This window comes from Streptomyces sp. NPDC020299, assembly GCF_044387825.1.
In the GTDB taxonomy this organism is placed as follows: Bacteria; Actinomycetota; Actinomycetes; order Streptomycetales; family Streptomycetaceae; genus Streptomyces.
In genome coordinates, this window is the sequence record NZ_JBIRWL010000024.1 from 31,318 (window position 1) to 87,152 (window position 55,835).

52 protein-coding genes and 2 pseudogenes (1 of these 54 running past the window's edge) are annotated in these 55,835 nt (G+C 69.0%); 20 read left to right on the top strand and 34 right to left on the bottom strand.

Annotated features, from left to right (window positions below; all coding sequences use genetic code 11):
* Nucleotides 1–504 precede the first annotated feature (504 nt).
* The 3 genes from ACH45E_RS39830 to ACH45E_RS39840 are packed head-to-tail and all read right to left on the bottom strand — an operon-like array spanning nucleotide 505 to nucleotide 3,172.
* On the bottom strand, nucleotides 505–1,074 hold the full coding sequence (locus ACH45E_RS39830) for a cupin domain-containing protein (RefSeq protein WP_361453937.1): 570 nt from the start codon (nucleotides 1,072–1,074) through the stop codon (nucleotides 505–507).
* A gap of 44 nt (nucleotides 1,075–1,118) precedes the next feature.
* Nucleotides 1,119–2,171: an aminoglycoside phosphotransferase family protein gene (locus tag ACH45E_RS39835; protein ID WP_361453934.1), complete on the bottom strand. Its 1,053-nt coding sequence runs from the start codon at nucleotides 2,169–2,171 to the stop codon at nucleotides 1,119–1,121.
* Nucleotides 2,171–3,172 (bottom strand): C-terminal binding protein, encoded by a 1,002-nt coding sequence (locus ACH45E_RS39840; protein ID WP_361453931.1) that lies wholly within the window; start codon nucleotides 3,170–3,172, stop codon nucleotides 2,171–2,173. Before ACH45E_RS39840 ends, ACH45E_RS39835 begins: the two co-directional genes overlap by 1 nt.
* 823 nt (nucleotides 3,173–3,995) lie before the next feature.
* Between ACH45E_RS39840 and ACH45E_RS39845 the strand changes: the two genes are divergently transcribed.
* Entirely contained in the window at nucleotides 3,996–5,180 is a 1,185-nt protein-coding gene (locus ACH45E_RS39845; RefSeq protein WP_361453928.1) for an MFS transporter, read from the top strand.
* A 92-nt stretch (nucleotides 5,181–5,272) separates the two neighbouring features.
* Here the strand turns inward: ACH45E_RS39845 and ACH45E_RS39850 are convergent, their stop codons facing one another.
* On the bottom strand, nucleotides 5,273–6,052 hold the full coding sequence (locus ACH45E_RS39850) for a fumarylacetoacetate hydrolase family protein (RefSeq protein ID WP_399042513.1): 780 nt from the start codon (nucleotides 6,050–6,052) through the stop codon (nucleotides 5,273–5,275).
* A 184-nt stretch (nucleotides 6,053–6,236) separates the two neighbouring features.
* Here ACH45E_RS39850 and ACH45E_RS39855 point away from each other — a divergent pair, with 184 nt between their 5' ends.
* The gene (locus ACH45E_RS39855; RefSeq protein WP_361453922.1) at nucleotides 6,237–7,268 is read left to right on the top strand and encodes a LacI family DNA-binding transcriptional regulator; all 1,032 of its coding nucleotides are present in this window, start codon (nucleotides 6,237–6,239) and stop codon (nucleotides 7,266–7,268) included.
* Nucleotides 7,269–7,351: 83 nt separating this feature from the next.
* On the opposite strand, the gene ACH45E_RS39860 is transcribed toward ACH45E_RS39855, so the two are convergent.
* Nucleotides 7,352–7,945 carry an NAD(P)H-dependent oxidoreductase gene (locus ACH45E_RS39860; RefSeq protein WP_361453919.1) on the bottom strand — a complete coding sequence of 198 codons (594 nt, stop codon included), beginning with the start codon at nucleotides 7,943–7,945 and terminating at the stop codon, nucleotides 7,352–7,354.
* Nucleotides 7,946–8,326: 381 nt separating this feature from the next.
* Here ACH45E_RS39860 and eno point away from each other — a divergent pair, with 381 nt between their 5' ends.
* The 6 genes from eno to ACH45E_RS39890 all read left to right on the top strand — a co-directional run bounded on the left by eno (nucleotide 8,327) and on the right by ACH45E_RS39890 (nucleotide 14,621).
* On the top strand, nucleotides 8,327–9,637 hold the full coding sequence (gene eno / locus ACH45E_RS39865) for a phosphopyruvate hydratase (protein WP_361453916.1): 1,311 nt from the start codon (nucleotides 8,327–8,329) through the stop codon (nucleotides 9,635–9,637).
* Between the two features lie 60 nt (nucleotides 9,638–9,697).
* The gene (locus ACH45E_RS39870) at nucleotides 9,698–10,708 is read left to right on the top strand and encodes a VOC family protein (RefSeq protein WP_361453913.1); all 1,011 of its coding nucleotides are present in this window, start codon (nucleotides 9,698–9,700) and stop codon (nucleotides 10,706–10,708) included.
* A gap of 33 nt (nucleotides 10,709–10,741) precedes the next feature.
* Entirely contained in the window at nucleotides 10,742–11,293 is a 552-nt protein-coding gene (locus ACH45E_RS39875; RefSeq protein WP_361453910.1) for a carboxymuconolactone decarboxylase family protein, read from the top strand.
* Nucleotides 11,294–11,423: 130 nt separating this feature from the next.
* The gene (locus ACH45E_RS39880) at nucleotides 11,424–12,533 is read left to right on the top strand and encodes an alcohol dehydrogenase catalytic domain-containing protein (RefSeq protein WP_361453907.1); all 1,110 of its coding nucleotides are present in this window, start codon (nucleotides 11,424–11,426) and stop codon (nucleotides 12,531–12,533) included.
* Nucleotides 12,534–12,623: 90 nt separating this feature from the next.
* Nucleotides 12,624–13,523, top strand: a complete 900-nt coding sequence (locus ACH45E_RS39885) for a LysR substrate-binding domain-containing protein (protein ID WP_361453904.1) — start codon at nucleotides 12,624–12,626, stop codon at nucleotides 13,521–13,523.
* 231 nt (nucleotides 13,524–13,754) lie between these two features.
* Nucleotides 13,755–14,621, top strand: a complete 867-nt coding sequence (locus tag ACH45E_RS39890; protein ID WP_361453901.1) for a 3-hydroxybutyryl-CoA dehydrogenase — start codon at nucleotides 13,755–13,757, stop codon at nucleotides 14,619–14,621.
* Between the two features lie 56 nt (nucleotides 14,622–14,677).
* Here ACH45E_RS39890 and ACH45E_RS39895 read toward each other — a convergent pair whose 3' ends face one another.
* The gene (locus tag ACH45E_RS39895) at nucleotides 14,678–15,628 is read right to left on the bottom strand and encodes a helix-turn-helix domain-containing protein (protein WP_361453898.1); all 951 of its coding nucleotides are present in this window, start codon (nucleotides 15,626–15,628) and stop codon (nucleotides 14,678–14,680) included.
* A gap of 317 nt (nucleotides 15,629–15,945) precedes the next feature.
* Here ACH45E_RS39895 and ACH45E_RS39900 point away from each other — a divergent pair, with 317 nt between their 5' ends.
* Together ACH45E_RS39900 and ACH45E_RS39905 are read left to right on the top strand one after the other, a co-directional pair.
* Nucleotides 15,946–17,127: an acyl-CoA dehydrogenase family protein gene (locus tag ACH45E_RS39900; RefSeq protein ID WP_361453895.1), complete on the top strand. Its 1,182-nt coding sequence runs from the start codon at nucleotides 15,946–15,948 to the stop codon at nucleotides 17,125–17,127.
* The gene (locus ACH45E_RS39905) at nucleotides 17,124–17,618 is read left to right on the top strand and encodes a flavin reductase family protein (RefSeq protein ID WP_361453892.1); all 495 of its coding nucleotides are present in this window, start codon (nucleotides 17,124–17,126) and stop codon (nucleotides 17,616–17,618) included. Before ACH45E_RS39900 ends, ACH45E_RS39905 begins: the two co-directional genes overlap by 4 nt.
* A 156-nt stretch (nucleotides 17,619–17,774) precedes the next feature.
* On the opposite strand, the gene ACH45E_RS39910 is transcribed toward ACH45E_RS39905, so the two are convergent.
* The 7 genes from ACH45E_RS39910 to ACH45E_RS39940 form a co-directional block, all read right to left on the bottom strand.
* Nucleotides 17,775–18,386, bottom strand: a complete 612-nt coding sequence (locus ACH45E_RS39910; protein WP_361453889.1) for a hypothetical protein — start codon at nucleotides 18,384–18,386, stop codon at nucleotides 17,775–17,777.
* Between the two features lie 71 nt (nucleotides 18,387–18,457).
* A complete protein-coding gene (locus tag ACH45E_RS39915) occupies nucleotides 18,458–18,913 on the bottom strand; it encodes an SRPBCC family protein (RefSeq protein ID WP_361453886.1) in 456 nt (151 codons plus the stop codon).
* A 142-nt stretch (nucleotides 18,914–19,055) separates the two neighbouring features.
* Nucleotides 19,056–20,021, bottom strand: coding sequence for an electron transfer flavoprotein subunit alpha/FixB family protein (locus ACH45E_RS39920; RefSeq protein WP_361453883.1), 966 nt, complete (start codon nucleotides 20,019–20,021; stop codon nucleotides 19,056–19,058).
* Between the two features lie 28 nt (nucleotides 20,022–20,049).
* Entirely contained in the window at nucleotides 20,050–20,832 is a 783-nt protein-coding gene (locus ACH45E_RS39925) for an electron transfer flavoprotein subunit beta/FixA family protein (protein WP_361453880.1), read from the bottom strand.
* 26 nt (nucleotides 20,833–20,858) lie between these two features.
* On the bottom strand, nucleotides 20,859–22,034 hold the full coding sequence (locus ACH45E_RS39930; RefSeq protein ID WP_361453877.1) for an acyl-CoA dehydrogenase family protein: 1,176 nt from the start codon (nucleotides 22,032–22,034) through the stop codon (nucleotides 20,859–20,861).
* Between the two features lie 87 nt (nucleotides 22,035–22,121).
* Nucleotides 22,122–23,306: a CoA transferase gene (locus ACH45E_RS39935; protein ID WP_361454029.1), complete on the bottom strand. Its 1,185-nt coding sequence runs from the start codon at nucleotides 23,304–23,306 to the stop codon at nucleotides 22,122–22,124.
* A 106-nt stretch (nucleotides 23,307–23,412) separates the two neighbouring features.
* Nucleotides 23,413–23,844 carry a hypothetical protein gene (locus tag ACH45E_RS39940; protein ID WP_361453874.1) on the bottom strand — a complete coding sequence of 144 codons (432 nt, stop codon included), beginning with the start codon at nucleotides 23,842–23,844 and terminating at the stop codon, nucleotides 23,413–23,415.
* Nucleotides 23,845–24,177: 333 nt separating this feature from the next.
* Between ACH45E_RS39940 and ACH45E_RS39945 the strand changes: the two genes are divergently transcribed.
* Nucleotides 24,178–26,343 carry a SpoIIE family protein phosphatase gene (locus ACH45E_RS39945; RefSeq protein ID WP_361453871.1) on the top strand — a complete coding sequence of 722 codons (2,166 nt, stop codon included), beginning with the start codon at nucleotides 24,178–24,180 and terminating at the stop codon, nucleotides 26,341–26,343.
* Nucleotides 26,344–26,361: 18 nt separating this feature from the next.
* Here the strand turns inward: ACH45E_RS39945 and ACH45E_RS39950 are convergent, their stop codons facing one another.
* From ACH45E_RS39950 to ACH45E_RS39960, 3 genes are all read right to left on the bottom strand, one after another.
* Complete coding sequence (locus ACH45E_RS39950; protein ID WP_361453868.1) at nucleotides 26,362–26,952, bottom strand: sigma-70 family RNA polymerase sigma factor; 591 nt, start codon at nucleotides 26,950–26,952, stop codon at nucleotides 26,362–26,364.
* Nucleotides 26,953–26,988: 36 nt separating this feature from the next.
* Nucleotides 26,989–28,338, bottom strand: a complete 1,350-nt coding sequence (locus ACH45E_RS39955; protein ID WP_399042521.1) for an MFS transporter — start codon at nucleotides 28,336–28,338, stop codon at nucleotides 26,989–26,991.
* Nucleotides 28,339–28,826: 488 nt separating this feature from the next.
* Nucleotides 28,827–29,282, bottom strand: a complete 456-nt coding sequence (locus tag ACH45E_RS39960) for a MarR family transcriptional regulator (RefSeq protein ID WP_361453865.1) — start codon at nucleotides 29,280–29,282, stop codon at nucleotides 28,827–28,829.
* A gap of 498 nt (nucleotides 29,283–29,780) precedes the next feature.
* Between ACH45E_RS39960 and ACH45E_RS39965 the strand changes: the two genes are divergently transcribed.
* Complete coding sequence (locus tag ACH45E_RS39965; RefSeq protein WP_361453862.1) at nucleotides 29,781–30,854, top strand: integrase core domain-containing protein; 1,074 nt, start codon at nucleotides 29,781–29,783, stop codon at nucleotides 30,852–30,854.
* A 65-nt stretch (nucleotides 30,855–30,919) separates the two neighbouring features.
* A complete protein-coding gene (locus ACH45E_RS39970; protein ID WP_361453859.1) occupies nucleotides 30,920–31,054 on the top strand; it encodes a hypothetical protein in 135 nt (44 codons plus the stop codon).
* A 47-nt stretch (nucleotides 31,055–31,101) separates the two neighbouring features.
* Here the strand turns inward: ACH45E_RS39970 and ACH45E_RS39975 are convergent, their stop codons facing one another.
* The gene (locus ACH45E_RS39975) at nucleotides 31,102–31,329 is read right to left on the bottom strand and encodes a hypothetical protein (protein WP_361453856.1); all 228 of its coding nucleotides are present in this window, start codon (nucleotides 31,327–31,329) and stop codon (nucleotides 31,102–31,104) included.
* 377 nt (nucleotides 31,330–31,706) lie between these two features.
* Nucleotides 31,707–31,820, bottom strand: a pseudogene (locus ACH45E_RS39980) (cold shock domain-containing protein); the annotation flags it as partial.
* A gap of 267 nt (nucleotides 31,821–32,087) precedes the next feature.
* Here ACH45E_RS39980 and ACH45E_RS39985 point away from each other — a divergent pair.
* Both ACH45E_RS39985 and ACH45E_RS39990 read left to right on the top strand, forming a co-directional pair.
* Nucleotides 32,088–33,209, top strand: a complete 1,122-nt coding sequence (locus ACH45E_RS39985; RefSeq protein ID WP_361453854.1) for a PP2C family protein-serine/threonine phosphatase — start codon at nucleotides 32,088–32,090, stop codon at nucleotides 33,207–33,209.
* A 502-nt stretch (nucleotides 33,210–33,711) separates the two neighbouring features.
* Nucleotides 33,712–35,157, top strand: coding sequence for an NF041680 family putative transposase (locus tag ACH45E_RS39990; protein ID WP_361453851.1), 1,446 nt, complete (start codon nucleotides 33,712–33,714; stop codon nucleotides 35,155–35,157).
* Between the two features lie 81 nt (nucleotides 35,158–35,238).
* Here ACH45E_RS39990 and ACH45E_RS39995 read toward each other — a convergent pair.
* The 12 genes and pseudogenes from ACH45E_RS39995 to ACH45E_RS40050 form a co-directional block, all read right to left on the bottom strand.
* Nucleotides 35,239–35,675 (bottom strand): annotated as a pseudogene (locus ACH45E_RS39995) (IS5 family transposase); the annotation flags it as partial.
* Nucleotides 35,676–35,831: 156 nt separating this feature from the next.
* Nucleotides 35,832–37,046, bottom strand: a complete 1,215-nt coding sequence (locus ACH45E_RS40000; RefSeq protein ID WP_361453848.1) for an acetyl-CoA C-acyltransferase — start codon at nucleotides 37,044–37,046, stop codon at nucleotides 35,832–35,834.
* Nucleotides 37,043–37,690, bottom strand: a complete 648-nt coding sequence (locus tag ACH45E_RS40005; protein WP_361453845.1) for a CoA transferase subunit B — start codon at nucleotides 37,688–37,690, stop codon at nucleotides 37,043–37,045. Before ACH45E_RS40005 ends, ACH45E_RS40000 begins: the two co-directional genes overlap by 4 nt.
* The gene (locus ACH45E_RS40010) at nucleotides 37,690–38,466 is read right to left on the bottom strand and encodes a CoA transferase subunit A (protein ID WP_361453843.1); all 777 of its coding nucleotides are present in this window, start codon (nucleotides 38,464–38,466) and stop codon (nucleotides 37,690–37,692) included. Before ACH45E_RS40010 ends, ACH45E_RS40005 begins: the two co-directional genes overlap by 1 nt.
* Complete coding sequence (locus tag ACH45E_RS40015; RefSeq protein ID WP_361453840.1) at nucleotides 38,466–38,594, bottom strand: hypothetical protein; 129 nt, start codon at nucleotides 38,592–38,594, stop codon at nucleotides 38,466–38,468. Before ACH45E_RS40015 ends, ACH45E_RS40010 begins: the two co-directional genes overlap by 1 nt.
* Before the next feature lie 53 nt (nucleotides 38,595–38,647).
* Complete coding sequence (locus ACH45E_RS40020) at nucleotides 38,648–39,610, bottom strand: electron transfer flavoprotein subunit alpha/FixB family protein (RefSeq protein ID WP_361453838.1); 963 nt, start codon at nucleotides 39,608–39,610, stop codon at nucleotides 38,648–38,650.
* Between the two features lie 102 nt (nucleotides 39,611–39,712).
* Entirely contained in the window at nucleotides 39,713–40,498 is a 786-nt protein-coding gene (locus tag ACH45E_RS40025) for an electron transfer flavoprotein subunit beta/FixA family protein (RefSeq protein ID WP_361453835.1), read from the bottom strand.
* Nucleotides 40,499–40,542: 44 nt separating this feature from the next.
* A complete protein-coding gene (locus tag ACH45E_RS40030) occupies nucleotides 40,543–41,580 on the bottom strand; it encodes a maleylacetate reductase (RefSeq protein WP_361453832.1) in 1,038 nt (345 codons plus the stop codon).
* A 59-nt stretch (nucleotides 41,581–41,639) separates the two neighbouring features.
* A complete protein-coding gene (locus ACH45E_RS40035; protein WP_361453829.1) occupies nucleotides 41,640–43,190 on the bottom strand; it encodes an AMP-binding protein in 1,551 nt (516 codons plus the stop codon).
* Between the two features lie 38 nt (nucleotides 43,191–43,228).
* A complete protein-coding gene (locus tag ACH45E_RS40040) occupies nucleotides 43,229–44,716 on the bottom strand; it encodes an aldehyde dehydrogenase (RefSeq protein ID WP_361453826.1) in 1,488 nt (495 codons plus the stop codon).
* A gap of 47 nt (nucleotides 44,717–44,763) precedes the next feature.
* Complete coding sequence (locus tag ACH45E_RS40045) at nucleotides 44,764–46,605, bottom strand: acyl-CoA dehydrogenase (protein WP_361453823.1); 1,842 nt, start codon at nucleotides 46,603–46,605, stop codon at nucleotides 44,764–44,766.
* An 83-nt stretch (nucleotides 46,606–46,688) separates the two neighbouring features.
* Complete coding sequence (locus ACH45E_RS40050) at nucleotides 46,689–47,891, bottom strand: FAD-dependent monooxygenase (protein ID WP_361453820.1); 1,203 nt, start codon at nucleotides 47,889–47,891, stop codon at nucleotides 46,689–46,691.
* A gap of 154 nt (nucleotides 47,892–48,045) precedes the next feature.
* Between ACH45E_RS40050 and ACH45E_RS40055 the strand changes: the two genes are divergently transcribed.
* Complete coding sequence (locus ACH45E_RS40055; protein WP_361453817.1) at nucleotides 48,046–48,855, top strand: IclR family transcriptional regulator; 810 nt, start codon at nucleotides 48,046–48,048, stop codon at nucleotides 48,853–48,855.
* A gap of 91 nt (nucleotides 48,856–48,946) precedes the next feature.
* On the top strand, nucleotides 48,947–49,843 hold the full coding sequence (locus tag ACH45E_RS40060) for a dioxygenase (RefSeq protein WP_361453814.1): 897 nt from the start codon (nucleotides 48,947–48,949) through the stop codon (nucleotides 49,841–49,843).
* Nucleotides 49,844–49,901: 58 nt separating this feature from the next.
* On the opposite strand, the gene ACH45E_RS40065 is transcribed toward ACH45E_RS40060, so the two are convergent.
* On the bottom strand, nucleotides 49,902–50,363 hold the full coding sequence (locus ACH45E_RS40065) for a MarR family transcriptional regulator (protein WP_361453811.1): 462 nt from the start codon (nucleotides 50,361–50,363) through the stop codon (nucleotides 49,902–49,904).
* Between the two features lie 70 nt (nucleotides 50,364–50,433).
* On the opposite strand from ACH45E_RS40065, the gene ACH45E_RS40070 reads away from it, so the two are divergent.
* The 3 genes from ACH45E_RS40070 to ACH45E_RS40080 are packed head-to-tail and all read left to right on the top strand — an operon-like array spanning nucleotide 50,434 to nucleotide 53,033.
* Entirely contained in the window at nucleotides 50,434–51,285 is an 852-nt protein-coding gene (locus ACH45E_RS40070) for a p-hydroxycinnamoyl CoA hydratase/lyase (protein WP_361453808.1), read from the top strand.
* Between the two features lie 42 nt (nucleotides 51,286–51,327).
* Nucleotides 51,328–51,918, top strand: a complete 591-nt coding sequence (locus ACH45E_RS40075) for a cupin domain-containing protein (protein WP_361453805.1) — start codon at nucleotides 51,328–51,330, stop codon at nucleotides 51,916–51,918.
* The gene (locus ACH45E_RS40080) at nucleotides 51,915–53,033 is read left to right on the top strand and encodes an alcohol dehydrogenase catalytic domain-containing protein (RefSeq protein WP_361453802.1); all 1,119 of its coding nucleotides are present in this window, start codon (nucleotides 51,915–51,917) and stop codon (nucleotides 53,031–53,033) included. Before ACH45E_RS40075 ends, ACH45E_RS40080 begins: the two co-directional genes overlap by 4 nt.
* 499 nt (nucleotides 53,034–53,532) lie before the next feature.
* On the opposite strand, the gene ACH45E_RS40085 is transcribed toward ACH45E_RS40080, so the two are convergent.
* From ACH45E_RS40085 to ACH45E_RS40095, 3 genes are all read right to left on the bottom strand, one after another.
* Nucleotides 53,533–54,168 carry a hypothetical protein gene (locus tag ACH45E_RS40085; protein ID WP_361453799.1) on the bottom strand — a complete coding sequence of 212 codons (636 nt, stop codon included), beginning with the start codon at nucleotides 54,166–54,168 and terminating at the stop codon, nucleotides 53,533–53,535.
* A 420-nt stretch (nucleotides 54,169–54,588) separates the two neighbouring features.
* The gene (locus tag ACH45E_RS40090; protein WP_361453796.1) at nucleotides 54,589–55,575 is read right to left on the bottom strand and encodes a zinc-binding dehydrogenase; all 987 of its coding nucleotides are present in this window, start codon (nucleotides 55,573–55,575) and stop codon (nucleotides 54,589–54,591) included.
* Between the two features lie 31 nt (nucleotides 55,576–55,606).
* Nucleotides 55,607–55,835, bottom strand: the 3' portion of a protein-coding gene (locus ACH45E_RS40095; RefSeq protein ID WP_361453793.1) for a cupin domain-containing protein. 194 nt of this gene lie beyond the right edge of the window; 229 of the gene's 423 nt are visible here — the last part of the coding sequence; the start codon falls outside the window, past its right edge; it ends in the stop codon at nucleotides 55,607–55,609.

The window sequence follows — 55,835 nt, forward strand, 5'->3', positions numbered from 1 at the left end:
TTTGGGGGGGTCTTGGGGGCTCCCGGTCCCCCCGGGGGCGGGGGGGGGGGGGGGCGCGCGCCGGGGGGGGGGGGGGGGGTGGTGGGGGGGGGGGGGGGGGGGCCCCCCGGGGGGGGGGCCCCCCCCGACGCTTCATCCGGCCGGAGGCTGGAGCTGCGTGGGCAGGACCCGGACGACGGGGTCAGGGCCGGTCAGCTGCTTGCGAAGCTGCCGGTTTTGACGGCACGGACGAGAGCCTCGACGTCAGCTTCGAGTTGTGCCCGTTCGGGCTTCTCTGCCTGGCGGAGTTCCTTGGGCTTCACGATCTGCTCACGCAAGCGGACTTCGACGTCGCTCGGCTGGCCCAGTTCTGACGGGGATCGGCAGCTCCCGTCACCCGGCTACGTGCCTTTAGTGGGTCGTGCAACGAGATCGAGTCGCCCACTTGGCCGTCGCTGCCTCCAGACGTTCGGGTACACGCAGAGGCACAACAGCCGACCCGGTCGAAGACCGGAAAGCCGGTGGTCACGGGCGACCCGCACGCATGATGCCAGGATCCGCCGGTGAGCCGTCGCAAGCGGTGCCGATGAGGACGAAGGCCATAGTGACCGGTCTGTCACTGCGGTTGCGCCACGCGTGCCGGGTTCCGTTCTGGATCACGATGTCACCAGCCGACAGGTGGGTGCACTGACCGTCGTCGAGTTCGAGGACGATCTCGCCCTGCAGCACGAGGGCGTAGTCGACGGTCGGCGTCGTGTGCATGCCGTCGGGCTCCATGAGGTCCGCGATGCCTGGCGAGTCGGCCCGCTGCTCCTGGTCGAAGGCGACCGGATCGAACGACGGGTCGGCCATGGCGGTGTCCGGCGGAAAGGTCAATACGATGAACCGGGTGCCGCCGGGCGCCGGGAGCAAGCTCGTGATCTTCGGCGTGGGGTCCTCGCCTGTCCGGCTGACCGGTTCACCGGCCTCGGTGGCCCAGGGCAGGCGGGACACCCAGCCCGGAAGGCTGGTGAACTCACGGTTGCGGGGGATCGGGCCGTCACTGGTGACGACCGACCTGCCATTCGCGTCGTGGCCAGTGACGACCCTGCGCATGTGTCTCTCCTTGGTCGGGCCTGGGAACCGTCGAATCTGCTGGGTCAGTCGGGCCGGCCGCCGATGGGTCCCGTGGGGGGTTCGAGCGCGGTGGTCCAGGCATCCAGGAAGTCCGACACTGCTTGGGCGGGCGCCCGGAGGAGCGCCGAAGCCACGGTACGGACGAAGACCCGGTCCCGGTCGTCCGTGAGGTACTCCACCGGGGACTTGCCGTCCACGCGCGCGAGAAGCAGGGCCGGCAGGAGCGAGGCGGCTCGTGACTCGAGGGCGCTCAGGGGTTCCCAGTCGACACACCTGGCGTATTCCTCGGCGAGTACGCGGGCGGAGCGCAGCAGGTCGGCGCGCCGCCCTTGTACCACCAGGCTCTTGAGGAGCAGGTGGTTGACGCAGAAGGCGAGGTCGAAGGCCGGGTCTCCGTACCAGGCGCACTCGGCGTCCAACAGTACGGGTCCCATCGGGCCGACGAGGATGTTCTTGGGGCTGACGTCGCCGTGGACCAGGGCCATATGTGCGGTGGCCGTGCGGTCGGCAAGTCGCTGGAGGACATCGCTCAGATCGGGGTGCGCTGCGGCGGTCGCCAGCAGGTACGGCTCGATGCGCAGCGCGTGGAAGTTGTCGTCGGTGGCGAACTCCGTGGCGAGGCCGGCGTCGCCCGCGCTCTTCGCGTGCAGGGTGCCGAGCAGCTCTCCGACGGCCGCCGCGGTCTCCGGCCGCACATCTCCGGCCAGCAACCGGGCCTTCCACATGGGGTAGCGCTCGGGCGGTAGGTACGCCATCGCGAAGAGGCCGGCTTCGGGGTCGTGGGCCAGCAGTTCGGGCACGCTGTCGGGCCGGTATCGGGAGGCGAACCGCATCCACGCCCATTCGTAGGCATTGCGCGACACCGGTGCCTGCCAGTCGGCCGCGACCTTGAGCCGGGCCAGGGCACGTTTGACGCAGAGGGAGCGTCCCGGCAGGTCCACCCGCCACAGGTCGGAGGAGACGCCGCCGGCCAGCGGCGTCCAGCGGGCGGTTTCGCCGGAGCCGGTGAACTTGTGCGCGATCAGGAAATCTGTCAGCGCCGAGTCCGGATCACGGTGCGCGGAGTCGGCGCTCATCACTGTTCCCCCGGCTCGGCCGTCAGACCGCGGGGGCTGTTGCAGGCGTGAGCGGGCGCCTGGCCCGCCAGAACGCGTACGACCTCTTCGGCGGCGCGGCGGCGCAGTTCGGTGACCGAGGCGTCGGAGGAGAAGGCGACGTGCGGGGTGAGCAGTGCGCCCGGCTGCTGGAGCAGTCCGGCGGGGACGTGCGGTTCGCTCTCCAGTACGTCGAAGGCGGCCCCGTCCAGCTGTCCGCGGTCCAGTGCCTTGACGACCGCGTCGGTGTCGACGAGACCTCCCCGGCTGACGTTGACCAGCAGGCCGCCCGGCTTCATCCGGGCCAGCTGCTCGGGGCCGATGATGTGGTGGGTGTCGGGTGTGAGCGGCACATGGAGGATCACGACGTCACTGCGGCGCAGTAGCTCCTCCACGCCCACCAGCTCCACTCCAGGGGCGGTCTTGGGCGGGTGCGGGTCGTGCGCGAGGATCCGGCAGCCGAACGCGTCGAGCTTGCGCGCGGTGGCGCGCCCGATGCGCCCGTATCCGACGACGCCGCAGGTCAAGGTGGACAGGCGGCGCAGTCTGGCACTCGCGGGGTTCCAGCGGCCGCCCCGAACGTCCCGGTCGAACACGGCCAGGCCGCGGGTCCAGGCCAGCGCCATGCCCACCGCGTGGTCGGAGACCTCCTCAACGCAGTAGTCCGGCACGTTGGTGACCCACACACCTCGTTCGGTCGCGGTGTCCACGGCGATGTTGTCGAGACCGACGCCGAGTCTGGCGACGATCCTCAGGTCCGGCGACGTCTGGACGGCGGTGGCGGAGACGGGCGCCCAGCAGGTGAGGATGCCGGCGGGGCGGTGTTCGGCGACCAGGTCATCGATCGCCTCGGCGGAGACGGGGTCGGCGGGACCGGTCACGAGGGTGTGGCCGGCCTCCTCGAGGACCGATCGCTCGACGGAGTCGTCGGGCCAGGCGTAGTCGGTGAGCAGCACGGTGCCAGGGCGGCTCGATGGTTTCATGGCAGGTCGTCCTCGCGGAGTCGTGCGGCCGATGCGGATGGCCGGGCGTCGGGCCCGGTCGGGTTCGGTCAGCAGGGTTGATCTTCGCCCGGAGGGCAACCGACGGCATCGTCCGATGAGGCCGGCGGTCGCCGCGAGCGAGGTGGAGAGGTCACTGGGGTCGGTTCGATTGCCGACGCTCGCCGGCTTGTGGTCGGCGAAGGCGTCGCGGCACGCCCTTGGAACGGGTCACGAACATGCAGGGGCATGTCGAATCACTCTGTCACAGCCACTCGATGCTAACGATAGCACTCATCGTCTTCGAGGCGTCAAGAGTGGGGTGTACAGACTGACCGTCGGCCCCTGCGGCAGGCTCGTCCGGAGTCGCGGAACCCCGCCACCACCGGAAACACGAGGGCAATCGAAGAAATCCGGTGTTCACGTCTTGACGCACCGCGGACTTCCCCTCATGGTTTCTGCCATCGCCGACCCGATGTCCGGCACATGTCCGCACAAGGTCGAGCCGTCGAAGACTCCATAGCCACGGACGTCCCCGACAGGCGATCAACGGCTGAATTCCGCATGCGGCGTCCGACCGCGCATCAGTCCCGTCGCCCTATTCCGCCGCCTGCGGCGCATCGACGCCTCCGGCCGAACCGAGTCCGTGTTCAACTCACCACTTCTCGTCCTCGCCGTACGGCCCCGTGCCCGCGATGAATCCGCCGCGGCCTGCCGCGGCCATCCCTCCTCTGGAGCCGCAATGACTCACGCAGCCCAAGTCGACACCGATACCGTGCCCACCGACGGCACTCAAGAAAGCAACCGCGCGCCCATTTCCCGGGTCATGATCGCAGTGGGCTTCCTCCTGGTCGTCCTCTCCTACATGGTCAACGCGATGGACCGTCAGGTCTTCCCCCCGCTGCTGCCCAACATCCGTCAGGACTACGGGTTCTCGCTGGAACAGGGCGGGCTGCTGGCGACGAACTTCACGCTCGGCATGGCCCTGGCGGGCCTGCCCGCGGGCTACCTCCTGGACCGCTTCCGACGTAAGACAGTCCTGCTGGTCAGCATCGTGATCTACTCCCTTGGCACGATGGCCACCCCGCTGGCGACCGGCCTCGCCGACATGACGGTGTACCGGGTCGTCTCCGGTTTCGGCGAGGGCATGCAGTCCGCGGCCATCTTCGCCGCGATCGGCGCCTTCTTCACCCACCGCCGGGGCCTCGCCTTCGGCGTCATCGGAGTGGGCTACTCCGTCGGCGTCTTCATCGCCCCACTCATCGGCGTGCGGCTCATGAGCCAGCACGGCACATGGCACGCGCCGTTCTACCTGTTCGGTACGGCCGGACTGCTGATCGCCGCCGCCTCCCTGTTCCTCGTCAGGACCGGACTGACCGAGCACCGCGTCGAGAAGACCGCCTCGACCAGGACCTACGAGTACATGCCGGCCTCCGCCTACAACCGCAACACCCTCGCGCTGGCGATCCACTCGGTGGTCAGCGGTGTGGCGATCTACGGGTTCCTCGGCCTCTACCCGACGTACCTCATCACCTCACTGCACTACACCTCCGAGCAGGCGGCGCTGGCGATGAGCCTGCTCGGTTTCGGCGGCATGACGGCCGTGCTCGGCGGCTGGCTCGGCGACCGGATCAACCAGCGGAACCTGCTGATCGGGAGCCTGCTCGCCGTGTCCCTCATCGCCGTGTGCATCTACGAGACGCATGCCGGTGTCGGTGTGCAGTGCGCGTTCGCCTTCCTCATGGGCGCCTTCGGGCTGGGTTTCATCTATCCCAACAGCAACAGCGCGATGCAGCGGGCCGTCCGCCCTGAACAGATCGGCCGCGCCTCCGGTCTCTTCGTCACCAGCTACTACGGAACGGCGGCCTTCTCGGGCCTGCTCTTCGCCGCCCTGGTGGACTCGTTCGGCTGGAGCCGGGCGGGGTTGTTGCAGGTGACGGTCCTGCCGCTGGTGGGTGTCGCCGCACTGACCTTCGTCCGTCCCACGCAGTTCAACAACGCTGTCCGTTAGCCGACCGCCAACCGCTCGCACACCTGGGGGCCCGACACCGCTTGACGGTGTCGGGCCCCCGGAGCGTACAGCCTCCCAGCGAACGACCCTGGTCAGCGGCTGTCGGCCACCACCGGGTTCCGCAGGACGCCGATGCCCTCGATCTCGACCTCGACCTCGTCCCCGGGACGGATCGGCCCGACCCCGGACGGAGTGCCGGTCATGATCGCGTCCCCGGGCAGCAGCGTCAGATGGCGGCTGAGGTAGCTGACGAGGTCGGGGACGGCGAGCAGCAGGTCGGCCGTACTCGCCGACTGCATGACGGTGCCGTTCACCCGGGTCGTCAGGGAGAGCTTCGCAGGGTCGAGCCCGGTGGCGATGACGGGGCCGAGCGGCGCGAACGTGTCCTGGCCCTTCCCGATCAGCAGCGTCCCGTATTTGCTTTCCTTGCGCTGGACGATACGGTCGCTGACATCATTCCCGCACGTGTAGCCGAGGATGTATTCATGGGCCTCAGCAGGTTTCACATGACGGGCTTCCTTTCCGATGACGACAACCAGCTCGCCCTCGAAGTGAATCAGTTCACCATCCGCCGGATAGACGATGGCATCCCCTGGCCCGACGACCGCCGTGCTCGGCTTCATGAAGCACACGGGAACGTCCGGAATCTCGCGGTCGGTCTCGTCGACGTGCGCGGCGTAGTTGTAGGCGAATCCGAAGATCCGGGGTCGGTCGAGCGGCGGTAGGACAGTCACGTCACCGACTTGGTCGACGTGTCCCGTGGGCACCAGCCCGGTATATGGATCACCTGCGAATCGCGCGATCCTGGAGTCGCCTGCTTCGAGTTCTCCGTAGTGACGCACGCCGTCGACGGCGTATCTGACGATCCGCACGGACACCTCCGCAACTGGGCAGCCACGGGCGGCTGCACGGCCCATCCAACAATGCTAACGTTAGCACGACGAAGATGATCGACAGGGGGGCATCACCCATCCGACCACGGAGCGCGACGATGGGTGCTATCGTTGGCATACGGAAAGTGACAGCATGGGACTAGTGAGTCGAGGGGGCCCTCACGTGGTCACGACCAGGGACATCGCCGAACGCCTCGGGGTCTCCGTCTCGACGGTCGGCCGGGCGCTCGCCGACGACGCGCGAATCAGCGAGGAGACCAAGTTCCGGGTCCGGCAGGCCGCTTCGGAGATGGGGTACGTCGGCAACCGAGCGGCGCGGATGATGCGGGGCGCCTCCAGCAACGTGGTAGCGCTGGTGATCCCCGACATCCGCAACAGCTTCTACTCGACCATCGCGCACGAGCTGTCCAAGAACATGGAGGCCGAGGGCTTCCAGCTGATGCTCTCGGAGACCGACGACGACCGGATGGTGGAGCTGCGCCATCTGCGGGAGCTGTCCGAGAACCGCGTGGCCGGCGTCATCATCGTGCCCACCGCGCGCCCGCACAGCGAGTCCGTCAAGCTGCTGCGCGCCCTGCCGCATCTCCAACTGCTGCGCCGGCACCCCTCGCTCGGCTCCCAGTGGTTCGGCGTGGACGACCACGAGGCGCTGAGGCAGGCGACGGCGCACCTCGCGACGCTGGGCCACACCCGCATCGCCTATCTGGGCGGCCCTGAGGAACTGCCCACAGGCGCCGAGCGGTTGCGCGGTTTCCGCAGCGCCCTGAGCGAGGGCGGTCTGCCGGACGGCGCCGGGCGTACAGAGCTGGGCCCGCCGTCGTCGGTGGACCACGGGCGCCAGGCGGTGCGCCGACTGCTGAGCGGACCCGACGCGCCCACCGCGCTCGCCCTGGGATCGATCCAGCTCACCCTGGGGGTCCTGGAGGAGTTGTCCGAGCAGGGCGTGAAGGTGCCCAGCGAACTGTCCGTGGTCGGGTTCGGGGACGAACCCGGCTTCTCCTGGTGGGGTCCCGGACTCACCACGATCGGCATGCCGATCCAGGAGATGGCCACCGGCTGCGCGCTGTGGCTGATGCGCCGGCTCAAGACCAAGGCGGGCAACGACGGCCCGTACACCTCGGTCTCCCCCGGATCCCTGATCCTGCGCGGCAGCACAGCGCCTCCCGACGGACGGGCCCCGTCCGAGACCGGTTGAGCCACGGTCACCGGCTCACTCCCGACATCGCGAAGGTGCCCGGAGCACATCGCTCCGGGCGCCTTTGTGATGTCGGATCCGACTCAGCATGTCCCACTGCGCAGCCCACGCATGACACGCGACGTACGCGCCAGTTCGTCGAGCACCTGCTCGGCCGCGGCCTCGTGAATCTTGCCGGGCCGGAAAGCTCCGTCCTCGACGAGTTCGCTGACGAAGGGAATGCTCACCGTCGGACCGATCGGCAGCATCCTGAGATTCGCCACGACCTGCTTCCCCATCTGCGCCGCCCGCGTACCTGCCGACACTCCTCCGTAGCTAACGAACGCGGCCGGCTTGTGCTGCCACTCCACGACCAGATAGTCCCAGGCGTTCTTCAACGGGGCGGGGAAGCTCCCGTTGTACTCCGGGGTGACGAAGACGAAGGCGTCCGACGCGTCGACGATCCGGCTCCAGGCGCGGGTGTGACTCTTGGTGTACCGCTGCAGCGCGGGCGGATGCGGCTCGTCGTAGAAGGGCAGGGCGAGTTCTCGGAGGTCGACGGTATGCGACTCGAACCGCTCGCACTCCGCGACTCGGGCGGTGAACCAGTCCGCGACGGATCTGCCCACACGTCCGGGACGTGTGCTGGCCACAACGGTGGTGAGGGTCATGGGTGCCACGAAGGGCTCGGGGGCCATGTCGGGCTCGCTTTCCTGAAGGCCGTGTGGTCCGGCGGACCCGCGCACCTGTGCTGTCCGTCCGTCCAGGAAGAGCGGGTCCGTCGGGGTCTTGGCCGGAATACCGTCCGGCAGTGCGAACGATAGCATCACCGCCGCGAGGCGTACGCCCACAGAGTGCGTATGACATCCTCGACATCCCGTCGCACCAAGGCCTTGACACAAAAGCCAGCCCCTCGCACGATTGCGCTATCGTTAGCATTCGTGGGGAGCAGCCTTCTGTGGCGCCTTTCGCACCGGTCCGGTGCCGCCGACCACAGGAACGCCCCTCGTCCGACGGCAGGCCCGCGCACGGGCCCCCGCGCCGTCCGGACCGTCCCGACTCCGAAAGGTCGCACCGCCATGACAGACGCGCGGATCACCAAGCTTCACGGGCGCAGGGTGTGGGACTCACGCGGTCGGCCGACCGTGGAGGTCGAGGTGCACCTCGCGGACGGCGCGATCGGGCGGGCCATAGCACCGGCCGGGGCCTCGACGGGCCAGGGCGAAGCGCTCGACCTGCGCGACGGCGGCCCCCGCTTCGGCGGTCTGGATGTCCGTCGTGCGGTCGGCTCGGTGAACGACGAGATCGCGCCCGCCCTCCTGGGCCTGGACACGACCGGCCAGGAGGCCGTCGACCGGCTCCTGATCGACCTCGACGGCACCCCCGACCGCAGCCGTCTCGGCGGCAACGCGATCGTGGCCACCTCCATGGCGGTCCTGCACGCCACCGCCGCGTCGGCGGGCGTACCCCTGTGGCAGCACCTGGCCGGCGGTCGGCCGGTGCGCATCCCGCTGCCTGAGATCCAGATCTTCGGCGGCGGCGCCCATGCGGACCGTCGCGTCGATGTGCAGGACTTCATGGTCGTCTGCCCCGCGGCAGGCAGCTTCTCCGAGGCGCTGGACTGGACGGCGGAGATCTACCGGGCGGCCGGGAGCCGGATGCGGAAGGCGGGAAAGGCACAGGGTGTGGCCGACGAGGGCGGCTTCTGGCCTGCCTTCGACTCCAACGAGGAGGCGCTGGAGACCCTGACCCGGGCGATCGAGACCGCCGGCTTCGCGCCCTCGGCCCAGGTCGGCATCTCCCTGGACGTCGCGGCGTCGCAGTTCGGCAGCGGCGGGCGGTACACACTGGCGCTCGACGACCGCACACTGGACACGGCGGCGCTGATCGACATGCTGGGCGGCTGGATCGAGCAGTACCCGATCCTGTCCGTCGAGGACCCGGTGGGCGAGGACGACCACGAGGGCATGGTGGAGTTCACGCGCCGATACGGCCACCGATGCCAGGTCATCGGCGACGACTACCTGGTCACGAACGCCAAACGGGTCGAGGCGGCGGCCACCAACGGCGCAGCGAACGCCGTCCTGGTCAAACCCAACCAGGCGGGCACGGTCACCGAGGCGTACCAGGCCCTGCGCGCCGGGAAGGACGCCGGTTTCGGCACCATCGTCTCGGCCCGCTCCGGCGAGACCGAGGACGTCACCATCGCGCATCTGAGCGTCGGCTGGGACGCCGGCCAGTTGAAGGTCGGCTCGTTCACGCGCTCCGAACGCATGGCCAAGTGGAACGAGGTTCTGCGCATCGAGGAGTCCCTCGGCGACTCCGCGGAATTCAGCGGCTGGTCCGCATTCACTCTCGCCGGAACCGGGTCTTCCACGACCAAGCCGTAAAACGGCTTCGAAGAATTACAGTCATCGAAATCAAGAGCCGATCGGAGCACGGAGGCCAGCATGCTGCCACCCGTAAATCTGCGCCCGAGTTTCAACATCACCCGCTCCAGCCATGTCCGGCTCACCGTGGCCGACCTGGCCGCGAGCCGCGACTTCTATGCGCGAGCGCTGGGACTCGTCGTCAGTGACGAGGACGAGCGCACCTGCTACCTGCGCGGGCTGGCGGAAGCCTGCCACCACAGCCTTGTACTGGAACAGGCCGACAAGGGCGTGAGGGCGGGCGCCTGCAAGAGGATCGGCTTCAGGGTGTTCTTCGACGAGGACCTCGACCTCGCGTACGCCTGGTTCCGTGAACGGGGACTGCCCGCCGAGTGGGTCGACGTCCCCCACCAGGGCCGCACCCTGCACGTCGCCGACCCCATCGGCACGCCGCTCGAACTGTGCGCGCACATGGAGACCCGGCCTCGGCTGCACATCGACTTCGCGCAGTACAAGGGTGCTCACGCGCAGCGACTGGACCACTATCAGATCTTCGCGCCCGACACCTACGAGCTGTGCGCCTTCTACAGCGAACTCGGCTTCCGCAACTCGGAGTACCTGGAGCACGGCGACAAGCTGCTGGGCGCGTTCATGTACCGCAAGGGGACCTGCCTCGACCTCGCGATCGTCGAGAACACCGGGCCCGCCCTGCACCACTTCGCCTACACCGTCTCCGAGAGCCGCGACATCTTCAGCGCCTGCGACTGGGCCGGCATCCTCGGCTACGGCGACGGCGTGGAGCGCGGCCCCGGACGACACGGTCCGGGCGGGATGCTCTTCGCCTACCTCCGCGACCCCGACGGCCACCGCGTGGAGGTCTTCAACAGCCACTACCAGACCATCGACACCGAGGTCGACCCCGTGCGCTGGGACGCGGCCTCCGTGAGCACCAACGCCCGCTGGGGCCTGCCCGCGCTGGAGAAGTGGTACTTCGAGGCGTCACCCTTCGCCGGCACGCCCCAGACGCCGCCGGCCGAACCGCCGACACCGATGTCGCTGGAACGGTTCCTCCTCGAACAGCCCCTCCCCTGACCCTTTCCCACGCCCGTCCCTCAAGGAGACGCCATGGCACGAGTTCCCTACGTTCGCCGCGAGGACGCGGACGCATCACTGAAGCCGCTCTACGACCGGCTGGAGACCGAACGCAAGGTACCGACAGCGAACATCTTCCTCGCCCTCACCCATGCACCGGCACAGCTGGACGGCTTCCTGACCTACGCCAACTCGCTGCGGGCGGCCGACCTCAGCCCGATACTGCGTGAACTGGCCATCCTGACCGTGGGCCACGCCACCCGGTCCGCGTACGAGGTCGCGCATCACCAGTCGCACGGACTCGGAGCGGGCCTCACCCAGGAGCAGCTCGCCGCGGTCGCCGACTTCGAGTCGTCCGGCCTGTTCGACGAGACGGAGAAGGCGGTCATGCGCCTCGCCAAGGAGTCCACGCTCCACGTCGACGTCTCCGAGGAGACGTGGCGCGCCGCCGCCGAGCACCTGACGGACCGGCAAATGGTCGAACTGTCCTTGTCCATCGCCTGGTACAACTCCGGTGTCCGCGTCATGGGCCTGCTGGGCATCGACCTCGAGGACAACTACCCGAACCCGTTCCCGAATTCGTAGCACTCGGCGCCGTACAGCCCATCACCACATCGCATGTGATTACCGAGCCGCAGTTCCGCCGCCTCGGTCGCCGAAAAGAATGCCTCCGGCCCTCGACCGTCGGGACGGAACAGTTTCAAGGAGTATTTCAATGGCGAAGATGCTCGCTGCACGACTGCACGCGCTCGGTGAGCCGATGTCCGTGGACACGGTCGACGTGCCCACCCCGCGGCCGACCGACGTGCTGGTGCGCGTCAAGGCATGCGGAATCGTGCCGAACATGGCCAATGTGATCAACAACTGGCCCACCTGGTATCCGCACCAGCCGCTGCCCAAGCTGCCCGCGATCTTCGGCCTGGACCCCGCCGGCGTGGTCGAGGCGGTCGGCGAGGCGGTGCTGAACACCAAGCCCGGTGACCGGGTGTATGTCAGCCCGCTGCGGTCCTGCGGCAGCTGCCAGGTGTGCCGCGGCGGCGAGCTGAGCCGCTGCCGCTACTTCACCCTGAACGGCTACTTCAGCACCTCCCGCGACGGCCAGCGGATCTTCGACCTCTACCCCTACGGCGGTTTCTGCGAGTACATGACCGCGCCCCAGTACTCGATCGTCAACATCCCCGACAACATGACGTTCGAGCAGGCCGGCAAGCTCGGCTACATCGGCACCTCCTACGGCGCCCTCAGACACGCCGTGGCCGGTCCCGGCCAGGTCGCGCTGATCGACGGCATCACCGGCACCCTCGGCGTAGCCTCCACCCTCCTCGCGCTGGCCTCGGGTGTCTCCAGGGTCCTCGGGACCGGACGCAACGAGGAACTCCTCAAGCGTGTGCAGGAGCTGGCCCCGGACCGGATCGAGGTCATGCGGCTGGGCGAGGGCTCCACGGGCGCATGGGCGAAGTCGCGTACCGGCGGCGAAGGCGCGGACTTCGTCATCAGCGCGCTCGGCGCGCAGGCCCCGGTGGAGACGATGCTCGACTCCATGCAGGGCGTCCGTCGCGGTGGCAGAGTGGTCAACGTCGGCGGTGTGGCCGACCGGCTGCCGGTGGACGTGAAGTGGCTGATGGACGAGCAGGTCCAGCTGATCGGATCCAACTGGTTCAGCACCGCGCAGGGCCAGGAGGTCGCCGACATGGTGGCCACCGGGGCCCTGGACCTGTCGTACCTGATCACCAAGCCGTTCCCGCTGGCGAAGGTCAACGAAGCCATCTCGGGGCGCGCCACGGACCTCGACGGCGGATTCAGCAACTACGTCGTGATCCCCTGAACCGTGAATTCCCCGGACTCACCCCGCGGCGGTCCTGTTCTGCCCTGACGCCGCCGCGGGGTGTGCATTCCCGGCGGGATGGAGGAACCGATGGAACTGCGCTGGCTGGAATCGTTCGTCGTCGTCGCCGACGAACTGCACTTCGCCCGGGCGGCGGATCGCCTGCACCTGGCACCGTCGGCGCTCAGCGCCCAGATCAGGGCGCTGGAGTCGCATCTGGGCGTACGGCTGATCGACCGCGGTCGGCGCACCCGCCCGGCCCTGACCAGCGCCGGGCGGCTGTTCCTCGAAGAGGCACGGCTGACGCTTGAGCAGGCCGCACGTGCCGAGGCGGTGGGCCGACGGGCCGGCCGCGGGGAGCTGGGACACGCCCAGATCGCGTACGTCGCCTCGGCCGCGTTCTCCGGAGTACTGACCGACGTCCTCACCCGCTGCGCGACCCCCGGCACCGAACTCACCGTACAGGTCCGCGAGTTGGAGACCCCTGCCCAGCTGGAGGCGTTGTCGTGCGGGGACATCGACGTCGGGTTCCTGCGCTGGCGGCCGGAGTACCCGCCGGAGGTCACGGCCACCTGCCTGCTCATCGAGCAGGTCGTCCTGGCGCTGCCGGCCGCCGCGCCACTCGCGGCGTACCAGGCGATACCGGCGGCGAAGCTGTGTGACGAGACCTTCGTGGCCCCGCACTTCGACGAGGAGTACGGCTGCCGCGACCAGATCCTCGAAGTGGCGGAGCAAGGGGGGTTCAGTCCGCGGTGTGCTCCCCCGGTACGAGACTTCATCGCTGCTCTGACGCTGGTGGGCGGTGGTCTCGCGGTGGCACTGGTGCCGGATTCGCTGCGGCGTGTACAGATCCCAGGAGTGGCGTACCGTCCGCTCGCGGACGTGGCGCTGACCACCCGGCTGGTCGGCGCCTATCGCAAGGGGGAGACCTCGCCGGCGGTTCGCGGTGTGATCCGCCGGCTGAGGGAGTCCGCTGCCGCCACCGCCTGAGACGGGGATCCACAGCAGGCGTCCGGCATCGGCCCGACGCCTCGTAGGCATGCGGTCGACGCCGACCGCTGCGGCTCTCCGTCATCGTCGAACCGGCGCATGTTTGTACGCGGATGACGCACTGTCCGAGCAGGTCAGAGGGGGTGTGGTCGGCCTACGCTCAAGACGGTAGCACCCACCGTGGCGGGGTCCGTCGACCGCCGCCCGACTCAGGGACAGGCGGAGGAACACATGACAGCGATCAGGCACGTGGGCGTCGTAGGCGCGGGCCAGATGGGCCGGGGCATCACCGAGGTCTGTGCCCGGGCAGGGCTGCACGTCACGTTGTGCGACGTGACCGAGGACAGGGCCCGGGCGGGCCTGTCCGGTGTGGCGGACTCCCTGCTGAAGGCGGAGAAGCGCGGCGTCCTCAGGCCCGAGGACCGCGCCCATTCCCTGGCCGGCATCTCTGTCACGGGCGACCTGTCCCGCCTGGCCGGGGCCGATCTGGTCATCGAGGCCGCCGTCGAGGACGAGCAGGCCAAGACGGCGCTGTTCCGGCAGCTGGGCGAGATGGTCACGGACCCGGCCACCGTGCTGGCGAGCAACACCTCCTCGATCCCCATCGCCCGGCTCGCCGCCGCAGCCGGACGTCCGGACACTGTGGTCGGCCTGCACTTCTTCAACCCGGTTCCCGTCATGCCCCTGGTCGAGGTCATCCCCTCGCTGCACACCTCGAAGGCCACGGAACTACGGGCGCGGGCCTTCGCCGGCGAGATCCTGGGCAAGAAGACGATCGTCGTGCAGGACCGCGCGGGATTCGTGGTCAACTCCCTTCTCATCCCTTACCTGTTGTCGGCAGTGCGGATGGTCGGCTCCGGCACGGCGACGGCGGAGGACATCGACACCGGGATGACTGCCGGTTGTGCCCACCCCATGGGGCCGCTCCACCTGGCCGACCTCATAGGGCTGGACACCGTGGCGGCGATAGGCGAGGCGCTCTACGAGGAGTACCGGGAACCGCTGTACGCCCCTCCCCCGCTGCTGCGCCGCATGGTCGAGTCGGGTCTGCTGGGCCGCAAGTCGGGCCAGGGGTTCTTCGACTACCAGGCGGCCTGAGGACGCGGCAGAAGTCACTCGGTACAGGTCTGTTGCTTCGCTGCGGCCGGCTGACGTCACCGACGTGCCGCACGCGCCTCCCGGGGACTCATGCCGTACGCCGCCTTGAAGGCGTGGCTGAAGTGGGCCGGGTCCGCGAAACCCCAGCGCCCGCCGACAGCACCGACCGGAAGGTGGTCCAGGGCCGGATCGGTGAGGTCGTGTCGGCACCGGGCGAGGCGCTGTTCCCGGATCCAGCCCGCGACCGTGTATCCCTGTGCTGCCAGCAACTTGTACAGGTAGCGGCGGGAGATGTGGTGGGCGGCCGCGATCCCCTCGGGGCTCAGACCGGGGTCGGCGAGCCGCTGCTCCATGTGGCCGAGGACGCGCTCGGTGAGCAGGCCTGGGCCGTCCTCCTCTGTCGTCCGGTCCGTGTCGGCGTGCTCCGCGAGCAGCGTGCCGATCAGGCCGACCACGTTGTCGGCGAGCCGGGGCGTGCCGCGGGATTCCAGGTGCTCCATCTGCCGCGCCAGCCCGTGCAGGAGGGGCAGCACCACCTGACCGAGGCCGTCGTGACAGGGCACCTGAGTCGTCGTCACACGCGCCAGATCGCGCTCCGCCAACGGCAGCATGGCCCGCGGGAACATCAGCACGAGACCGCTGTGGGACTCGTGAAGGTCGTAGGTGAAGGGACGACGCGTGTCGTAGACGACCAGTTCGCCCGGCCCGACCTGGGCCTGGCGGTCCCGCTGGGTGAGCACGCCGTGTCCGGTGAGCTGCAGAGTGAGCTGGAGGTAGTCGGGCGCGTCGGAGGCGATGTGCCGGCGCGTGCGCGCGATGCTGTGCGGCGCGGCCGAGATGACCGACATCTGTACCTGGCCGACCCGTACGGCGTGCAGTGACGCGCTGAAGTCGGCGCTCTCGCGCGGCACGACCTCCAGGGGCACGAGGTTCTGGCTGACCGCGTCGCGCCAGCAGTCCAGTCTGTCGGTGGCCGTGCCTTCGCTCGGCGTCGCTATCCGGGGCATGCGGCTCTCCTCCCGGCGGTGCCGGCCTCCGCGAAACGGGCGCGGACGGCACTCCTGACGAGGATGGTAAGTCCCTCTGAGCCATCCGCAACCGGCCCCCGAAAAGTGTTCTCAGCCACACAAATTTCCGGTGCTCCCGGACACAAGCAGGACCTGCGCCCCAGCCCACATCATGCGGGCAGTGACCGGGGCGCCTCGGTCGGCGGTTCCGTGACCCTCGCGCCGCAACGGCCGTGTGTCTCCGGCCATTTGATGCGCCCTTACCAGCGACACGCGGTTCCGAGTTCACCGACCGCAAACACTCACAAGGGTCGATCATGACGACATTGCTTGAGTCCGCCTCGCCCCACGACCCCAGTACCGGCCACGGCGTGCTCGGCCGCGTCCGCGCGCACCTGCCCGAGATCGCGGCACGTTCCGCCGAGGCCGAGGCCGCACTGGCCGTTCCCGCGGAGATCATCACCGCCCTGTGCGAGGCCGGTGTGTTCCGGATGAGTCTGCCCAGAGCATGGGGCGGCGAGGAGCTCGACCTCGTGGAGAGCGCTCGGGTGCTGCGGGAGATCTCGCGGGCCGACGGCTCGACCGGCTGGACGGTCCAGGCGGCCTCGATGGCCTGGTTCTTCGTACGGTCGTTGCCCCGGGAGACAATCGAGAAGGAGGTGTTCGGGAACGGCGCCGACCTGATGCTGCGTGGGGCGATAGCCCCGAAGGGCAAGGCGACGGCGGTCGAGGGCGGCTACCGCCTCAGCGGGCGCTGGCCGCTGGCGAGCGGTTCGTTCACGCCGGACTGGATGCTCGCCGGCTTCGTGGTCGAGGACACGCCCCAACTGCCGGACGGCCGCCCGGACATGCGGATCGCGCTGATCCGCCCCGAGGAGGCCACGTTCCTCGACACCTGGGACGCGGTGGGCCTGCGTGCCACTCAGAGCACGGCCTTCCCGATGGACGACGTCTTCGTGCCCGAACGCTTCACGGGCCCGCTGGTGGGCGACAACAACATCCCCGCTCCCTTCTACGGTCTGCCGTACACCGCCACCGGTGCCTCGCACGACGCCGTCGTCATCGGCTGCCTGGAGGGTGCGCTCGACGATCTCGCCGAACTGGCCGCCACCAAACGGCCGGCGTTCAACCCCGGCATGGTCATCGGCGCGGATCCGGTGTTCCAGGAGAAGTTCGCCGAGCTGCACCTGCGTACCGCGGCGCTGAACGCCCTGCTGGAGCAGACCGGCCGCGTCGTCACGGACCGGGCGCTCGCGGGTGAGGAGCCCACCCCCACGGAGTGGTTCGGCTACACCGGCGGCCACCAGCACATCCACCACGAGGGCATCCGCATCCTCAACGAGATCATGACTCTGTCGGGCAGCTCGGGGCTCTACAGCTCCCATCCGATGCAGCGTCGCTGGCGCGACCTGCGCTGCGTCTCCCAGCACGCGGCGGGCAACAACGGCTCGCTGCGGCGCCTGGGCGCCGTGCTTTCCGGTCAGGAGGACGTCCGATGAGCCCGCTCGTCGCGACACCGACGGATCCCGCCGTGCTGCGCCAGGCGTTCGTCTGCTTCCCGTCCGGGGTGACGGCCCTGTGCGCACTTGATTCGAGTACGCCGGTGGGCATGGCCGCGAGCACGTTCACCCCGGTCTCCCTCGAACCGGCCCTGGTGTCGGTCTGCGTCCAGGACACCTCGTCGACCTGGCCGCTGCGGAGTCAGGGCCGCCTGGGCCTGAGCGTGCTGGCCGAGGGACAGGATCTGGTCTGCCGTTCGCTGGCCGCCAGGAACGGCGACCGGTTCGCGGACGTCGACTGGGAGGCCGGAGAGGACGGCAGCGTGTACGTCCACGGCGCGAACCTCTGGCTGGACTGCTCGATCTACTCCGAGGTCCCGGGCGGTGACCACACGATCGTGCTGCTGGAGGTCCACGGCCTGAAGGCCGAACCCGACCGGGAGCCGCTGGTGTTCCACGGCAGCCGGTTCCGTCGTCTGGCCGCGTGCTGAGCCGGTAGCGGCTGCAGCTGGTCCCGGCCCCGCATGGTCGCCGTACGCCCCACCACACCGGCCGCGCTGTTGCCGGGCGGCGGTTCGGCCCCGATGACCACCGCGTGGGCTCCGACGAGGCCGCCGAGCGACGGCACGGCCGGGTTGAAGACCCGGCTAGAACAGGATGCTCGCGGTCAAGTCGGGTGGGAGAGGTGGCTTCGGGGCCGGCAGGGCCGCGGCCGGCGGTGGAGTGTGGTGGGGTGGCGGGGGTGCGGACGGGCGCAGGCCGAACAGCGAACCGGCGGCCTCCGCGAGCGCCGCGGCGCATCGCGTCGATGCCTCCTCCGGCACAGCCATCCGCCGCAGGGCCCCTGCGAGCGCGTCCTCCACCAGCGCCAGCTGTCCCGACAGCTCGCCCGGCCCGCCCAGGCGGCTGCCGCCGGCCAGGTCGGTGAGCAGCTCCTGTGCCCTTTGCTGCACGATCGCCAAAGCCTCCCACCCCCGTGGTTGCCGTTGCGGCCGGAGCCCCTCGGTCCTGGCGACGGGCGGGCCGAGGGCCTCGCGGATCCGCTCGCCGGCATGGGCGTGCCAGAGCGTCAGCTCACCGGGCCGGTCGGCTTGGAGGCCGGCGAGGACGACGAGCAGGGCCGCTGCGCCCAACGGCCAGTCGCCGATGCCGCCCGTCCCGCTCCCGTGCGGATGACCGGCTTGCAGGAAGGGGCGCAGCGAGTCGAGGTGCTGTGCGGCGAGTTCGGCCGCGGACTGGCAGGCGTGTTCGGTGGGCACAGGTGGATCACCGCTTCGTCGAGGTGTTGTCTGCTGGTCCGGAAGGGGCAGGGCTCGGGCTGCGACGCCCTTCAGCGGGCCTCTTCGGCGAGCGCCTTGATGCCCAGCAACGTGGCTTCGGTGTTCGTGCGGAGCTCGGCGAGGCGGAAGGCCACGATCGCCTCCTCCAGCTCCGGGGTACGGGCGATCGCCGAACTGATCCCGGAGCGGCCCGTCCCGATCCGCGCGACCTGCCGCAGTCTGCTGCTGGTCCCCTCAGGGGCGAGCTCGAAACGCCAGGTGGCCAGGGGCTTCGCGGGATCCGGTGCGGGGTCGCCGTACCGGCCGTCGGGATCGACGACCACCCAGCCGAACACCCGCTGCTCCTCCAGCTCGACGACATGGGGGACCGTACGCCAGTCGCCGACCAGCCGATGGTGGTTGTACCCGGCGAAGCGCGCCCCGATCGCAGGGCCTTCCGCACCGTCGAGCCATTGCACACGCTGTAGTTCGGGGCTCATCCGGGCCGGCAGGCCGATGTCCGTCACCAGGGCCCACACCGTGAGGGCTCCGCTTCTATGTGAACATCCCAGCCGACCCTCGGCCCCTCGGCAAACAGCACAGTGTCTGTCCCTCCTGGCCCGGGCCGGACGGCCCGGACCTCAAAGCGGCGTCCCCGCTGAGGCCGCGTCAGCTGCCCGCACGGCGGGCGGCCACTTCCTGCGTCAGCTGAGGCGCCACCGCGAACAGGTCTCCCTCCACCGCGTAGTCGGCGAGTGCGAGGATCGGCGCCTCGGGGTCCTTGTTGACCGCGACGATCGTCTTGGAGGTCTGCATCCCGGCGAGGTGCTGGATGGCCCCGGAGATGCCCAGGGCGATGTACAGCTGGGGGGAAACGGACTTTCCGGTCTGCCCGACCTGGTACTGGTGCGGGTAGTAGCCGGCGTCGACCGCGGCGCGCGAGGCACCCACCGCGCCGCCCAGGGCGTCGGCCAGTTCCTCGACCACCTTGAAGCCGTCCGCTCCCCCGACACCGCGTCCGCCGGACACGACGACGGTCGCCTCGGTGAGTTCGGGACGGTCACCCGCGAGTGCGGGGCGACGGGCGGTGACACGGGCCGATGCCACGGGGTCGATCGGCGGCGGGCCGAGCTTCCGCTCCTGCGCCTCCCCGGGGTGCTCCTCCGGATCGAAGGACCCCGGCCGCACGGCGATGACCGGTATGCCGTGGGTGACTTGGGAGCGCACGGTGTACGACCCGCCGAAGACGATCTGGGTGGCCACGCCGGACGAGTCCAGGTCGACCGCGTCGATCAGCAGCCCGGCGTCCAGCCGCGCGGCCAGACGCCCGGCCACCTCCTTGCCGTCCGCCGTCGCGGAGACCACAACGGCGGCAGGAGTGGTTCCCCGGACCGCCAGCTCCAGGGCGTCGACGGCCGGTGTGGCGAGGAACTCGTCCGCTTCGGTGGATTCGGCCGCGTAGACGCAGGTGGCGCCGTGGCGGGCGAGGGTCTCCCTGAGGCGGGCCGCAGTGCCAGGGGTTCCCACAACGACTGCGGCCGGTGCACCCAACCGCCGTGCGGCGGCGAGGATTTCGTGCGTGGACTTGTGGACATGTTCCCCGTCGTGGTCGACGAGAACGAGGACATCGGGCATGGGTGCCTGCTTCGCGTTCGGGGCGGTTTCAGACGAGTTTCTGGGCGATGAGGTAATCGACGAGCCGCCGGCCGACAGAACCGTCGTCCGTGACACGGATTCCGGCGATCCGTGCCGGCCGCGGGACGGCCTCCACCACGCGGATGCGGGTCACGAGAAACCCGGTGTCGCCCGCGCCGGGAAACAGATCGTCGAGGTCGACAGTCGCCACCGGCTTCTTCTTGGCGGCCATGATCCCCTTGAAGGAGGGGTAGCGCGGTTCGTTGATCTTCTCGGTGACGCTGACCAGAGCGGGCAGCCGCGCTTCGAGCGTCGCCTCGCCGTTCTCGGTCTCGCGCTCTGCGCGCACCTGTCCCACTTCCACGGTCAGCTCCCGCGCATGCGTCAGCGGGGGCAGGCCGAGCAGATCCGCGACGACGGCGGGGACCGCGCTCGCCTGGCCGTCGGTCGTCGCGTCGCCCGCGAGGACCAGGTCGACGTCCGCTACGGTCCGTACGGCGGCCGCCAGCACCTTCGCGGTGGTCACGACATCGGCGCCCTGGAGCCGGTCGTCGCAGATGTGGATGCCGCGGTCGGCGCCCATCGCCAGGACCTTGCGGATGGCGTCGAGCGCGGAGTCGGGTCCCATGGACACGACGGTGACCTCGGCACCCACCGCCTCCTTGAGGGCCAGGGCCTCCTCCGCGGCGCGCTCGTTGATTTCGTCCAGGACGAGGTCGGCACCCTCGCGGTCAAGGGTGTGGTCGTCGGCGGACAGGGTGCGTTCGGCAGCGGTGTCCGGGACCTGCTTGACGAGTACGACGATGTTCACGGTCGTCTTCCTTCAGCCCTGGGTGGTCAGCGGAACGCCGGGTAGCCGGTGATCGCCTGACCGACGACCAGCGTGTGCATCTCGTTGGTGCCCTCATATGTAAGGACGGACTCCAGGTTGTTGGCGTGGCGCAGCGGTGAGTACTCCAGGGAGATGCCGCCCGCCCCCAGGACGGTGCGGCACTCCCGCGCGATCGCGATCGCCTCCCGGACGTTGTTGAGCTTGCCGACGCTGATCTGCTCGGGCCTGATGCGGTGCTGGTCCTTGAGTCGGCCCAGGTGCAGGGCGAGCAGGGCCGCGCTGCCCAGGGAGACGGTCATGTCGGCGAGCTTCTTCTGGGTGAGCTGGAAGGCGCTGATCGGCTTGCCGAACTGCACACGGGAGTCGGCGTACTCGATGGCCGCCTGGAGCGAGTCGCGGGCCGCGCCGAGGACGCCGAAGAGAATGCCGAAGCGGGCCTCGTTCAGGCAGGACAGAGGGCCGCGCAGACCTTGTGCGAGGGGCAGCCGCGCCGAGTCGGGCAGCCGCACGTTGTCGAAGTACAGCTCCGAGGTGATCGAGGCGCGCAGCGACATCTTCTGCTTGATGTCCTGGGTGGTGAAGCCTGGGGTGCCGCGCGGCACGAGGAAGCCGCGGACGCCGTCCTCGGTCTGCGCCCATACAGTGGCCACATCGGCGATACCACCGTTGGTGATCCACATCTTGGAGCCGTTCAGGATCCAGTCGCCGTCGTCGCGCACGGCACGGGTGCGCATTCCGGCGGGGTCGCTGCCGAAGTCGGGCTCGGTCAGGCCGAAGCAGCCGATCGCCTCACCCGCGGCGAGCCGGGGCAGCCACTCCTGCTTCTGCTCCTCCGAGCCCCATTTCCAGATGGAGAACATCGACAGCGAGCCCTGTACGGAGACGAAGCTGCGGAAGCCGGAGTCCGCAGCCTCCAGCTCCAGGCAGGCCAGACCGTAGGACACGGCGTTGGTGCCGGCGCATCCATAGCCTTCGAGGTGCATGCCCAGCACGCCCAACTTGCCAAGTTCTGGGGCGAGTTCGCGGGCGAAGTGGGCGTTCTCGAACCACTCCCCGACGTGCGGGCGCACCCGGTCAGCGAGGAACCTGGCCACGGTGGCCTGGATCTCGCGCTCCTCGTCGGTGAGGGTGGAGGCGAGGTCGAGCAGGTCGAGAGGGTCCGTCAGCGGCTTGCCGCTCATTCTGGGCTCCTTGTCATGAGGGTTGGGAAATCGGTGGTTGGTTCGGTCGCGGTGCCGACGCCGCCCACGGTCGGGGAGTGCTCTGGGTCACTCGGAGGCACGGTCGGGCCCGTCCGACCGGCCGTGGAGGATCTGGGTGGTGTGCTGGCCCAGATCCGGCGGGGGCAGGCGGTACTGCGCGGGTGTCCCGCTCAGCGCGATGGGGTGCGCGACCTGGCGGGATGGCCGGCTTCCTTCCCCGTCGGCGAGATCGGCGGGCATGCCGACGATGCCGGGAAGGCCGAGTTCGCCGGCGAAGGCGAAGGCGTCGTCGAGGGTGTTGACCGGTCCGGCGGGCACCCCGGCCGCCAGCAGGACGGTCGACCAGTGGTCGGCCCCCGCGGCACTGAGCAGCTTCGTCAGGATGTCCCGCAGTTCGGCGCGGTGGGCGACCCGCTCCGCGTTGGTGCGGAAGCGGTCCTGGAGAGCGAGACCGGCATCCCCCACGACCTCGGCGAGCGCCGCGAACTGCCGGTCGTTGCCCACGGCGAGTGCGATGGGACGATCGGCGGTCTGGAAGGTCTCGTACGGGGCGATGCTCGGATGCGCGTTGCCCATGCGGCCCGGTATCACGCCGGCGACGGCGAACGCCGACGCCTGGTTGACCATCGCGGACAGCAGCGAGCCGAGCAGGTTCACCTCCACCCGCTGGCCCTGTCCGGTGGCGTCGCGGTGCCGGAGGGCGGCGAGGACACCGAGGGAGGCGTGCAGACCGGTGATGACATCGACCAGGGCCACGCCCGCCTTCACCGGCTCCCCGTCCGCGGTGCCGGTCACGCTCATCAGCCCACCGACGGCCTGCACCAGCAGGTCGTAGCCGGGGATCGCCGCACCCGCGCCGCTACCGAAACCACTGATCGAGCAATAGACCAACTCTGGTTTCCGGGCGCGGAGTTCCTCATACCCCAGGCCCAGTCGCTCCATCGTGCCGGGGCGGAAGTTCTCCACCACCACGTCACACTCGGCGACAAGGGCGCGGGCCTGTTCTCTGCCGGACTTCGTGGTCAGGTCAAGGACGACCGACCTCTTGTTCCGGTTGACGCTCAGGAAATAGGTGGACGTACCGTCGCTGTCCGCAGGAGGGTGCCAGGCCCGGGTCTCGTCCCCGATGCCCGGCCGCTCGACTTTGACCACGTCGGCACCGAGGTCGCCGAGGAGCATGGTGGCGTAGGGTCCGGCGAGGACCCGGGAGAAGTCGGCGATGCGCAGGCCGTCCAGCGCCCCCTGCCTCATTCCTTGGAGGCCGTCGACCCATCCGTCCGGCACGTCATGCTGGGTGCTCACGCACCCCCCTCTCTGATCGTCACGCCCGACCTGCTGTCGCCGGCACTCCATGGCGTCACCAGCGCTCCGATGGCTGGTCCGGGTGGATGAGTTCGACGGTGGGAAGGCCCCGGCCAATCGCCTCGACCGCCCGAACGACGGTCACCCGCACCCCCACCGCCACCACGACCGGCGCCGTCCCGACGACCTGGCAGAGCAGGTGGAAGCCCTCGTCCATCGCGACGAACCACGTGTTGTGCTGGGCGTGGCCGTTGCGGCGAACAACGACTCCGACACCCGCACTGCGCTCCAGAACGAAGGCCACGGATCCGCAGGCACGGCAGAACGGGCGCCGGTAGTCCGGGGTGCCGCACCACAGGCAGCGCTGGAAGAAGAGTTCGCGGCAGGTCGCCGGTGCGGTCGGCATGCCGACCGGGGCCGCCTCGGCGGCAACCACTTCGGAGTCGTCCACGCGATCGGTGTGTTCACGGGCTTGTGTCTGGAGCACGGCGGCCTCCTGCACGCAGTTCGGTGACCGGAAACAGGTGACCGGAATCTCCTGCCCCCATCACCCTGGCCCCGCCGCGGATCGCCGGTCAACGACGAGCTGACGCATGTTTGTGCGCGGAAAACGCGCCATCGGCCGAGGTCAGACCCGGTTTCCCCGCGCTACCCTCAGCACCGGGCCCGGCTGGTCACCGGCGCAGGTCAGGGCCGGGAAAACCGCCGCACCTGTCACGCGGCAGACATCGCCCGAGCCTCGACGGGCGAGCCGGCCGAGGCGAACGCCGAGGCTATGCGGTATAGCCTCGAACAAAGGGATCGGCCCTCTGGAGCGGCAATGGGAGACGAGGGAAACCTCGCGAGGGCGGCGAGTCCCCTGACGGCTCTCGGCGCCGAGGACCGGATGCTCGCCGCAGCCCTGCAGAACGCGGTGCGCGAGCTGCGGGCAACCACCGCTGCCGCGATGCTCCCCTTGGAAGACGGCCGGACGCTGTCCAACGTCGTCGTGGTCGGCGACCCGCTGTCGATCTTCACCGTGGCGGACCGGCATCCGGTCGACGACGACCGGTACACCGGAGCCGTCGCCTACCGCACCGGCCGCCAGTGTGTCCGCGTCCGGACACAGACGCCCAGTGGCGTCCGCCCGGCCATGCCGTTCCCGTACGCGATAGTGGCCACCCCGTTGGTCGACGACGAGGAACGGTCCTTCGGGGTCATCGTCCTCATGTGGGCCGACCCGGTCGAATGGGCGGCCACATCGGCCAGGATGCAGCACCACTGCCAGAGCGTTGCAGAGGATCTCTCCCGGGCTCTGCGCGTGCGCGCCGGCGTGCCCCCGCGAAGACGCCACCCCGTAGCGCCGAGATTCGTCCTGGCTCCTCCCGCGGAGGAGGACGCCCTGCTGGAGTCGGTGAGCCTGTCGCTCGTGTACCAGATCGGCCGACTCACTGCCGAGCTGAGCTCTGCCCCCGGTCTCCGGGACGTCGTCGAGACGGCGATCGAGCGGATCATGGAACCCTTCGGAGCCAGGTGTCTGGCCATCTCGGTCATCGACGAAGGGCGGCCGCGCCTGCTCGGCTACAGCGGAGCGGGCCCCGCGCTCGCCGCGCGACTCGCGAACGCTTCGACGGGCGCGTTGGAACAGGAGACGACCACCGGCCCACGTCCACCCCCGGAGCGGCCCCTCTTCTTCGAAGCCGTGGACACGGACGAACCGATCTCGGCCTACTGCCTGCTCCCTTTGGCGATCGACGAACACGACACCGGAACCCTCGCCCTGGGCTTCGACCACCAGCGCACCTTCAGGGCGGAAGAACGGGCCGCCCTGGCCACGGTGGCACAGCTCCTGGCCCAGTCCATCGGCCGGGCGCGGCAGTTCGAGGCCGAACGCCGGCTGGCCCAGGAACTGCAACAGGGGCTGCTGCCCCATGCTCTCCCACACCACGCGGAAGTCGACATCGCGGCCCGTTACGTGACGGCGACGACCGGTACCGTCGGCGGCGACTGGTACGACGTGGTCAACCTCCCCGACGGCGCTCTCGGCCTGGTGATCGGCGACGTCGAGGGACACACACCACGTGCGGCCACGACCATGGGCCAGATCCGCAGCGCGATCCGCGCCTACGCCGCCGAAGGCCACCGCGCGGCAGACGTGCTCACCCGCACCAACCGACTCCTCTCGGAGCTCGGCACCGACCTGCTCGCCACCTGCTGCTGCGTATGGCTGGACCCGGAAGCCGAATCCGCCGAAATCTCGTCCGCGGGACACCCGGCACCGCTGCTCGGCCACATCGGCCGGCCCTTCACGGTTCCCGAACTGCCGCAGGACATACCGCTCGGCGTGCGGCCCGACACCGCCTACGGCTCTGCGCGGGTCCCGCTCCCCGCGGAAACCGTCCTGGTCCTGTACACGGACGGGCTGGTCCACTCCCACACGATGCCGCTCGACGACGGTCTCCAGGCGCTGTACGCGCGCCTCACGGCACCCGGCGAACCGAGACTGGAGATCCTGGCCGACCGCCTGCTCGACATCACGGGCACCGGCGGCCGACGGGACGACGACGCGGTGGTGTTGATCGCCCAGTTCCTGGGCCTGGACGCCGACCGACGCCAGCGAGTGGCACGGACGTTCGTCCAGCGTCACGACCTTCGTGCGGTCGCCGATGTCCGCCGGTTCATGCGTACGCAGGCACGGTCATGGGACTGGGAAGCCGTCTCGCCCGACCTTGAGCTGGCCGTCACCGAACTGGTCACCAATGGTCTGGTGCACGCCGACAGCGAGGTCGAGGTCCGGCTCCGGGAGTACAGCAACCGGCTGCGCGTCGACGTACGCGACTCCGATCCTCGGCCACCCCTGCCGGCACCTGTGCTCGCCTCGGGGGAGACGGACAGCGAGTCGGAACACGGCCGGGGACTCCTCATCGTCGATGCCCTGGCCTCGTCCTGGGGCAACTCCCCCAGTGGGCGCGGCAAGTCGGTCTGGTTCGAACTGACCAGACCCTGACCGCTTCCGACGACCTGTTCACCTCGCGGCTGTGGCGTACTGCCCCAGCAGCGACCGCAGTCGGCTGCGCCCCCTGTGCAGCCGGGACAGCACCGTCCCGGTGGGCGTCCCCATGATGTCCGCGATCTCCCGAACGGTGAAGCCCTGGACGTAGGCGAGATACAGGGCGATCCGGCAGCCCACGGACAGCGCTTGGAGCGCGGCCTTGACATCCGCGTCGGGCAGCCGGTCCAGTGCCTCGGCTTCCGCGGAACGCAGACCCGTCGAGGTGTGCGACTCGGCGCGGGCCAGTTGCCAGTCCTCGATCTCGGCGGTGGCGTCGAGCGGTGGTCGGCTCCTCTGTGCGCGGCGGGAGTTGAGGAAGGTGGTGGTGAGGATGCGGTAGAGCCAGGCTTTGAGGTTCGTGCCGGGGCGGAACTGGTGGAACGAGGCATACGCCCTGGCGTATGTGTCCTGGACCAGGTCCTCGGCATCGGCATCGGCCGGATGACAGGTCGTGCGAAGGGCAGCGAAGTACAGGCTGTCGAGGTACTCCACGGCGGATGCGAAGCCGGCCTGCCGGTCCGCTGAGAACTCCCCTGCTGCCGGGGCCCGTTCGGTTGTGGTCATGATGGCTCCCTCCGGGAGTGCGGCACCGACCTGGCCTCAGGCTTCGGCCACCGGTATGTCGGAGACGGACTGCGTGAAGCGGGGCAGCGCGGCGACCCCGACGGCGAGGACGGCGACGATGCCCATGTGCAGGTACTCCACCGCGGCGAAGGCGTGTGAGACGCCATGCGGTACGAGGCCGATGTACAGCGTGCCGAGCGTGGCCACGCCGAGCGCGAGCCCGCTCTGCTGCAGGGTGATCAGCGTGCCGCTGCCGATGCCGCCGAGATGGGCGGGCACATCGGCGAGCACACTGCGGAACAGTCCGGCGAACAGCATCGACTGCCCGGCCCCGGCCAGGGCCAGGGGGGCGGCCATGGCCCACAGGGAGACATGCGGCCAGGCCGTCAGGAGGACCGCAACCAGCCAAGCCAGCCCGGCCAGTTGCAGCACGGCGCCGACGGACATCGCAGCCCGTCCGAAGCGGGAGATCAGCCGCGGGGCGAGGACGGAGCCGGCGAAGAACAGCAGGGCCATCGGCAGGATCGCCAGGCCGCCGTGCAGGGCGTCAGCATGCAGCCCGTCCTGGACGGTCAGCGCGAAGACGAACATGAACGCTCCGAAGCCGATGCTGAAGGCCAGCACCATGACCAGTCCGCGGGACATCGACGGCAGCCGCAGCAGCGACGGCGGCAGCAGCGGAACCTCGCCGCGCCGCTCAGCGCGCTTCTCGACCACATAGGTGACGGTTCCCAGGACGACAGCCAGGGCGAGCAGCAGCCAGGTCCACCAGGGCCAGCCGAGCGAGTGCCCCTCGGTCAGCGGAACGAGCAGGGCGACGAGCGTGGCGGCGAACAGGACCGTGCCGGGCAGGTCGATGCCGACCGGGTGCTCGGACCGCGTGGCCGGCACGATCCGGGCGGCGACCAGCAGGACCACCAGCCCGATGGGCACGTTGACCAGGAAGATCGGCCGCCAGGAGGTGCCGGCGATGTCCGCGCCGACCAGCAGCCCGCCCACCAGCTGACCGACGACGGCGGCGATGCCCGAGGTCGCCCCGTACAGGGCGAGGGCACGCGCCTTGCGTTCGCCGTCCAGGGTGTGATGGAAGGTCGCCAGCACCTGCGGCACCAGCAGCGCGGCGGTGGCCCCCTGGACGATCCGGGCCGCGATCAGCACGCCGACACCCGACGCAAGTCCGCAGGCTAGCGAGGCCAGGATGAAACCGACGAGCGCGGCGAGGAAGAGCCGGTGACGGCCATACCGGTCGCCGAGTCGGCCGCCGAGCACCAGCAGGGCTGCGTAGGCGACGCCATATCCGGCGATCACCAGCTGCAACGAGGCCGCCGAGGCGTGCAGGGAGCTGTCGATGCTGGGCAGGGCGACGTTCGTGATGAAGAAGTCCATGATCGGCAGAAAGGCGCCTGCCAGAAGGATCAACACACCGACTGCGGACAGCTCCACGGTGTGGTGCCTCGCCCGGTGTCCGTGGGCACGTGTGTGCGTGGTGGCCATGGCCGACCTTCCAAAGAGGAGTTACTTACTCGCGCTCGCAACTATAAATTTGCTCGCGCTCGCAATCAATGCCCACCCACCCCTCCCGGGAAAAACTTACTCGCGCACGTAACTTCTTACCTTCCCGCGACGCGACCGCGCTCGAACCCGACACCCGGGGCAGGCACGAGCGCCCCACAGCCGTGCAGACGGCCCCTACGCCGATGCCGCCACGCTCACCGCCTTCACCCAGCCGGCCGTTGAGCATCGACCATCCGAAACGGGAGCGAGGATCCGATACCGCCAAGCGATGAGGGGGGGAAATCCCGCAACCCGGCGTCACCCCCACTTCCCGCACCCTCCGGTGCATGCAGGTCACGAGCAGCAGGCGCGGCCAGGAGTCAGGGGTTCCGCGCGATGCGCTGGAACGCAACGGCGAGCTTGCCGAGGTCGACCCCTTCGAGCCGGTCGAAGAAGTGCCGGCGGACGCTGGCCTCGTGCACCGGCGCGGCCTCCCGCAGTCGCGCCAGACCCGCCCCGGTCAAAACGGCGTTGAACGAACGGGCGTCCTGAACGGACTGCTGCCGCCCGACGAGACCTTCGGCTTCGAGACGCCTCACGGTGCGCCCCACGGCGGAGGGCGACTGCTGACAGAGTTCCGCCAGGTCACTCAGCCGCATGGTGCGCCCGGGCGACTCGGAGAGGAACATCATGGCGATGTACTCGGCATGACTCAGCCGCTGGGACTTCTCCAGGTCCTCGTCGAAGACCCGCATCAGTGCCGCCATCGCCGGACGGAGAGCCCGGATCACACTCCGCTCGTCATCGGTCAGGCCGACGGCATCATGGTCCCGCATGCATCGCAGCATACATGATAGTTACTGGCGCAAGCAATCTTACTGTGTCACCCGACATCGAGGTTCCAGCACCCTCGTCGGCAACAGGGCGTTCGACAAGCTCCCATTGGCGTACGGAGCCGAAAGGGCGTCCGTCAGCAGTGGGAGTCCTCTGGGACTTTCCTGGGACTTCCGGCCCCATCGACCGGCACGAGCGTGAAACAACCGAAAGGTCATTCGCGCAGGTCAGGGGCCATCGCGCACCCATCGCGGCAGGTCACAGCGCTCACTGGTCTCTTCCGGTACATCTGACCGGCTCGGACGATCTTGATATCCACTTCATGCAGACCACGCCACACGGCCCTGACCTGCAAGAAAAGGCCGATCAGCGGTACGTCCCGCCAGGCGGGAGCAGCGGCCGAACTTTCTTCTCAGGTGCCCTGTAGGGTTCCAGAAGTGACGTACAGTATCTGACCAGGCACTTTGCGACTCCGGGCGATCACGGCAAGCTCGGACCCCATGGCGCTGCGCATGCTCTACCTGGTCTTCCTCCGACTCCTCGGACTGCTCCTGCTGCTCTCCCGCTCGCAGCAGTCCAAGGACGCCGAGCTGCTCGCGCTGCGCCACGAGAACGCGGTGCTGCGCCGCCAGCTCGGCGTCCGGCCACACCTCACCTGGCCGGACCGCGCAGTGCTCGCCGCCCTCGCCCGGCACCTACCCTCCCGGCTGCGCCGACACCGCCTGTTCACACCCGGCACCCTGCTCACCTGGCACCGGCGACTACTGCGCTGGAAGTGGAAGCAGAAACCCGCACGGACCGGCCGCCCGCCGATCTCCGAGGAACTCACCGCCCTGATCCTGCGCCTGGCCCGCGAGAACCCGACCTGGGGCTCAACCCGTATCCAGGGCGAGCTGCGGCGCCTAGGCCACCGCGTCGGCGCCTCCACCATCCGACGAATCCTGCGCAGCGCCGGCCTCGGCCCCGCACCCAGACGAAGCCGCGGCGCCCCGACCTGGCGCGAGTTCGTACGCGCCCAGGCCTCCGGCCTGCTCGCCGCCGACTTCTTCCACGTGGACACCGCCGCGCTGACCAGGCTGTACGCATTCGTGGTCATGGAGGTCGGCACCCGCACCGTGCACATCCTCGGCGTCACCGCCCACCCGACCGCAGCCTGGGCCACCCAGCTCTCGAGGAACCTCCTCGCCAACCTCGCAGACCGCGCCGCCCGCTTCCGCTACCTGCTACGCGACCGCGACAGCCGCTACACCCAGGCGTTCGACGCCGTCTTCACCGCCGACGGCATCGAGATCCTGAAGAGCACGCCACAGACACCGCGGATGAACGCCCACGTGGAGAGGTTCATCCGCAGCGTGCGGGCCGAGTGCACCGACCGGATGCTGATCTACAACGAGCAACACGCACGGAGTGTCCTCGCCGAATACGCCGAGCACTACAACTCCGGAAGGCCGCACCGGGCCCTGCACCTTCGCGCACCAGCCGACGATCCGGACGTCATCCCCTTCCCCGCCCAACACATCCAGCGCCACGACGTCCTCAGCGGACTCATCCACGAGTACCGCGACACAGCCTGACGAAGATCACGACAGTCTGGCGAAGGCCCAGCTCAACGCATGTGCGGGACTTTTGGCACCCAACAGTGTTTGTCCTCAACCTCGGCACCGTCACCCTCGAAGAACAGATCACGGCTCTCGGCCGCCGCGTCGCCAAGATCCCGCAGATCAGCGAGGACGAATGCCTCGACGCCATCGACGCCGCAGAAAAGGCGGAGTGATCTCGGACGGCCCGCGTGATCACGCGGGCCGCCCAGGCCGCCGAACTCTAGTCGTCGAAGAGTTCCTCGAAGATCTTCCGCAGGGTCTCCCGGGCGGTCCCTTCTGCGGCGCCCCGCGCGAGGGAGTTCCTCAGCCCTGAGGACGCGTCGTGAGCCTCCCCGACGGGAGCCGCCGGCCCTTCACTGACCGACGTTTCCTCACTGCGGTCGTCGGCCGGAGGCTGGGCAGGACGTCGACGGCCGAGAACGCTCTTGATCTTGTTGAGCAGGGACATGTGTCTTCCCTCGATACGAACCGAGGGGTGAGAGAAGGCGCGCTACTCGAAGCCCTCCCAGCGGGCGCGCGTGATCCCTCCCGCACCCAGGGCACGGGAAGGGGCTCTCAACTGAGAGAAGAAGCGAGCTGATGGGGCACAGGTCGCGTTCCACGACCTCCCTGCCCAGGCAGCCGGGCATCGGGCAGCAATCCGATGACCGCCATGACCAAGGCGATGGTGACCCAGATAAACGGCAACGCCCCGAGCCGCCCCAACAGGGGCAGAACCCCGGGGCGTTCACGCTTCGACGACGGTTGCATGACCCCAATCATGCCTCATCCGCGACACCCATCACTCCAACGCTCAGCCCCGGCGGGCGAACGTCAGCTCTTTAGTTCGGAGAAGACCAGTTCCCGGTAGCCGTTGCCGGTGATGTTGCTGTAATGGACGAAGATGTCGGGCCCGCCATCCTGGGTGATGAACCCGAAGCCCTTCTCGGCGTTGAACCACTACTGGCGGCCGACCGACACGGGACAGTCCGGCTGCACGCGGGTGGTCGCTCCCCCGCCGACGAGTGGAAGGGGCGATCGAAGGCCGCATTCGGTCGGCCTGAAGCCGTTGAGCATCCGGTCTCGTGGGGCGACCGGCCGAGATCGCTGTCGGCGGCCTGCTCGTCCAGGGCGTCCGATGAACGACTTCCGTCTCACACAGCCACGGCACCCGGTCTCCGGAGCGGCGACATCCCCGCATGCGGAGGGAGGTGGAAGGCTTGAGGCATGGCCCTTCGAGCGCGGCTGGACTTGCGGCATTCCTGGCGGCCGGGTCACGCACCCGCGCTGGTCGTGATCCCACTGGGGCTGATCGTCACCGCTTGTGTGGTCGATGTGCTGGCTCCCCCGCACATCCACCTCGGTCCACTGCTGGTGGCAGCACCCGCGATCACCGTGGCGTTCGCCGGTGCCCGCGTGACAGCGCTGATGGGAGCTCTCGCGGTGGCGGCCCAGGTGCTGATCGGCGTGCTCAGAGGGGTCCTGCCCACCGCCAACATCCAGGTCCAGGTCGCTGCCCTGATCGTCGTCTCCACCGTCTGTGTCACCTTCTGCGTGGTGCGGGACCGGCGCGAGCGGCAGTTGCACCGGGTGCGGTCGGTGGCCGAGGCAGCGCAGAGTGTGCTCTTGCAGCTACTGCCCACACACGCCGGCACGTTGCGGATCGCCGGCATGTACATCCCCGCCGAGGAAGAAGCCGACCTGGGCGGAGACCTGTACGCGGCCGCACGGACCGCCCACCACAGCACCCGGCTCCTCATCGGCGACGTACGCGGCAGCGGCTTGCCCGCGATCAACAACGCCGCTCTGCTGCTCGGCGCCTTCCGCACGGCCGCCCATCGGCAGGCCACCCTCCCCCGCCTCGCCGTCCACCTGGACGGCGCGTTCCGCTGGGACACCAGCCAGTGGCGATCACAGACAGAGCAGGACACCAACGAGGACTTCGCCACTGCCATGCTGCTCGACATCCCCGACCACGATCCGGTCGTCCACCTCATCTCCTGCGGCCACCCACCGCCGCTCCTTCTGCGGGGGAATAAGCTCACCCCACTCGTGGCCGAGGCGAGCCACCTTCCGATCGGATTCGGCGGGGTCTTCGGCATCGCCGCCTACGACGTCCAGACCTTCCCGTTCGAGGTCGGCAACTCGCTGCTCCTCTACACAGACGGCGTCATCGAAGCGCGCAATGCCGACGGCGTCTTCTACCCCTTCACCGAACGGGCGACGGAGTGGGCCAAGGACGACCCCGACGATCTGCTGCGCCATCTCCAGCAGGACCTGCTGGCCCACGTCGACGGACACCTCAACGACGACGCGGCCGTAGTCGCGATCCGCCGCCTGGCAGTCTGATCCCCGGCCGCCAGACTCCGCTCGTCCTCGACCAGGCCAGGACCTGTCAGCCCTGGCAGTGATGGCATGCCTCCCGTCGTGCTCGGCGACCTCGCATGGGAACGGGTGCGCAGCCCGGACCGGCCGGCGCATCGAAACGCCCTGGCCAGACGCTTTCTCGCTGTTCGGCTCAGCACAGATGCTGGGCTCTTCCGGGTGTGAGACTCTGAGGCGACCCGAGCCCGAAGGACCCAAGCGCGAAGGACTCAACCGACGTGACTGACACTCTTGCGCCAACGGAATCCTGGCTCCGCAGCGCTGGCAGGTCGAGCACAAGCTCAGGGAAGAGCCGGCCCAAGGTCATAGCGTTTTCCGCTTGACGGTGGCCAATGCCTCAGCTTGGCGTTTAACCTCGCGGGTCACTCGTCCTGCTGACCTGCGGTTCTTCACGGGACAGCGGAGACGGCCGTTCTCCACGCTTCGAGATGTCGAGTCACAAAGCACGAGAGAACGGCCGCTGCCCATGAGTCTGCCTGTCGGTGTGCCCGGAATCGAGGCGTTGGGCCTGTTGTCCCGCTTTCGGGTCGAGTTCTACGAGTGTCTCTACAAGCGCGCGGATGCGCTCTTCGAGCTCACCGACGCGGTGCTGTGCACGGACGGGCCGGTGAAAACCCTGGTCGAGCTCTCCTTGGCGGTCGAGCACCGGCGCGGACACGGTGCGCTGTACGCGGCCCTGGACCGTGGATGGCTGGAGCCGACACGGTTGCGCCGCACGCTGGCGGGCATGCCGCTGCCGAAGGCGGCCGACGGGCGGATCGTGCTCGCCGTGGACGTGTCGCACTGGCTGCGACCCGACGCTCCCACCAGCGGCGACCGGCTCTTCTGTCATGTCTACGGACGCGGCGACCGCAGCTCGGACCAGCTGGTGCCCGGCTGGCCCTACTCCTTCGTTGCGGCCCTGGAGTCCGGCCGCACCTCCTGGGTCGCTCTCCTGGACGCGGTCCGCCTGGGCCCGGCCGACGACGCGACGACCGTCACTGCCGACCAACTCCACGATGTCGTCGAGCGGTTGACGAGCGCAGGCCACTGGAGACCCGGCGATCCGGACATCCTGATCGTGATGGACTCCGGCTACGACGTCGCCTACCTGACCCACGCTCTCGCCAACCTGCCCGTCGTACTGGTCGGGCGCCTGCGCTCGGACCGGGTCATGCTCCGCGACCCCGGCCCCGCCCGGTCGGGTCCCCGGGGCGGGCGCCCCCGCCGGCATGGCGGCGTCCTCACGTTCAAGAAGCCCGACAGCTGGCACGATCCCGACGTCACGACCGCCACGGACACCACCCGCTACGGCACGGCCACCGCGACGGCCTGGGACCGGATGCACCCCCGGCTCACTCACCGCGGCCCCTGGCTGAACCACGCCAAGGAAGAACTCCCCATCCTGCACGGCACGTTGATCCGCCTGAAGGTCGAGCGCCTGCCCGGTGACCGTGACCCGAAACCGGTCTGGCTGTGGTGCTCGGCCACCGCCGCCGCACCGGCGGACGTGGACCGCTGGTGGCAGTCCTTCCTCCGCCGCTTCGACCTGGAGCACACCTTCCGGCTGATGAAACAGACCCTGGGCTGGACCGCCCCGAAGGTCAGGAACCCCGACACGGCCGACCTGTGGACCTGGCTGATCATCGCCGCCCACACCCAGCTCCGCCTCGCCCGGCCCCTCGCCGAGGACCTCCGTCGTCCCTGGGAACGGCCCGCAGAACCCCGCCGCCCCACCCCCGCCCGGATCCGCCGGGGGTTTCGCAACGTCCGCGCGACAGCAGCCCGCCCGGCAAGCGCGCCGAAACCGTCCCGACCAGGCCCCGGACGGCCTCCCGGCTCGAAAAACAAACAACGGGCCAGGCGCCACGACGTCGGCAAGACCGTCAAACGCGCCGAATCGATCAAGGAACACCAAGCCCAGCGAGGTTAAACGCCAAGCTGAGTAGGGTCGGGGACTGGCGCGGTGGCTGATGCTCCGTTTCCAGTCCCCGACCCTACTGAGGACAAAGACCAAAGGTCGGCATCGACCGTCGGCGGCCAGATGGACCTTCGTGGTCAGGCCGCCGCGTGACCGGCCAAGGGCATGATCGTCTGGCTCGCCGACTGCAGCCCCTTTTTGCGGGCGCCTGCGGCATGCTGGTGAGCACGCACGAGGGTGGAGTCGACTGCAACGACCCAGTCCAGGTCTTCCTCCGCGTCGGCCTGGGCGAGCAACGCGGTGAAGACGCGCTCCCAGGTACCGTCGATAGCCCAGTTCCGGAACCTGGTGTATTCGCCCTTCCACGAGCCGTATTGGTCGGGGAGGTGCACCCACTGCGAGCCAGTCTGAAACTTCCATGCGATCGCATCGATCACCTGACGGTGATCACGCCACCGCCCTCCCCGCTTCGGCGTCCGGTCCGGCAGCAGCGGCTCAATCCGCGCCCACTGGGCGTCACTCAAGAGCACGCCCGACCAACGATCTGATGATCTGAAAGAAACGCCCTAGGTCAGCACGCTACGGCTGTACCAGTTTGACGTGCTTCCGCTCTTTACGGTGGACGGGACCTGCTCTCTTCCACAAGGACCTCGCGCTGGCCGCCAAGAGGAAGGGCACTGCCGTCGTCAGCGCTCCAGAACAAGTGCAAGCCCCTGGCCGACTCCGATGCAGAGTGTCGCCACGCCCACACCCGAGCCCAAGCCATCGAGTTGGTGGGCGACGGTGGCGGCAAGGCGGGCGCCGGAGGCGCCGAGGGGGTGGCCGATGGCGATGGCGCCGCCGCGTGGGTTGAGGATCGCCGGGTCGAAATCGGGCCACTCGGCGATACAGCCCAGCACCTGGGCGGCGAATGCCTCGTTCAGTTCCAGCGTGCTCAGGTCTGTGAAGGTCCTTCCCGCCCTTGCCAGGGCCCGGTTGACCGCCTCCACCGGGCCGAGGCCGAAGTAGTGCGGTTCGATCGCGCACACCGCACTGGCGCTCACTCGGGCAAGAGGGACACGGCCCGTGGCTTGCAGTCCCTCCTCGTCGACCAGCAGAAGGGCGGCGACGCCGTCGTTCAACGGGGAGGCGTTGCCCGCAGTGACGGTGCCGTTCTCGGTACGGAACGAAGGACGGAGCCTGGCCATGGCTTCGAGGGAGGCGTCGGAGCGGACGCATTCGTCACGGTCGAAGACGACTGGTTCGCCCTTGCGCTGTAGGACCGGCAGCGGCACGACCTCGGCGTCGAACAGACCGGTGGCCTGCGCGGCGGCGGCCTTCCGGTGGCTGGCGAGGGCGAACTCGTCCTGCTGCTCCCGACTGATCTTGTGCTTCTCGGCGATGAGTTCCGCGCTCTCGCCGAGCGGGACGGTCCACTGCGGATCCATCCTCGGGTTGACCATGCGCCAGCCCAGAGTGGTGGAGTACAGCTCCGCGTGTCCGGCCGGGAAGGGACCGTCGGGCTTGGGCAGCACGTACGGGGCGCGGGTCATCGACTCGACGCCACCGGCCAGGGCGATGGAGACGTCACCCAGCGCGATGGCCCGCGCGGCCTGGATGACGGCTTCCAGCCCGGAGGCGCACAGCCGGTTCACGGTCACCCCGGGGACGGTGACCGGCAAGCCGGCCAGCAGCACCGCCATCCGGGCCACATCGCGGTTCTCTTCTCCGGCTCCGTTCGCGTTGCCGAAGAAGACATCGCCGATACGGCCCGGATCGAGTTCGGGCGTGCGTGCGAGGAGTTCCTTGATGACGTGGGCGGCCAGGTCGTCGGGGCGTACCCCCGAGAGAGCGCCGCCGTACTTGCCGACCGGGGTGCGGACGGCGTCGACGATGTAGACGTCGCGCGGGCGAAATCTCATGGGCTGATCCCTTCGGCCATGCGGACCTTGGCAGCGGTTTTCTCCTGGATCTCCTCGGCGGTGACACCGGGGGCGGTTTCCACCAGGACCAGGCTCTCGTGGGCAACATCCAGGACGCCGAGGTCGGTGATGATGCGGTGGACGCAAGCGCGGCCAGTGAGCGGGAGTTCGCACTCCTCAAGGATCTTCGGGCTGCCGTCCTTGGTTGTGTGCGTCATCGTCACGATGACGCGGCGTGCGCCGTGGACAAGGTCCATGGCGCCGCCGATCCCGGTGACCAGCTTCCCGGGGATGGCCCAGTTGGCGAGGTCACCTCGGGCGGAGACCTGCATGGCGCCGAGTACGGCGGTGTCGATGTGGCCGCCGCGGATCATGCCGAAGGAGAGGGCCGAGTCGAAGAAGGAGGCACCGGGCAGGACGGTGACGGTCTCCTTCCCGGCGTTGATGAGGTCCGGGTCGACGTCGTCCTCGTACGGGAAGGGCCCGGTGCCAAGGATCCCGTTCTCCGACTCCAGAACGACATGAACGCCTTGGGGAAGGTGGTTCGGTATGAGGGTGGGAAGCCCGATGCCGAGGTTGACGTACTCGCCGTCGCGCAGTTCCCGGGCCGCGCGGGCGGCCATCTCGTCTCGTGTCCAGGCCATCAGGCCCGCACCTCCCTGGGCGTGACCGTAACCTTCTCGATCTTCTTGTCGGCTGTTTGCTCTGGGGTGAGCCCGACCACACGCTGGACGAAGATGCCTGGCAGGTGGACCTGGTCGGGGTCGATCTCGCCCGGCTCGACGAGTTCCTCGACCTCGGCGATGGTGATGCGGCCGGCCATGGCGGCGAGGGGGTTGAAGTTGCGGGCGGACTTGTTGAAGACCAGGTTGCCGTGCCGGTCGCCCTTGGCGGCGCGGACCAGTGCGAAGTCCGTGGTGATGGCGTGCTCCAGCACGTACTCGATGCCGTCGAACTCGCGGACCTCCTTGGGCGGGGAGGCGAGGGCGACGCCGCCGTTGCCGTCGTAGCGCCAGGGCAGTCCGCCCTCGGCGACCTGGGTGCCGACGCCTGCCGGGGTGAAGAAGGCCGGTGTGCCGCAGCCGCCGGCCCGCAGCCGTTCGGCGAGGGTGCCCTGCGGGATCAGCTCGACCTCCAGCTCACCGGCAAGGTACTGGCGGGCGAACTCCTTGTTGGCGCCGATGTAGCTGCCGGTGACGCGGGCAATGCGGCCGGCGGAGAGCAGCAGGGCGAGGCCGGTTTCCATGGCGCCGCAGTTGTTGGAGACGACGCTGATTCCGCTGACGCCCTTGTCGTACAGGGCCTGGATCAGCGTGTTCGGCACGCCGCTGAGGCCGAAGCCTCCGACCGCGAACGACGCTCCGTTCTGGACGTCGGCCACGGCCTCGGCGGCCGACGCGACCACTTTGCCCCTCGTCATCAGGCCACCGCCGCAGCGATGTCGTCGAGAGCGGATGGACGGGGCGTCGAGAGCGTGATCGGGACCTCGTGTATCCCGGGGCCGAGTTCGTGCGGGATCGGCACGTCCGTGGTGACTGCGAACAGCATGGTGCTTCCTCTGCCGGTAGAGATCGGGGGTCCGTGATCCGCGGGGGGCCGGGTCAGTTCCTGCCGGTCTCGATCAGGCCGGTGAGCTGCGGCAGTACCTGGAACAGGTCGCCGACCACGCCGAAGTCGGCCAGGTCGAAGATCGGGGCCTCCGGGTCGGTGTTGACCGCGACGATGATCTTGGAGGTCTGCATGCCGGCCCGGTGCTGGATGGCGCCGGAGATCCCCGAGGCCAGGTACAGGAGGGGCGAGACGCTCTTGCCGGTCTGGCCGACCTGGTGGGAGTGCGGGTACCAGCCGGCGTCCACCGCGGCCCGGGAGGCTCCGACGGCTGCGCCCAGGGCGTCGGCCAGTTCCTCGACCAAGCGGAAGTTCTCGGCGCCTCCCACGCCGCGGCCGGCGGAGACCACGATCGCGGCCTCGGTCAGCTCCGGGCGGCCACTCGACTCACGCGGGGTGCGGGCGACGACCTTGGTGCCGGTGGTCAGCGCACCGAAGGAGACAGGTAGCTGCTCGACGGTGCCAGGCGCCGGGGCCGGCTCGACGGGAGCCGAATTGGGCTTGACGGTGATGACCGGCACGCCCCAGGTGATACGGGACTTGGTGGTGAAAGAGGCCGCGAACACTGACTGCGTAGCAACCGGTCCCTGCGTGCTGTCCTCGATATCCACGGCGTCGGTGATGATGCCGGAGCCCAGTCGCAGCGCGAGGCGGGCGGCGATCTCCTTGCTCTCGGCTGAGGACGGCACGAGGACGGCGATCGGGTTCACAACCTGGGCGGCAGACTCGAGGGCGTCCGCCTTGGGGACGACGAGATAGTCGGCGAACTCGGGCGCATCAGCCGCTAGGACGCGGGTCGCCCCGTGTTCCGCGAGCACCGGAGCGGCAATCTCCACGCCCGGGCCCAGGTGTACAGCGACGGGATCGCCGATGCGACGGGCCAGGGTCAGCAGTTCGAGGGTCGGCTTGCGGACCGCGCCCTCCACGTGGTCGACGTAGACGAGGACTTCACCCATGGCAATCGTTCTCCTGCGGAAGGTCGGAAGATTCGAGGCGATATGGAGGGCGGTTGCGGGTCCGAGTGGGGACAACTCGATCGGAGACCCGCCCGACGGCGACTAGATGAACTTCTGGCTCGCGAGGTAGGCCGCGAGCTGCTTGCCGCCCTCACCCTCGTCCTTGACGATCGTGCCTGCCGTGCGCGCCGGGCGCTGCGCGGCGGATTCAACCTCGACCCAAGCACCCTTGAGACCGACCTCGTCCGCCTCGATACCCAGGTCTGCCAGGTCCATGGACTCCACCGGCTTTTTCTTGGCGGCCATGATGCCCTTGAACGACGGGTAACGGGCCTCACCCGACTGGTCGGTGACCGATATGACGGCCGGGAGGGAGGCCTGCACCTGCTCGCGGGCGGCGTCACCGTCGCGGCGGCCGGTCACCGTGCCGCCCTCGATACCGATCTCGGACAACAGGGTCACCTGTGGGATACCCAGGCGCTCGGCCAGCAGCGCCGGGACGACACCGGACGCGCCGTCGGTGGAAGCCATGCCACAGATCACCAGGTCGTAGCCGACGTGCTCGATCGCCTTGGCCAGCACCAGCGACGTACCAATGATGTCGGTGCCGTGCAGCGCGTCGTCCTCAACGTGGACGGCCTTGTGCGCCCCCATCGACAGGGCTTTGCGTAGCGCGTCCTTGGCGTCTTCGGGTCCCACCGTCACAACGGTGATCTCCGCGTCGTCCGTGGCCTCCGCGATCTGCAGCGCCTGCTCAACCGCGTACTCGTCCAGCTCCGACAGCAGGCCGTCGACAGCGTCCCGGTCAGTGGTCAGATCCGCGGCGAAGCGCCGGTCGCCCGTGGCATCGGGCACGTACTTCACCGCGGCTACGATCCTCAAGCTCACGTCGGCTCTCCTCACTATTACGGCTCGTGGCAGGCCCTGGCAGGTCAGAACTCACCGGGCTTGAGGTCGGCTCCAGACCATGCATCGGTGACGAGCACCCGAAGGGACTCGAAGTCCAGCGGCCGTGGGTTGGCGTAGGGGCTGTCGAGAAGCTGCGCGGTGACGTGATCGATCCCGTCTTCCGGCATACCGAGCTCATGCAGCGACGCGGGAAGGCCCAGATTTTCCGTGAAGTCGCGGAGCGTCGAGGCAGCGTCGTTTGCGTCGGTACCGATCGCGTCTGCGATGCGTCCGACGGCGGCCGGGGCTGCCGGTGCGTTGAACGCGACGACGTACGGGAGGACGACAGCGTGGGTGAGCGCGTGGGGAAGGTCGAACATGCCACCCAGGACATGGCACAACTTGTGGTGCAGGGCCATTCCCACGGTGGCCAGGCACGTTCCGGCCAGCCAAGAGCCGTACAACGCATCCGTACGGGCGCCGAGATCGTCCGGCACTGCGACGATCTTCGGCAGGGCCCGTGACAGGGCGCGCAGCGATTGTTCCGCCAGGGCCGAGGTGAGCGGGTTGTGGTCCGGGCTCCACAGCGCCTCAGCGGCGTGTGCCATCGCGTTCACGCCGCTGGCCGCCGACACCGGTGCCGGCAGGCCGAGGGTGAGTTCTGCGTCGTAGATCACGGTTTCCGGTAGCACGGCGAGCGTGCGCTGCGTTGCCTTGCGTCCCTCGCTGGTCTCACCGATGACCGGGGTGACTTCGGAGCCGGCGTAGGTGGTGGGCAGCACGATCTGCGGAAGGTCCGTGCGCAGGGCGATGGCTTTGCCGAGTCCGATGGCGGAGCCGCCGCCCACGGCGACCACGCAGTCGGCACCGGCCTTCCGAACGGCCTCTATCGCCTTCTCAGTTACCTCGACCGGCGTGTGCATCGCTGCACCGTCGAACAGGCCGTGGTCGTAGGGCCCGAGATGGCTTCGTACGGTGTCGACCACGTCGTCCATGCCCGGTGTAGCGAGCAGCAGCGCTCGGCGGCAGCCCAGGCTCTCGATCTCGTCCGCGAGCTGGGCCCGGGTACCGGTGCCGAACACGATGCGGTACGGCAGTCCGCTGTAGGTGAACTGTTCGTGACCGGCGAGGGGGCTGTCGTTCATGGGGTTCCCGTCGGTGAGGCGGTCGGGTGGTCGCGCAGCATGTGCCGGACTTCGGGTCGGCGGATCTTGCCCGCGGGGGTGCGCGGCAACGCGCCGACGGTCTCCAGTCGCCGGGGGATCTTGTAGCGGGCGATGCGGGAGGAGAGGAATTCCTGGAGCTCGGGCAGACTCGGCGGCTTGGGGCCGACGGGAACGATGACGGCGGCGACGCATTCTCCCCAGAGCGGGTCGTCAACTCCGATCACGACGGCTTCGGCCACTCCGGGGTGGGCGGTGAGCGCGTGTTCGACCTCGATGGGGTCGACGTTCTCCCCTCCGGTGATGATCACGTCTTTCTGGCGGCCGGTGATGACGACGGCGCCGTCGGAGTCGATCAGGCCTCGGTCCCCGGAGTGCAGGCCATCACTGCGGAAGGTTTCGTCGGTGGCGCGCGGCTGGTTCCAGTAGCCGCACGCCAAGTGGGGTCCGCGGACGACGAGTTCACCGATCTCCCCCGCATCGACCGCCTTCCCCTCCGGGTTGACGACGGTGAGGTCGGTGAGCATTGCCGCCGGACCGGAGGAAGTGGGTTTGACCGCGACCTGTGCGGGGGTTCGGAACGACACCGAGGGCCCCGCTTCGCTGAGTCCGTAGCTGGCGAGCAACGCGACCCCCAGGCGTGACCAGGTCGTGACGGTGTCGGGTGAGAGCGCGGCCCCGCCGACGAGCATCCAGCGCAAGCTGGACAGGTCGGCCTCCGCGAAGGCGGGGTGACGGCTCAGCAGACCGAGCATCGTGGGGACGGCGAACATGGTCGTAACGCTGTGCTCCTGCACTGCCTGAAGGCAGGCCGCAGGGTCGAAGCCGCGTTGGAGTACGACGGTGCCGCCTTTATGGAGCGTAGCGATGGCGAGGGTGTTGAGGCCTCCGACGTGGAACATGGGGGTGTTGACCAGTGTCACGTCATCGCTGCACACATCGAGCCCGAGCAGTGTATTGATCTGATTCCAGAACAGGGCACCGTGGGTGAGTACGACGCCCTTGGGCCTGCCGGTCGTGCCCGACGTGTAGACGATCAACGCCGGGTCGTCGGGCCCGACCGGTTGGGGATAGGGTGCCGTGTCGGGCGTCGGGTACGGGATATCGATGCGGTGGAGCCGCGCGGGCCGGGAACCTTCGGTCTGGGCGGACAGGCGTACCGCCTGCTCCAGCACTCCGCGTGTCGTGTCCTCGGCGAGGGCGACAGCAGGCGCGGCATCCTGCAGCAGACCTGCGATCTCGATGACCGGGGCTGCCGGGTTGACGGGGACGAAGATCGCGCCACACCGGGCGGTGGCGAAGAGCGCGATCAGAATCTCGGGCCGGTTGCCCGACATGCACACCACGCGGTCCCCGGGTCGCACACCCCAGTCCAGCAGGGCCCCGTGAAAGCCAAGGATGCGATCGCCGAGCTCCTGGTACGTCAATGTCATGCCCTCGAACGTGATCGCGGGCCGGTCGGGCTGGCGAGTCGCACGCCGTTCGACGAGCTCCCCGTACCGGGTTCCGGGGACTCTGGTGGGATCCACCGACACTGGTGCTCCTCTGGGTTTAGCCGTTGTACGGGTCAGATCGGGTAGTGGCGGGCGCCGGCCTGGACGGTGATCCAGCGCAGTTCGGTGAATTCCTCGAGCGCGGCGCGGGATCCGAACCGTCCCCAACCACTGGCTCCCACTCCCCCGAAGGGCATCTGGGGTTCGTCGTGGACGGTGGCGCCGTTGATGTGGCAGATCCCGGACCGGATGCGCTGCGCGATCTGCAGTGCGGCGGCCGCGTCCCTGCTGAACACGGCGGCGGACAGTCCGTACTCGGTGTCGTTGGCGACCGCGATGGCCTCCTCGGTACCGTCTACCTCGATGATGGAGGCGATGGGCCCGAACGACTCCTCGGAGTAGATGCGCATGGCCGGGGTGACTCCGCGCAGCACGGTGGGCGGGAAGTACAGACCCTGGGTAGGTCCACCGGCCAGGCACTGCGCCCCGGCGGCGACGGCGTCCTCGACGAGCGCGCCCACGTGGCTGGCCGCGGCCACGTTGACGAGCGGCCCGATCTGGGTCGCCGGGTCCTGCGGGGCGCCGACCACCAGTGCCGCGGCTCGTTCGGCCAGCCGGATGGAGAACTCGTCGGCGATGCTCCGGTCGACCACGATCCGCTCGGTCGACATGCAGATCTGGCCCTGGTTCATGAAGGCGCCGAAGCAGGCCGCGTCGACCGCGGCGTCGAGGTCGGCGTCGGCCAGTACGAGCATCGGGGCCTTGCCGCCGAGTTCCAGCACGACCCGGGTCAGGTGGCGGGCGGCGTGCTCGCCGATGATCCGGCCGACGCGGGTCGAGCCTGTGAAGTTGACGCGGGTGACGGCCGGCTGGGCGATGAGGGTCTCGACGATTTCGGCGGCGTCCTCGGGCGCGTTGGTGATGAGGTTGATAGCGCCCGCCGGCACTCCGGCGTCATGCAGGGCCGTAACGATGGCCGCCTGTGTGCGGGGGGCCTGTTCCGAGGCCTTGAGGACGACCGTATTGCCGTAGGCGAGAGGCATCGCGAGCGCACGGACACCGAGGATCAACGGAGCGTTCCAGGGGGCGATCCCCACGACGACCCCGGCGGGTTGGCGTACACCGAGCGCGGTCAGGCCGGGAACGTCGGAGGGGATGACCTCGCCGACAGCGGCGTAAGCCTGCGCCGCGGCCTCGACCAGCATGCCGTGCGCGACATGGACGTTGAAGCCGGCCCAGGCGGCGGTGGCACCCATCTCACGGGTCATCACCGCGCAGATCTCGGCACTGCGTTCGAGCAGCAGTCCGGCCGCGGCGTGCAGGACCTCGCGGCGGCGGGAGGGTGCCCAGCTGCCCCAGGTCCGCGCGGCGTCGCGGGCGGCCTCGACGGCCCGGATCGCGTCGGCGGCCGAGGCTGCCGCGACCTCGGCGGCGTACTCCCCGCCGAGCGGGGATGCCACCATGGCGGTCCGTCCCGTCTCGGCATCGGTCCACTTTCCGGCGATGAGTAGTTGGCCGGGCTGCGCGGTGGCCACCTCTGCCTGGGAAGCTGTCGTCGTCATGTCGGCTCCTTGCGGGTGCGTCTGTCGGGTGATCTGGTGCGTCGGGGTCAGAAGGCCGCGTTGGGCAGGTTGAGCAGGGTGTCGTCGGTGTGCCCGGCCACGACGAGGTCGGCAGCGATCCGGGGCAGCACCGTCCGGGTAAAGAACCGGCCTGTAGCGACCTTGCCTGTGTAGAACGACGCGTCGGCCTCGGTCAGGCCGCCGGAGGCGAGAGACCTTGCGGCGATCTCTGCGCTGCGCAGAAGCAGCCAGCCGCAGAGCAGATCGCCCGAGGCGAGCAGGAGCCGGGTGGTGTCCTGCGCCGCAAGCGTGCGGCCATGTGGTTCCTCGTGTTGCCACCGCCGTTGCAGGAGGCCGACGAAGTCGCGGAACGCGTTCAGGGCCTGCGCGAGCTGGTCGCGTTCGACGGCGAGCTCGTCGGCCTCGCCGATGCGCGGCGAAGCGGTCGCAGCGACCTCGGCAAGCAGGGCGTCCAGCGTTGCACTCTTGTCGCGGAGGATCTTGCGGCTGAACAGATCCAGGCCCTGGATGCCGGTCGTGCCCTCGTAGAGCGTGTCGACCTTGGTGTCGCGGACATACTGCTCGAGCGGATAGTCCTGCAGATAACCGGAGCCGCCGAGCACCTGCAGTGACTCCTGTCCGAGTAGCCGCCAGCCCGTTTCCGAGCAGTAGCCCTTGACGATGGGCAGGAGCAGTTGGTGGGTCGCGTCGGCGAGCTTGTCCGGCGCACCGGCCTGCTGCGAGATGACGAGGCGGTCCTGGATGGAGCCGGTGTAGAGGATCAAGGCCCGCATGCCTTCGGCGTGGGCCTTCTGCGTCATCAACGAGCGGCGGATGTCGGGATGCTCGATGATCGCGACGGGGCTGCGGGACGCGTCGGCGGCAAGCGAGGGGCCCTGGACGCGCTGGGCCGCGTAGTCACGTGCGGTGAGGTAGCCGGTCGACAGGGTGGCCATGGATTTGACGCCGACCAGCATGCGGATCGCCTTGATGATCTCGAACATCTGGCGGATGCCGTCGTGCTGGTCGCCGAGCAGCCACCCGACGGCCGGCGCGTCGACTCCGAAGGTGAGCTCGCACGTCGGGTTCACGGTGAGTCCCATCTTGTGTTCGAGACCGGTCACCACGACTCCGTTGCGCTCGCCGAGGGCGCCGCTGTCGAGGTCGACGTGGAACTTGGGAACCACGAACAGGGACAGTCCCTTGGAGCCGGGGCCGCCCGCTCCGGCCACTCCGACGGGTCGTGCCAGGACGACATGCACGATGTTGTCGGTGATGTCGTGGTCCCCGTATGTGATGAATCGCTTGATGCCTTCCAGGTGCCAGCTGCCGTCGGGCTGCGGGCGGGCGACCGTGCGCGCCGCGCCGACGTCGGAGCCGGCGTCGGGCTCGGTCAGCACCATAGTGACCATCCAGTGCTGGTCCACGATGAGCTGGGCGAGGCGCTGCTGGTCGGGGGTGCCGAACTCGTGCAGCAGCCGCACCACCTGGGGGACGACGTACGCGCCCATCGGGATCGGCGGGTTCGCCCCCAGCATCATTTCCAGAATGGCGAGCCGCAGCGACGGCGGGACGTGCTGTCCGCTGATGTCGGCCGGCAGCTCGGGGTCCAGCCACCCGGACTTCAGATACGCGGCGAAGGCGTCCCGGAAGGGGCCCGGCAGGGTCACGCTGTGCGTCGCCGGGTCGAACCGCAGGGGGGCATGGCTGCTGTCGGGAAAGGACGGTGCCATGACCTCGGTCGCGAACCGCTCGGCCTCGGCCAGCATGGTCTGGGCGAGGTCCAGATCGATGTCGTCGAAGGGCTCGGCACCGTAGACCGCGTCGCGGCCGAGGAGCTCGCGCAGGACGAACACGGTGTCGCGAACGTTGGTGCGGTAGTGGTTCACGCGGACCTCTCAACTCTGAGGATCGGCCGTCCCGGCACGGGACATGAAAGGGAACACGCTCGCCGGAACGGCGAGCACCATGATCACGCCGGTGACACGGTCACCGCTTGTTCGGCGTCGTAGGAGTACAGCCAGTCGTTGTGCCCCAAGGGGTCCTCGGCGGCGAACGCCAGGTCGCGTTCCCGCTGGTCCGGCCCATCGGGCAGGTGATGGTGGTCGAGCCTGCCCCGGCTCGCCTCCTGTACCCGGGTTGCCCTGGGCAGGCGAATGCGCTCGTAGGCCGCCAGTGCCGACGGGACGTTCATGCCGCCGTTGGTCAGGCAGCCGGCCAGCACGGCGGCGTCTTCGATGGCCTGGCCGGCGCCCTGGGCGAAGAACGGCAGCATGGGATGGGCGGCATCACCCAGCAGAACCAGGCGGCCGCGGACCCAGGTTTTCAGGGGCGTACGGTCGAGAACTGCGTATCGCCCGACCCGCTCGGCGGCGCCGATCAGCGCCTCCAGCCTGGGGTCCCATCCGGCGAACTCGGCGGCGAAGTCCTCGGCGCGTCCTTCGGCGGACCACGATTCGACGTCGCTCGCCTGCATGGGACTGAACGCGACGATGTTCACCAGCCGCCCCCCGGACACCGGGTAGTGGACGAAGTGGCGGCGGTGCCCCAACCACAGTGTCTGCACCGGCCTGCGCGCCAGGTCGGGACCGGCGTCCGCGTCGACCAGTGCGCGCCAGGCGCACAGCCCCGATTGCCTCGGCTCTGTCGGAGGCGTGACATGGCCCCGGAGCATCGAATGGATTCCGTCGGCGGCGACAACGACGTCGGCACGGACGGTCGAGCCGTCGGCGAATTCCACCGTGGCGCCGTCCTCGTTCTGGGTGATCCCGACACAGCGCCGGTTGAGATGGATCAGGTCACCGGGAAGTGCCGATCGCAGGACATCGAGAAGGTCGGCGCGGTGCACTGTCCAGGTGTTCTCGCCGTAGCGCTCCAGGCACGTCGCACCGAGCTCCTGTGAGAACAACACAGTGCCGTCGGCCCAGCGGCGGAACTCCCAGCCGTGCTGCAGCGCGACACCGACATCTTCGAGTGCGGTCGGTGGACCGAGCCGACGCAGCAGACGCGCCGCGTTCGGGGCCACGATCAGGCCGGCCCCGACTTCCAGCAGCTCGGGCGCCTGTTCGAAGACCTCGGCCGACAAACCGGCACGGCGCAGGAAGGCCGTCGTGGCAAGCCCTCCGATACCGCCGCCGATCACGGCAACCTGCACCCGCCGGTCACTCTGTGCCATACCGCCAGCCTCCTGGTCCGTTCGGCGCCTCTCTGGCGTAGACCGAGTGTCTGCGTGTCCTGGTGCGGGGAGCAGCCCTCATCCCACTGGACGGCACGCTACATATCAACTAGCTTGTTATCAAGCTCCTTGATTCTCAGGAAGGGCAGGCGCGATGGCCGGTAATCAAGCGACGCCTGGGCGCACGGTGGCCAGCAAGGTGTCCCAGGTTCTCGCGGCGTTCGCCGGAAACAGCACCGAGCTTTCCCTGGCCGAGCTCCGTCGCCGAACCGGTCTCCCAGCTTCCACGGCACATCGGCTCGCACAGGACCTGCTGCGTGAAGGCATGCTCGAGCGCTCACCCCGCGGCGACTACCGGATCGGGCTGCGGCTGTGGGAAATCGCCGCACGATCGGTGCGCGGCTCCGGCTTGCGCGAGGTGGCCATGCCGTACCTGCAGAACCTGTACGAGGCCACCCAGCAGCACGTCCAGCTCGCCGTCCTCGACGGGGATCAGGCGCTGATCGTGGAAAAGATCTCCGGCCCGGGCGCCGTACCCACCGTAGGACGTGCCGGAGGGCGCCTGCCGTTGCACGCCAGTGGTGTGGGCAAGGCGATCCTCGCCCACACCGATCAGGGAGTACAGGACCGCGTTCTCGCGGGTCCGCTCCACCGGTTCACCCCGCACACCGTGACCTCGCCGAACGAGCTGCGCGCCGCACTCGCCCAGATCAGACGGGATCGCACCGCGTACTGCCACCAGGAGCTCACCCTCGGCGCGGTCTCCTGCGCCGCACTGATTCCGACCCCGGAATTGACGACTGTGGCGTCGGTCTCGGTCGTGGTCACCGCCGACGAGGACGTGGCCCTCCTTGCCGCCGCGGTCCGCACCGCCGCATTCGGCATAGGCCGGGCGCTGCGCGCGCATCAGGGCGACAGGGCGGGCCCCATGTGGAGCGCCCCGGGCGCCAGGCGCGGCGTGTGAACCAGTTCGCTTGCCATCCAGCGGGATTGAGCTGGCGACGGGGCAGGGGGCGCCGGGAACGATGGTCGACGAACGAAAGGTAGGACACTCCATGACCAGCAATGCGATCGCTGCGGATCTGTCGCCGGCGACCCTCACGGACACCGTCGTCGACAGCTTCGCCCGGACTCCAGACGCACGGCTTCGTCGCTGTCTCGACGTGTTGACGCGACACCTGCACGCCGCGATCCGCGAACTGGAGCCGACGGTCGCCGAGTGGGAGACGGCAATCGAGTTCCTCACGGCCACCGGGCACAAGTGCTCCGAGGTACGCCAGGAATTCGTCCTGCTCTCCGACGTCCTCGGGATTTCTGCACTGGTCGAGACCATCAATGACAGTGACCTGCCAGAGGTCACCGAAGCCACCGTCCTCGGCCCGTTCCACATGGTCGAGTCACCGCGACGCCGACACGGCGACCTCATCTCCGAGGCCGACCCCACGGACCAGTGCCTGGTCACCGGCCGCGTTCTCGACAGCGACGGCAACCCCCTGACGGGCGCCGACGTGGACGTCTGGCAGGCCGACATGAACGGCTTCTACGACGTGCAGCAGCCCGGCATTCAGTCCGCCGGCAACGGCCGCGGGCTGTTCACCGCCGGCTCCGACGGCGGCTTCCACTTCCGGACGGTCGTCCCGAGCCCTTACCCCATCCCCACTGACGGCCCGGTCGGGACACTCCTGGAGGCCACCGAGAGGCACCCGTATCGCCCCGCCCACATCCACTTCATCGTCGACATTCCCGGGTACCGGCCGGTCACCACGCACGTGTTCATCGCGGACAGCCCCTACCTGGACTCGGATGCTGTCTTCGCGGTCAAACAAAGTCTGATCAACGAGGTGCGGCACGGCAACGATCCGATCGTCGCCCAGCGGTACGGGCTTCCCGTTCCCTACCGTCACCTGCACGTGGATCTCGTGCTCGCACGAGCCGACGACCAGGACGCCTGAGCGCCGGCAGGCGGAAGCGCTGCCCCTGTTCAAACAGACGGGCATCGTGCGGGGAGGACTACTCGGAACCAGCCAGCTCAGGCAGGTCGCGCAGCGCAACAGCGCAAGCCAGCAGCCCTTCCCTCAGCCGGTCCACCGACTCCGGGTCAAGTGCGTTCAGCATGTGGTCTTCGATGCCGTCGACCGCCGCTTCGCACGCTTCGAGACGCCGCTTGCCTTCCTCGGTGAGCTCCGCACGCAGGATCCGACCGTTTCCAGGATCAGGCGCCCGTGTGATCAGCGCTTCGGCTTCGAGCTGGGCAACGATCTGGTTCATCGCCTGAGGCGTGACGAAAGCTCGCCGCGCCAGCTGCGCCGACGACAACCCGCCCCGCCGGGCAAGGACGCTCAAGGCCGCGTACTGCGGCGTGGTCAGCCCGAATCCCCGCACGGTCTCGTCCAGCGCCGTTCGAACCCCCCGCTCAACCTGCTTGACGAGATAGGTCACCCGAGCAGGCAAACGCTCCATTTTCGGCTCCACCCATTGACTTTACATCAAGTAGCTTGTTATTTGTATATCAAGCTACTTGATACACCGGAGGTCGGTAGACATGCCCGAACCCACTTACGACTACGAGAACGTCCTCGTGGAGATCATCGACGGAATCGCCTGGGTGGCACTCAACCGGCCGGACAAGCGCAACGCCATGAGCCCCTCCCTCAACGAGGACATGCGCAACGTGCTGATCGAACTGGAAGGCGACGACCGCGCCCAAGTCGTCGTGCTCACCGGCGTGGGCGAGTCGTTCTCGGCGGGAATGGACCTGGAGGAGTACTTCCGGAAGGTCGACGAATCGCACCCGTCAGTGCAGATCCACGTCCGCCGGGTCAACGCCGAATGGCAGTGGAAGCACCTCCAGGACTACTCCAAGCCGACGATCGCCATGGTCAACGGCTGGTGCTTCGGCGGCGCGTTCGTCCCGCTGGTGAGCTGCGACCTCGCGATCGCGGCAGACGACGCGGTCTTCGGCCTCTCCGAGATCAACTGGGGCATCCCGCCGGGCAGCGTCGTCAGCCGCGCGCTGGCCGAGACCGTGCCCAGCCGCGACGCCCTCTACTACATCATGACCGGCCGCACCTTCGACGGCGCCGAGGCGGAGAAGATGCGGCTGGTCAACAGCGCGGTGCCCCGCGCGCAGCTTCGCGAGGCGGTGGTCGAGCTGGCCAACGACCTCAAGGAGAAGAACCCGGTGGTCATGCGGGCCGCGAAGATCGGTTTCCGCAAGTCCCGCCTGATGCCTTGGGAACTGGCCGACGACTACCTCTACGCCAAGCTCGAGCAGTCGCAGTTCCTCGACCGCGAGCGCGGCCGCCAGGCCGGGCTCCAGCAGTTCCTCGACGAGAAGACCTACCGGCCGGGCCTGGGCGCCTACGACCGGGAGAACAAGACCGTCGAATCCTGAACCGCCACCATCCCCACGGATACCCCGGACAAAGAGGTCCATATGATCCGACGAGTAGTCACCTCGGCGACCGAACAGGGCACATCCCTTGTCGCCCAGGACGGCGAGCCCCCGCGCACGTCGCACAGCAAGCACGTCCCCGGCCTCGCCGTGTCGCTGGTATGGGCGACAACACCGGATGCCGCTGTCGGTAGCGGTGACGTCAGCGATCCGACACCCGCCACCGGCTCGTTCGTCCCCTCGCCCGGTGAGACCCGCGTGCTCACCGTGAGCTTCCCGCCCGACAGCGTCATGGCCGGCCCCGATTTCGACCCGGCCGCTGCCCAGGCAGAACAGCTGCAGATCCTGCCCGGCCTGGCCGAACTCTTCGAAGCAGACGACCCGGGCATGCACCGCACCGATTCCGTCGACTACTGCGTCGTCCTAGACGGGCACATCACTCTCGATCTGGGCGACGGAAAGACCGCGAAGCTCGCGACCGGAGACGTCGTCGTACAGAACGGGACCCGGCATGCCTGGCGCAACCCCGGCACGGCCCCGGCCAGGATGCTGTTCGTCCTGGTCGGCGTCCCGCGCACCGCACATGCCCGGGACGGGCAACACACCGACAACCGGCCGGAGGAGCAGTCATGACCGCCGCAACGATGCGCGCAGCGCGCATGCACGACGTAGGCAAGGCGATGGAGATCGAGAACCTGCCCATTCCAGAACCGGGACCGGGCGAGGTTCGCGTCGCAGTGCAGGCCTGCAACGTCGTGCCCAACCTCGCCAACGTTCTGAGCAACTGGACCACCTGGTTCCCGCAGAACCCGCTGCCGACCCTGCCGGCCGTCTTCGGCCTGGACCCGGCAGGCTTCGTCGAGGCCATAGGCCCCGGCGTCGAGGGCGTCGATGTCGGCGAGCGCGTCTACGTCAACCCCGGCCGCGTCTGCACCACGTGCCGGTCATGTCGCGACGGCTATCTGACCACGTGCGAAAGCTACTGCTTCGCCGGCTACTTCGGGTTCACACCGTCCTCCCCCCAGCTGCTCGACCGCTACTCCGGTGGTCTCGCCGAGTACATGATCGCCCCTCAGTACGCCCTGGCCAGGCTGCCCGACGACGTCGAATTCGAAGCAGCGGCCCGGTTCGGCTATCTCGGCACCATGTACGCCGCCCTGCGCAAGCTGGCCCCGGAGCCGGGTATGACCCTGCTGGTCAACGGCATCAACGGCACCCTCGGAATCGGCGCGGCCCTGCTCGCCCCACACATGGGAGTGACCAAGATCTACGGCACCGGACGCGACCGCGCCCTGCTCGACCGCGTCCAGGCCCTCTCCCCGGACCGCATCGAGACCCACTCGCTGTACGACGGTCCCGTCGACGAGTGGATCGCAGAAGAGACCGGCGGACGAGGCGTCGACATGTACATTGACGCCCTCGGCCCCGGGGCACCCCACAGCACCTTCCTCGGCGGGATGCGTTCCCTGGCCCGAGGTGGGCGCGCGGTGAACATCGGGGCGGTCGCCGGCGAAGTGCCCATCGACGTCCATTCCATGATGGACCAGGAGCAGACCCTCATGGGATCGTGCTGGTTCACCCCAGGCGAGGGGCAGGCCATGGCGGACCTGGCTGCGGTCCACGCCCTCGACCTGTCCGTGTTCGAACACCGTCGTTACCCCCTCGACGCGGTCAACGAGGCGATTTCCCAGGTCGACAGCAGCGGAGCGGGCGGCTTCGCCAACTTCGTCGTCTGCCCGGCGAGTTAGTTCGGTCAACGCCCCGATGTCCAGGGGGCTCCTGACAACACCGGGCAGGCTCTGCAGGCCGGCCCGGTGTTGTCGGCAGCACCCCGGCTGTGGCGGGATGGTGCGGATACTGAGGACGGAATCGGCCAGCCCGGCATGCCGGGACCGTGCGGGTCGAGGCGGACTCCTGCATGGTCGCGGTAGCCGGGTCCCGCCTCGTGCGGCAGCCAGCGGGCCCTCGGCACGGACAGGCCCTCGCCCGCCCAGCGGTGGATCGGCCGCTCGCGCTCCGGCTCCATCCCCTCGCAGGCAGCGGCCGGTTCGTTCTGCTCGTGAACCAGGGATGCCGGGCCCTTCTGACCAGGATCGACCGCGTGCCGACGACATGAAACGCATACCGGCTGTCAGCGGGCGCAGGGAACCGAAGGGCATGTCGGCCTCCGGAAGTTGCTGAGCCGCAACCGATGGCGGGCTCCTCGGGGTGTATGCCAGAGGTGACTCGACAGTTGCCACAGCTAGATCATTTGCCCAAATATGGATCATTTGCTGCTCTTTCATGCGATGTTGAGAAGGTTTCATGACGTGGCCGGGGGCTGAGATTGGTAGAGGGGGCTCCGGCGTCGGTGGCGATGCGGGTGGTGCTTTTGTCGTGGTAGCCGAGTGCCTGGGCAATAACCGGGGCCGGGGCCTGGAGGACGAGCTGGCGGATGGCGGAGATGCGGCCCTTCTCGGCCGGGACGCCGAGTTTCCGCAGCGCGTCGCGCAAAGTGCCGGGGTTCATCGGCTGGCTCGCGGTGCGGCCGGGGAAGAGCCAGGGTGAGTTCTGGTTGATGACCGGGGTGCTGGCGGGCAGGGCCTGGAGGTAGTCGAGCAGGAGGGCGGCCACCGGTTCGGGCACTGGGGTGGGCGGGTCGCCGAGGCGGAGTGCGACATGTCGGCCGTCGTGGACGACGTCGTCGGTGACCATGCGGACGATCCGGCTGACGGGCTGGGCGAACAGCAGGACCAGACAGGCGGCGAGCCGGACTCTCGGCGAGGTGCTGTCGTCGGCGAGGACCCGTTGCAGGGCGGTGATGCGCTGGTGTTGGCCCATCGGGTGGGGGTTGGTGGTCGGGCGGTTCGGGATGATCAGCCGCGGCATCCGGCGGGTGTCCATGCACCAGCGCAGGAAGGCCTGTGCGGGGCGCCGGGTGGCGTACTTCTCCGCGTGCCAGGCATCGAGATCGGTCTGGGTGCAGGCATCCAGCGTGACGTGCCGGGCGGCGAGCCAGACCAGGAAGGCGGCCTGGGAGATCTGCTGACGGGATTCCTGCGTCGTGCTGGTGCCCAGTGGGCTCCGGGCCGCCTTGGCGCGGAGCTTGCGGAGCTGGTGGCCCTCCTTCTATGACAGTGAACCCAGCCGAAACGGCTGGGTTCACTGTCAAACGCCTGGCTTGGATGTGTGGGTTCTCGCGGCCCCTGCCCTACGGCGATTCCGTGACCTGTGACGTCTCGCCTTTCGGGCTTGGCGGTTGGTCTCGCGGCGTTGGCCAGACCTTCGAGACTGTGTGTCGGTCCGACGCTGAATCGTTTCGGGTCAGGGGACGGTGAGGACGATCTTGCCGAGGGCTCGGTGAGAGCGGAGCCGAGTGACAGCTTGGTCGGCGGTGTTGAAGCTCAGGATGCTGTCGATGAGGGGGCGCACGCGTCCGTCGGCGACGGCGGGCAGCAGGTCTTGGCCGGCGGCTGCAATGACGGCGCCGAGTTCCGCGGCGCGGGTGAAGCCGAAGGACACTCCGTGCACGCGCAGGTGGCGGTAGGACAGGGCGTCCAGGTCGATGGTGGCCGCAGCCGTGTCGAGACGGCCGACGTTGACCACAGTGCCGTCCACTTTGGTGGCCGGTAGGCAGGCGGCGAAGGTCTGGCCGCCGACGTGGTCCAGGGCCAAGTCGACACCTTCGCCGGCAGTGGCGTCGAGTACTGCCTGGGTGAGGTCCTGTTCGCTGGTGACAACGATGGTGTCGGCTCCGGCCTGCTCGAGCAGGCTGTGCTTGCCAGCGCTGCGAGTGGTGGTGACGATCGGGCCGGCGCCCAGGGCACGGGCGATCTGCACGCCGATGAGTCCGATGCTGGAAGTGGCGCCAGTGATCAGCAGTGACTGGCCGGGCTGGTAGCCGCCGGATGTGAGGGCGCCGTGCTCGGTGAGCAGTGCGGTGGGCAGCGCGCAGGCTTCCGTAAAGTCGAGTCCGTCGGGGATGGGCAAGACGTGACGGTGGTCGGCCGCCACGTACTGGGCAAAGCTGGCCGGAGTGGTGCCCATCACGCGCTGCCCCACGGTGGCGGTGTCGACGCCGTCGCCCACCACCGCGATTTCACCGGCGAATTCGTAGCCGGCCTGGTATTCCTTGCCGCTGCCGCCCGCGGTGGGGTCGGCAGCGGCAAGCATGGCAGCGTCGGCGTTGTTGAGCGCCACCGCGTGCGCGCGCACCACGATCTGACCGGGACCTGGCTTGGGTACGGGTACCTGGCGGGGGGTCCAGTCGGGGCCGGTGCCGCCGAAGAGGGCGGTCATCGTCGCGGTCATGCTCGGGGTACTCCTTCGCGCGTGGGTGGGGTCAGTGGCTGCTGCGGGTGCGGGGGGCCTGGTACTGGGCGTCGGTAACGTGCTCCAGCCAGGTGGTCTCCGGGCGGTCGTCGTCGGGGGCGGTGCCGTCCCACAGGGCGAGGTGCTGCATGAAGCGGTCCTCGGTGGCGCCGTGCCAGTGCTGTTCGCCGGGCGGACAGGTGACGGTCTCGCCGGGGTGGGCGGCGTAGACGGTGCCGTCGCGGGTGCCGATCAGGGCG

Coding starts and splice junctions, on each gene's coding strand:
- ACH45E_RS40040 (WP_361453826.1), bottom strand. CDS start 44,716: ATGACGACGACAGCTTCCCAGGCAGAGGTGGCCACCGCGCAGCCCGGC.
- ACH45E_RS39845 (WP_361453928.1), top strand. CDS start 3,996: ATGATCGCAGTGGGCTTCCTCCTGGTCGTCCTCTCCTACATGGTCAAC.
- ACH45E_RS40060 (WP_361453814.1), top strand. CDS start 48,947: ATGACCAGCAATGCGATCGCTGCGGATCTGTCGCCGGCGACCCTCACG.
- ACH45E_RS39835 (WP_361453934.1), bottom strand. CDS start 2,171: ATGAGCGCCGACTCCGCGCACCGTGATCCGGACTCGGCGCTGACAGAT.
- ACH45E_RS40020 (WP_361453838.1), bottom strand. CDS start 39,610: ATGGGTGAAGTCCTCGTCTACGTCGACCACGTGGAGGGCGCGGTCCGC.
- ACH45E_RS40085 (WP_361453799.1), bottom strand. CDS start 54,168: ATGGACACCCGCCGGATGCCGCGGCTGATCATCCCGAACCGCCCGACC.
- ACH45E_RS39920 (WP_361453883.1), bottom strand. CDS start 20,021: ATGCCCGATGTCCTCGTTCTCGTCGACCACGACGGGGAACATGTCCAC.
- ACH45E_RS39875 (WP_361453910.1), top strand. CDS start 10,742: ATGGCACGAGTTCCCTACGTTCGCCGCGAGGACGCGGACGCATCACTG.
- ACH45E_RS39955 (WP_399042521.1), bottom strand. CDS start 28,338: ATGGACTTCTTCATCACGAACGTCGCCCTGCCCAGCATCGACAGCTCC.
- ACH45E_RS39880 (WP_361453907.1), top strand. CDS start 11,424: ATGGCGAAGATGCTCGCTGCACGACTGCACGCGCTCGGTGAGCCGATG.
- ACH45E_RS40015 (WP_361453840.1), bottom strand. CDS start 38,594: ATGCTGTTCGCAGTCACCACGGACGTGCCGATCCCGCACGAACTCGGC.
- ACH45E_RS39965 (WP_361453862.1), top strand. CDS start 29,781: ATGGCGCTGCGCATGCTCTACCTGGTCTTCCTCCGACTCCTCGGACTG.
- ACH45E_RS39960 (WP_361453865.1), bottom strand. CDS start 29,282: ATGCGGGACCATGATGCCGTCGGCCTGACCGATGACGAGCGGAGTGTG.
- ACH45E_RS39860 (WP_361453919.1), bottom strand. CDS start 7,945: ATGGCCCCCGAGCCCTTCGTGGCACCCATGACCCTCACCACCGTTGTG.
- ACH45E_RS39975 (WP_361453856.1), bottom strand. CDS start 31,329: ATGTCCCTGCTCAACAAGATCAAGAGCGTTCTCGGCCGTCGACGTCCT.
- ACH45E_RS39890 (WP_361453901.1), top strand. CDS start 13,755: ATGACAGCGATCAGGCACGTGGGCGTCGTAGGCGCGGGCCAGATGGGC.
- ACH45E_RS39935 (WP_361454029.1), bottom strand. CDS start 23,306: ATGAGGCAGGGGGCGCTGGACGGCCTGCGCATCGCCGACTTCTCCCGG.
- ACH45E_RS39895 (WP_361453898.1), bottom strand. CDS start 15,628: ATGCCCCGGATAGCGACGCCGAGCGAAGGCACGGCCACCGACAGACTG.
- ACH45E_RS39900 (WP_361453895.1), top strand. CDS start 15,946: ATGACGACATTGCTTGAGTCCGCCTCGCCCCACGACCCCAGTACCGGC.
- ACH45E_RS40055 (WP_361453817.1), top strand. CDS start 48,046: ATGGCCGGTAATCAAGCGACGCCTGGGCGCACGGTGGCCAGCAAGGTG.
- ACH45E_RS39885 (WP_361453904.1), top strand. CDS start 12,624: ATGGAACTGCGCTGGCTGGAATCGTTCGTCGTCGTCGCCGACGAACTG.
- ACH45E_RS39930 (WP_361453877.1), bottom strand. CDS start 22,034: ATGAGCGGCAAGCCGCTGACGGACCCTCTCGACCTGCTCGACCTCGCC.
- ACH45E_RS39905 (WP_361453892.1), top strand. CDS start 17,124: ATGAGCCCGCTCGTCGCGACACCGACGGATCCCGCCGTGCTGCGCCAG.
- eno (WP_361453916.1), top strand. CDS start 8,327: ATGACAGACGCGCGGATCACCAAGCTTCACGGGCGCAGGGTGTGGGAC.
- ACH45E_RS40070 (WP_361453808.1), top strand. CDS start 50,434: ATGCCCGAACCCACTTACGACTACGAGAACGTCCTCGTGGAGATCATC.
- ACH45E_RS39985 (WP_361453854.1), top strand. CDS start 32,088: ATGGCCCTTCGAGCGCGGCTGGACTTGCGGCATTCCTGGCGGCCGGGT.
- ACH45E_RS39950 (WP_361453868.1), bottom strand. CDS start 26,952: ATGACCACAACCGAACGGGCCCCGGCAGCAGGGGAGTTCTCAGCGGAC.
- ACH45E_RS40090 (WP_361453796.1), bottom strand. CDS start 55,575: ATGACCGCGACGATGACCGCCCTCTTCGGCGGCACCGGCCCCGACTGG.
- ACH45E_RS40075 (WP_361453805.1), top strand. CDS start 51,328: ATGATCCGACGAGTAGTCACCTCGGCGACCGAACAGGGCACATCCCTT.
- ACH45E_RS40000 (WP_361453848.1), bottom strand. CDS start 37,046: ATGAGATTTCGCCCGCGCGACGTCTACATCGTCGACGCCGTCCGCACC.
- ACH45E_RS40050 (WP_361453820.1), bottom strand. CDS start 47,891: ATGGCACAGAGTGACCGGCGGGTGCAGGTTGCCGTGATCGGCGGCGGT.
- ACH45E_RS40080 (WP_361453802.1), top strand. CDS start 51,915: ATGACCGCCGCAACGATGCGCGCAGCGCGCATGCACGACGTAGGCAAG.
- ACH45E_RS39945 (WP_361453871.1), top strand. CDS start 24,178: ATGGGAGACGAGGGAAACCTCGCGAGGGCGGCGAGTCCCCTGACGGCT.
- ACH45E_RS40010 (WP_361453843.1), bottom strand. CDS start 38,466: ATGACGAGGGGCAAAGTGGTCGCGTCGGCCGCCGAGGCCGTGGCCGAC.
- ACH45E_RS39830 (WP_361453937.1), bottom strand. CDS start 1,074: ATGCGCAGGGTCGTCACTGGCCACGACGCGAATGGCAGGTCGGTCGTC.
- ACH45E_RS39840 (WP_361453931.1), bottom strand. CDS start 3,172: ATGAAACCATCGAGCCGCCCTGGCACCGTGCTGCTCACCGACTACGCC.
- ACH45E_RS39990 (WP_361453851.1), top strand. CDS start 33,712: ATGAGTCTGCCTGTCGGTGTGCCCGGAATCGAGGCGTTGGGCCTGTTG.
- ACH45E_RS40005 (WP_361453845.1), bottom strand. CDS start 37,690: ATGGCCTGGACACGAGACGAGATGGCCGCCCGCGCGGCCCGGGAACTG.
- ACH45E_RS39870 (WP_361453913.1), top strand. CDS start 9,698: ATGCTGCCACCCGTAAATCTGCGCCCGAGTTTCAACATCACCCGCTCC.